The following is a 57671-nucleotide window of genomic DNA, read 5'->3' as shown; positions in this document are numbered from 1 at the left end:
CGGCCACCTGGATCGCGGTCCCCGGCAGCGCCTGCCCGACGGTGCCGGACTTCTCCCGGCCGTACGGCTGCATCGTCACCCCGCCGCTGGTCTCGGTGAGGCCGTAACCGTCGTGCACGTAGATGCCGATGCCCTCGTAGAAGAGCGACAGGTCGCGACTGAGCGGCGACCCCCCGGAGGTGGCCCGCCGCACCCGGCCGCCGAGCGTCGCCCGCAGCTTGCGGTAGACGGTGCGCTCGTACAGGGCGTGCTGCATCCGCAGGTCGAGACCCGGCCCCGAGCCGCGTCCGAGACGCTGGCGCTCCGTGGCGGCCGCGAAGTCCCGGGCGGTGCCGGCGGCCCGCTCGAACAGCGCCCCGCGCCCCGACAGCTGCGAGGCGCGCAGGAAGTTCTTGTAGATCTTCTCCAGCAGCGACGGCACCGCGTACAGATAGGTCGGCCGGAACGTGCGCAGCGCCGAGGACAGCGCGTCCGCACCGAGGTCCGGCTCGTGCCCCATCAGCAGGCCGCCGCGGACGCACAGGCTCTGGATCATCAGCCCGTAGACGTGCGAGAACGGCAGGAAGGCCAGCACGGAACCCTGCTCGCCGGGCGCCGCCGCCACATGCCCCCAGCCCTCCAGCAGCGTGTCGCAGATGAAGGCCAGCCCGCGGTGGCTGAGGGCACAGCCCATGGCGTGCCCCGAGGTGCCGGAGGTGTACGCCACCACGGCCGTGGCGTCCGGCAGCACGATGCGCCGCATCGAGTCGACCGTGGCCGGCGGGATGGCCTCGCCGCGCGCCGCCAGCTGCTCCAGCGCCCCCGCGTCCAGCTGCCACACGTGCCGCAGGCGCGGCAGCGCGGCGCACACCGACCCCACCGTCATCACGCTCTGCTCGTCCTCGACCAGCACGGCGACCGCGCCGGAGTCGCGCAGGATCCACTCGACCTGCTCCCGAGAGGAGGTGGGGTAGATCGGCACGACCTCGGCGCCCACCGTCCACAGGGCGTGGCACAGGACCGTCCACTCGTAGCGGGTGCGCGCCATGATGGCGACCCGGGTGCCCGGCGAGATCCCGGACGCGATCAGGCCCTTGGCGAGATCGACGACCTCGTCGCGGAACTCCACGGCGGTGACCTCCTCCCAGGTGGCGGAGGCCGGACCGATGCGGCGGGCGAGTACCGGCAGGGTCGGGCTCTCGGCCGCCCTCGCGAACAGGCTGTCGGCGAGGCCGCCGGTCAGGGGCGGGGCGGACGGCGGAGCGAGAGCGGAGTCGCGCATGCACTGCTCCTCACGAGCACGGGGGCGTGGCGGTGCCTGAATCTAGTCGAGCCCGACCGGCCCCGCGCCGGATCACCTCAAGTGTGTCCGCACTGATGATCTGGGCGCTTTCTGGGACCCGGTCCCCATGACCTACGTCAATCCCGATCCCGATCCGGAACGTACCACCGGCCTCGAAGCGGTGGTGGTGTCCCACCGGGCGAGACCCCGCCCGCGGAGAGCAGCATGCCCGAGGCGGGTCCCTACGACCTGTCCCACAACCCGTCCAAAGGCTGGGCGAAGGGCCCCCTGACCGCGATCCTCGTCGTGGTGGCGTTCATCGCGGCGTTCTTCCTGGTCTACGCCATCACCCTGCTCATCTGACCGGCGGCCGCGGCAGCCGCCGGCACCCCCGTGCAGGCGGCCGGGTTCGGCATGGCCCGCCACGGGGGTCCGCCGGGCAGCCGGCAGACCCAGGTGATCGCGTACGTGCGGGTGAGAGCTGGTCGCGCAGTTCCCCGCGCCCCTTCGCGACGCCTTGGCGGAGTGCGCCTACAGGGGGGCGGGGGAACTGCGCGAACAGGGGTTCGGGGGCGGAGCCCCCGAGGACGGAGGTCTGGCGCCCTGAACCATGAAGCTCTCCGGGGCACCAGGGCGGCACCGCGGCGTACGACCGCACCGAGGAGCTGGGGATGCGGCACCGCCGCCGGGCGCTTACTCCTGCGTGTGACGGACGCATTCCGTGACCACGTCACGGAGGCTGTCCGTGCGGTGCAGCAGATCGCGCTGGATCATGGCGCCGTTGCCGTCACGGAGCAGACGTTCGCAGCCCTCGCGGGCGCGGTCCAGGTCGCCGTGGTCGGTCAGGGCGTCCGCGGTGTGGTCGAGGAGGGCGCGGACGACCGACTCGGCGGGCATGCGCCGCATGGTCTCCGGGTGCAGCAGCTCCCCGGTCAGGCCCGAGCGGGCCGCCTGCCAGGCGGCAAGCCGCAGCAGGCTGACCCCCGGGTCGACCGGCTCCCGGCCGTCCCGCCACTCCCGCGCCGCCGTCTCCACCAGCGCCCGGGTGAGCGTGGCGATCAGTCCCGCGGTCTCCGCGTGCAGGGCGACGTCGGAGACGCGCACCTCCACCGTCGGGTACCGCTGCGACAGCCGCGCGTCGAAGTAGACCATCCCCTCGTCGAGGATGACGCCGGTGGCGACCATCTCGGCGACCCGCCGGTGGTAGCGCTCGGGCGAGCCGAACATCTCGGTCGGGCCCGCCGACGGCCAGCGCTGCCAGACCCGGCTGCGGTAACTGGAGTAGCCCGAGTCCTTGCCCTGCCAGAACGGCGAGTTGGCGCTCAGTGCGGTCAGCACCGCCAGCCACGGCCGCAGCCGGTCGAGCACCGCGACGCCCTCCTCGTCGGACTCCACCGACACGTGGACGTGGCAGCCCATGACGAGCTGCTCCCGGGTGGCGATGCCGTACTGCTCCTCCATCCACCGGTACCGCTCGTTCACGCCGACCGACGGGCTGACCGGCAGCGGCGACGTGGCGAGCGCGGCGACCGTGCAGCCGATCGACTCGGCATGGCCCGCGGCCTCCTTGCGGCAGCGGGCGATCTCCGCGTGCAGGCGTTCCATGGACGACTGCGGATGTGTGGCGAACTCCACCATCTGCTCGTGCAGTTCCTTCTCGAAGACGTCCTGCCCGGCGTCGTCCCGCTCGGCGCGGGCGAGGACCGCCGCGGACATCGCCCGCGGTTCGCCTGTCTCCGGATCGACCAGGAGGAGTTCCTCCTCCACTCCCACGGTGCGCACGTGATGCTCGCCCTTCCGCTCCCTGCCGCGTCGACGCCGAGCAGCCCTCGGCCGTACGACCCGCATGCCCCGCGCGGGCCGCGGAACACCTGGGACGTCACCGGGGCGCCACCGGGCGCGGACGCGGGGGCGTCACAGCGGGGCGGGTGCCAGCCACACCGTCGCGAGCGGGGGAAGGGTGAGCCGGACCTGCCCGTCCTCGGGCTTGACCGGGTCCGGGTTGCCCACGCCCGAGCCGCCGTAGCGGGCGGCGTCGGTGTTGAGGACCTCCTCCCAGGCGATCACGTCGTCGCCCACCCCGAGCAGGTAGTCGTCCCGGACCACGGGGGAGAAGTTCGACACCGCGAGCAGCGGCCGGCCCTCGGCGTCGTACCGCAGGAACGCGAAGACGTTGTCGTCGGCGGAGTCCACCGCGACCCAGCGGAAGCCGGACGGGTCGGTGTCGCGCTGCCACAGCGCGGGACGGTCCCGGTAGTGCGAGTTGAGGTCCCGGACCAGGTCCTGCACCCCGCGGTGGTCACCCGCCGAGTGGTATCCCTCGTCCAGCAGCCACCACTCCGGGCCCGCCTTCTCCGACCATTCCGCTCCCTGCGCGAACTCCTGCCCCATGAACAGCAGTTGCTTGCCGGGATGCGCCCACATGTAGCCGAGATAGGCGCGGACGTTCGCCCGCCGCTGCCACCAGTCGCCGGGCATCTTCGACACCAGCGCCTGCTTGCCGTGCACCACCTCGTCGTGGGAGATCGGCAGCACGTAGTTCTCGCTGTAGGCGTACACCATCGCGAACGTCATCTCGTGGTGGTGGTACTTGCGGTGCACCGGCTCGTGGGCGACGTACTCCAGCGAGTCGTGCATCCAGCCCATGTTCCACTTCAGCCCGAACCCGAGGCCGCCGGTGTCGGTGGGCCGGGTCACCCCGCCCCACGCCGTGGACTCCTCCGCGATGGTCACCACGCCGGGGCAGCGCCGGTACACGGTGGCGTTCATCTCCTGGAGGAACGCCATCGCGGCCAGGTCCTCACGGCCGCCGTAGGCGTTGGGCTCCCAGCCGCCGTCCTCGCGCGAGTAGTCGAGGTAGAGCATCGAGGCGACCGCGTCGACCCGCAGCCCGTCGATGTGGAACTCCTGGCACCAGTACACGGCGTTCGCGACCAGGAAGTTGCGCACCTCGGTGCGGGCGTAGTCGAAGGTGTACGTCCCCCAGTCGGGATGCTCCGCGCGCCGCGAGTCACCGGGCTCGTAGAGCGGCTCCCCGTCGAAGCGGGCCAGCGCCCAGTCGTCGCGCGGGAAGTGCGCGGGCACCCAGTCCATGATCACGCCGATGCCGGCCCGGTGCAGCGCGTCGACCAGGTACTTGAAGTCGTCGGGGGTGCCGAGCCGGGCGGTCGGCGCGTAGAAGCCGGTGACCTGGTAGCCCCAGGACGGCCCGTACGGGTGCTCGGCGACCGGCATCAGCTCCACGTGCGTGAAACCCATGTCCTTCACGTACGCCGGCAGCACCTCGGCGAGTTCGCGGTACGTCAGCCCCGGCCGCCACGACGGCAGGTGCAGTTCGTACACCGAGAACGGCGCCTCGTGCACGGGCGTGTCCCCGCGCCGGGCGAGCCACTCGTCGTCGCCCCACCGGTGGTGCGAGGCGGTGACCACCGACGCGGTGTTCGGCGGCGCCTCCGTACGGCGGGCCATCGGGTCCGCCTTGAGGAACCGGTGGCCGTGGCGCGAGTGGATCTCGAACTTGTAGCGGGTGCCCTCGCCGACGCCCGGCAGGAACAGCTCCCACACGCCGGACGAGCCCAGCGAGCGCATGGGGAACGCCGTGCCGTCCCAGTACGTGAAGTCCGCGGCGACCCGCACCCCGAGCGCGTTGGGCGCCCACACGGTGAACCGGGTCCCGGTCACGCCCTGGTGGTTCATGGGGTGCGCGCCGAGCGCCGTCCACAGCTCCTCGTGCCGGCCCTCGCTGATCAGGTGCAGGTCGAAGTCGCCGAGCGCGGGCAGGAACCGGTACGGGTCGTGCGTCTCCTGCGGCGCGTCGTCACCGTAGGCCACCGCCAGCGTGTACGCCGGGACCGCGTCCAGCGGCAGCACGCCGGAGAACAGGCCCTCGCCCTCCGACACCAGCGGCGTGGCCTCGCCGTCGACGACCACGCTCACCTCGCGGGCGAAGGGGCGCAGCGCCCGGAAGGCGATGCCGCCGGGCACGGGGTGGGCGCCCAGCAGCGCGTGCGGGTCGTGGTGGGCCCCCGCCAGCAGGCGGCCCCGGTCGTGCGGGTCGAGGGCGGGGGCGGTCGTTCCGGGCGCGGGGGCGGACGGGGCGGGCCCGCCCGATCCGGGCAGCGGGGTCTCGTGCAGGGCCACGGCTCAGTCTCCTCTCACGGCGAGGCGCTCGATCGCCGCCATCGGTACGGGCAGCCAGTCGGGTCGGTGCCGGGCCTCGTACAGCACCTCGTACACGGCCCGGTCCGTCTCGTAGGCGCGGAGCAGGCCGTGCTTCTTGCGCGGGTCCCAGCCGGCGCGGGCCGCGTAGCCCGCGCAGTAGGCCTCGCGGCAGCGCCGCGCCCACTCCGGACGCCAGGGGCGGCGCTGGCGGGCGGCGTAGTCGAAGGAGCGCAGCATCCCCGCGATGTCCCGCACGGGGGAGTGGGCGCTGCGCCGTTCGGAGAGCGGCCGGGACGGCTCGCCCTCGAAGTCGATGACGAACCACTCGCGTCCCGCCCGCAGCACCTGGCCGAGGTGCAGGTCGCCGTGGATGCGCTGGGCGGGCGGCCCGGCGTCGCAGGTGGTGAGCGCGGCGAAGGCGCCGCGCAGCCCCGGCACGTACGGCTGGAGTGCGGGGACGGCGTGCGCGGCGGCGGTCAGCCGCTCGGTCATCGCCGCCGCCGTGTGACCGTTCTCCCCGGGCGCCCCGACCGGGAACGCCGAGGAGAGCGCCAGATGCACGTCCGCCGTCGCGCGGCCGAGGGCGTGCGCCTGCGCGGTGAAGTCGTCCCCGGCGGCGAGCGCGTCGAGGGCCAGCGTCCAGCCGTCGGCGGCGTTGCGCAGATACGGCTGGAGCACGCCGAGCGTCGCCTTGAACGGATGCGTGGTGCGCAGCCACGCCACCGGCGCGGGCACCCGGTGGCAGCCCTGCCGGGCCAGCGCCCCGGGCACCTCCAGGTCCGGGTTGACGCCGGGCTGGATGCGCCGGAAGACCTTCAGGATGTACTCGTCGCCGTACACCAGCGAGGAGTTGGACTGCTCGGCGTTCAGCACCCGCGGCACCAGACCGGCCGGCACCTGCTGGGCCGGGTCGCCCTCGAAGTGCAGCGGGCCCGCCGTACCCGGCCGGCGCAGCCGCTCCAGCAGCAGCTGTGCGGCGCGCGGGTCCTGGAGGGCGTCGTAGACCGTCAGGCCGGCCAGCCGCCCGTCCCGCACGGTGCCGATGAGCGCCTTGCCCAGACGCGGCGAGGGACGCTCCCGCACCCCGAGCAGGAGCTGGTAGCAGTCACCGGCGGGCGTGGTGCCCCCGGGGGCGGGCACACCGCCGTGCGCCGCGTGCACCAGTACGTGCAGACAGCCCGGGAACAGCTCGGTCATGGACAGCACACCGAGATCGGTGACGGGGCGGTCCTTGCCCGCGAACCAGCGCTGCAGCGGCAGCCACTCGCGCAGCAGCCCGGCGAGCGAATCCATTGACTCGGCGGGCGCGCTCCGCGGGCGCAGGAATGCGGTCTTCGTCATGGTGACGCCTCCTCTCGCCGGCACACGCTCACAGTCGTCGGCCGATGCGGGATGCGACTCGGGTGAGCCGGAACCAGTAGAAGCCGTGGCCCCCGAGGGTCAGCAGGTACGGCAGTTCGCCGATGGCCGGGAAGCGCACCCCGCCGAACAGCTCCACCGGGTGCCGTCCGTCGAACTCACGCAGGTCGAGCTCGGTGGGCTGGGAGAAGCGGGAGAAGTTGTTGACGCAGAGGACGAGGTCGTCCTCGTATTCGCGGAGGAAGGCGAGGACGGCGGGGTTGGAGGAGGGCAGTTCGGTGTAGGAGCCGAGGCCGAACGCCTTGTTCTGCTTGCGGATCTCGATCATGCGCCGGGTCCAGTGCAGCAACGACGACGGTGAGGCCATGGAGGCTTCGACGTTGGTGACCTGGTAGCCGTAGACCGGGTCCATGATCGTGGGCAGGTAGAGGCGGCCGGGGTCGGAGGAGGAGAAGCCGGCGTTGCGGTCCGGGGTCCACTGCATGGGGGTGCGGACGGCGTCGCGGTCGCCGAGCCAGATGTTGTCGCCCATGCCGATCTCGTCGCCGTAGTAGATGATCGGCGAGCCGGGCAGGGACAGCAGCAGGGCGGTGAAGAGTTCGATCTGGTTGCGGTCGTTGTCGAGGAGCGGGGCGAGGCGGCGGCGGATGCCGATGTTGGCGCGCATGCGGGGGTCTTTCGCGTACTCGGCCCACATGTAGTCGCGTTCCTCGTCGGTGACCATCTCCAGGGTCAGCTCGTCGTGGTTGCGCAGGAAGATGCCCCACTGGCAGTTCGACGGGATGGCGGGGGTCTTGGCGAGGATCTCGGAGACGGGGTAGCGGGACTCGCGGCGGACGGCCATGAAGATGCGGGCATGACGGGGAAGTGGAAGGCCATGTGGCATTCGTCGCCGCCGGCGGCGTAGTCGCCGAAGTAGTCGACCACGTCCTCGGGCCACTGGTTGGCCTCGGCGAGGAGGACCGTGTCCGGGTACTGGGTGTCGATCTCCTTGCGGACCCGCTTGAGGAACGCGTGCGTCGCCGGGAGGTTCTCGCAGTTCGTCCCCTCCTCCGCGTAGAGATAGGGGACCGCGTCCAGGCGGAACCCGTCGATGCCCAGGTCGAGCCAGAAGCGCAGGGCAGCCAGGATCTCCTCCTGCACCCGCGGGTTCTCGTAGTTCAGGTCCGGCTGGTGCGAGAAGAACCGGTGGAAGTAGTACTGCTTCCGCAGCGGGTCGTACGTCCAGTTCGACGCCTCGGTGTCGACGAAGATGATCCGCGCGTCCGCGTAGCCCTGGTCGTCGTCGGCCCAGACGTAGAAGTCGCCGTAGGGGCCGTCCGGGTCCTTCCGGGACTCCTGGAACCACGGGTGCTCGTCGCTGGTGTGGTTCATGACGAAGTCGATGATCACGCGCATGCCCCGCTGGTGCGCCGCGTCCGCGAACTCGACGAAGTCGGCGAGGTCACCGAACTCCGGCAGGACGGCGGTGTAGTCGGCGACGTCGTAACCGCCGTCGCGCAGCGGCGACTTGAAGAAGGGCGGCAGCCACAGGCAGTCGACGCCCAGCCACTGCAGGTAGTCCAGCTTGGCGGTCAGGCCTTTCAGGTCACCGACGCCGTCGCCGTTGCTGTCCTGGAAGGAGCGGACGAGGACCTCGTAGAAGACGGCGCGTTTGAACCACTCCGGGTCCCGGTCCCTGACCGGTGTGTCCTCGAACGTGTCCGGCACTGGCTCGTTCACGGTCATGGCGTTCCTGGCCCTCCGTTTCGCTGTGCGGCGGGCGGTCGCTGAACGTGCAGGACATGCGCGGGAGCCCGCCCCGGCTCCAGCCGCACGTAATTGGTGCTGCCCCAGCGGTAGGTCTCGCCGGTGAGCTCGTCGCGCACCGGCACCGACTCGTGCCACTCCAGGCCGAGTTGCGGCATGTCCAACGAGACCGTGGCCTCCTGGACGTGACGGGGGTCGAGGTTGACCACCACGAGCACGACGTCGGAACCGCTGCGCTTGCTGTACGCCATGACGGAGTCGTTGTCGGTCCGGTGGAAACGGAGATTGCGCAGCCGGTGGAGCGCGGGGTGTTCCCGGCGGAGGGTGTTGAGCCGGGTGAGGAGGGGGGCAATGGTGCGGCCCTCGCGGGCGGCCGCGTCCCAGTCGCGGGGTTTGAGCTGGTACTTCTCGCTGTCGAGGTATTCCTCGCTGCCCTCGCGCAGCGGGGTGTTCTCACACAGTTCGTAGCCGCTGTAGACGCCCCAGGCGGGGAGAGGGTGGCCGCGAGGACGGCGCGGACCTCGAAGGCGGGCCGGCCGCCGTGCTGGAGGTAGGCGTGCAGGATGTCGGGGGTGTTGGCGAAGAAGTTGGGCCGCATGTAGGAGGCGGCGTCCCCCGACAGTTCGGTCAGGTACTCCGTCAGTTCCTGCTTGGTGGTGCGCCAGGTGAAGTACGTGTACGACTGCTGGAAGCCGATCTGGGCCAGGGTGTGCATCATCGCCGGGCGGGTGAAGGCCTCCGCCAGGAAGATGACGTCGGGGTCGGTGCGGTTGATCTCCCCGATCACCCGCTCCCAGAACACCACCGGCTTGGTGTGCGGGTTGTCCACCCGGAAGATCCGCACGCCCGCGTCCATCCAGTGCCGCAGCACCCGGCAGGTCTCGGCGACCAGCCCGTCCATGTCGGCGTCGAAGGCGACGGGGTAGATGTCCTGGTACTTCTTCGGCGGGTTCTCGGCGTAGGCGATGGAGCCGTCGGGGCGGTGGTGGAACCACTCGGGTGCTTGTGCACCCAGGGGTGGTCGGGGGAGCACTGCAGCGCGAAGTCCAGGGCGACCTCCATGCCGAGGTCGCGGGCGCGGGTGACGAAGCGGGTGAAGTCCTCCAGCTTGCCCAGCCGCGGGTGCACGGCGTCGTGGCCGCCCTCGGGGGAGCCGATCGCCCAGGGCACACCGACGTCGTCGGGGCCGGCGTCGAGGCTGTTGTTGGGGCCCTTGCGGAACGTCGTGCCGATCGGGTGGATCGGCGGGAGGTAGACGACGTCGAAGCCCATCGCGGCGATCGCGGGCAGCCGGCGGGCGGCCGTCTCGAAGGTGCCGTGCGGCTGCTCGGGGGTGCCTTCGGAGCGGGGGAAGAACTCGTACCAGGAGCCGAAGAGGGCGCGTTCGCGTTCGACGAGCAGGGGGAGCGGGTCGCTGCTGGTGACCAGCTCGCGCAGCGGGTGCCGGGCCAGCACCGCCGCCACCTCCGGCGTCAACGCCGCCGCAAGACGTGTGGCACAGGGCAGGGAGTCGTCGCGCAGCGTCGCGGCCGCGGCGAGGACCACGTCCTGCCCGGCGTCGCGCGGCACCCGGCCGCCGCGCGCCGGAAGAGGTCCGCGCCCTCCTCCAGGACCAGCCCGGTGTCGATGCCGGCCGGGACCTTGACGGTGGCGACGCTCCGCCAGGTCGCCACGGGATCGCCCCAGGCCTCGACACGGTAGGTCCACTGGCCCGGTGCGTCCGCCACCACCTCCGCGCCCCACCGGTCCGAGCCGGAAGCCAGCTCCCGCATCGGCGTGAACGGACCCGGACGCCCCTCCGGATCCTTCAGCACCACGTTGGCCGCCACCGCGTCGTGCCCCTCCCGGAACACGGTCGCCGTCACCTCGAACGCCTCGCCGACTACGGCCTTCGCCGGGCGTCTGCCGCAGTCGACGGACGGCCGGACGTCCCGTACCGGACACGACCGATGGTCGGGTCGTCTTCATGTGCCTGTGCACCTCCGCCGCTCGCGATACCCGGGCCGGCGCCCGGGCGTGGGACCACTGGGAGGCGGGAAGGTCATTGCCTTCCCGCCGGGGAGCGCCGCTCGACGGCCGGCGGACCGCGCCGGACCGTGGCGGCCGGACGGGGCCTGTCGTTCAGTTCCTGCAGATAGGTGACGGCAGTGGTGCGCAGGTACCGTTCCGCGGCGTCGGCCGCCTCCCGCGCGCAGCGCTTGCCCATCAGCACGCACAGGGTGTAGCCGGAGTCCTCGAAGGTCGCCCGCACCGTGTGGTCGGTGGGGCGGCCAGCATCACGCGTTCCCAGGCCCGGTAGCGACGCAACTGCCGGGCAACTTCGGCTTTTGCGGGTAGCAGCATGCGCCGTTCACCTTTCCCGGGGCTCGATGGGTGCGCGTTGTCCCGACGGTCGGGCGGAGCCGTGCGCACCGCTGCACGGTCCCGTAACGGCGATCGAGGTCTTCACACATGGTGCACGGACGGTGACCCAACGTCTTGTTGGACTTTCAACCACCGTGCCGGAGGCTCCGTGCCTGGTCGGCGGCCCGTCGCCCGCTCAGATGTCGCCCCACGTGACTCACCCGTGCGCTCGTGTTGCACGAATGGACCAACCCCCTCAGTCTGAAGGTGACTCAGAAGCGATACCCGCTCACGTTCCGTGTTCGGGGTCCCGTCCGCCGGACGGGAGGAGCGCGAGCTTCGCGGTGAGGAGCCCACGACGATGAAGACCGCAGTGCCCTGCTACTACCACCTCGATGTGGAAGTCAGCCCCGAGAGGGTGGGACAGGTCAGCCGGATACTGGCCGCCCACCTCCGGTTCTGGGACCTGGAGAACCTGGTGGAGCCCGTCTGCGGCGGTGCCGTGATGCTGCTCCACGCCATCGACGAGCACGCCACCGACAAGAACACGTCCATCGAGATGTGGTGGAACGGCCAGCACCTCATCACGGCCATCGGCGACAACGACCGGGCCCTGCGTCCCGACCAGGAGCTGCGCGGCTGCCTGGAACACCTCGCGGCCAGCAGCGACGGCTGGGGCTGCTGCGCCACCGAGACCGGCAGCAAGGTCATCTGGTTCTCCCAGCGGGCCCGCGCCGGCGAACGCGTGCCCCTCGTCCCCACCGCGCCCGACCCGCGCGAGAGTGAGGGCCTCGATCTGCCCCGCGAGGTGAGCGTCACCACGGTCACCGCACGGGTGCGAACGCCGGGCGGCCTCCTGGAGGAGGTCCGGTGACCCGGCGGAACAACCGGAAAGGGGCGCCCGCCTGGAGCGGGCGCCCCTACCCGCTGGGTGCGTCCTACGACGGTGAGGGCACCAACTTCGCGCTGTTCAGCGAGGTCGCCGAACGCGTCGACCTGGTCCTGGTGGACGACGACGGCCGGCACCGCACCGTGCGGCTCACCGAGGTCGACGGCTTCGTCTGGCACGGCTACCTGCCCGGCGTCGGCCCCGGCCAGCGCTACGGCTACCGGGTGCACGGCCCCTGGGCCCCCTCGGCCGGCCACCGCTGCAACCCGGCGAAGCTGCTCCTCGACCCCTACGCCACCGCCGTCGACGGCCAGATCGACAACCACCCCTCGCTGTACGAGCGGAACCCGCACGGACCCGACCAGGCGGACAGCGCGGGCCACACCATGCTCGGCGTGGTGACCGACCCCGCCTTCGACTGGGGCGACGACGCGCGGCCCGGCCGCCCGTACTCCGACACCGTGATCTACGAGACCCACGTCAAGGGCCTGACCCGCACCCACCCCGACGTCCCGCCGGAACTCCGCGGCACCTACGCCGGGTTGGCGCACCCCTCGGTGGTGGAACACCTCACCTCGCTCGGCGTCACCGCGGTGGAGCTGATGCCGGTGCACCAGTTCGTCCAGGACGGCGTGCTCCAGGGCCGCGGCCTGGCCAACTACTGGGGCTACAACACCATCGGCTTCTTCGCCCCGCACAACGCCTACGCCGCCCGCGGCACACGCGGGCAGCAGGTCACGGAGTTCAAGGAGATGGTGAAGGCGCTGCACGCGGCCGGGCTCGAGGTGATCCTGGACGTCGTCTACAACCACACCGCCGAGGGCAACGAGAAGGGCCCCACCCTCTCCTTCCGGGGCATCGACAACTCCTCGTACTACCGCCTGGTGGACGGCGACTGGCGGCACTACTACGACACCACCGGCACCGGCAACAGCCTGCTGATGCGCCACCCCTACGTACTCCAGCTGATCATGGACTCGCTGCGCTACTGGGTCACCGAGATGCACGTCGACGGGTTCCGCTTCGACCTCGCGGCCACCCTGGCACGGCAGTTCCACGAGGTGGACCGGCTGTCGGCGTTCTTCGACCTGATCCAGCAGGACCCCGTGATCAGCCGCGTCAAGCTCATCGCGGAGCCCTGGGACGTCGGCGAAGGCGGCTACCAGGTCGGCAACTTCCCCCCGCTGTGGTCGGAGTGGAACGGCATGTACCGGGACGCCGTACGGGACTTCTGGCGCGGCGAGGACCACACCCTCGGCGAGTTCGCCTCCCGGCTGACCGGCTCCTCCGACCTGTACGCCCACCACCGGCGCCGGCCCCGCGCCAGCGTCAACTTCGTCACCGCGCACGACGGTTTCACCCTGTGCGACCTGGTCTCGTACAACGACAAGCACAACGAGGCCAACGGTGAGGACAACCAGGACGGGGAGAACGACAACCGCTCCTGGAACTGCGGCGCCGAGGGCCCGAGCCGCGACCCGGCGGTACGCGAGCTGCGCGCCCGCCAGCAGCGCAACTTCCTCTCGACGCTGCTGCTCTCGCAGGGCATTCCGATGCTCTCGCACGGTGACGAACTGGGCCGCACCCAGGGCGGCAACAACAACGCCTACTGCCAGGACAACGAGGTCAGCTGGATCGACTGGCGCCTCGGCGACGACCAGCGCGCGCTGCTGGACTTCACACGCCGGCTGATCTCCCTGCGCCGGGACCACCCGGTGCTGCGCCGGCGCCGGTTCTTCCGGGGCGAGACCCCGCGGAACGCGGACCAGCCACTGCCCGACCTGGTGTGGCTGGCACCCGACGCGCGGGAGATGACCGACGACGACTGGCTGCGCTCCGACGCCCACTCGGTCGGCGTGTTCCTCAACGGCGACGCCATCGCCGAACCGGACCCGCGCGGCCGGCCCGTCATCGACGACTCGTTCCTGCTGCTGCTCAACAGCCACTGGGAGCCGGTCGGATTCCGGGTGCCGGACGCCTCCTACGGCGAACGGTGGACGGCGCTGATCGACACCGCGGACCCCGACGGCATCCCCGACGAGGCGGAACGCAAGGCGGGCACGAGGCTGACGGTCGACGCCCGGAGTCTCGTGCTGCTGTCCCGTCCGTCCCGGCGCGTGCGGTAGGCGGCGGGCGCGCGGTGAGCCGCGGGCCCCGGGGAGGCGTCAGTGCTCGCGGCGCGAGGTGACCGTGAACCGGGCACCGTCGTTGTCGCTCAGCACCGCCTCCTCGGGGCCCAGGGCGAGCACCGCGCCGCCCCGCTCCTCGGCGGCGCGGGCGCAGGCGGCGACGTCCGTCACGGTGAAGTGGACCTGCCAGTGCGGCCGGATCCGCGGATCGGGGGCCGACCCCAGCGCCCCCGACTCGATGCGCGCCACCACGTCGCCCTGGCTGCGCAGCACCACTTCCTCGCCCTCGTAGTGCACCTCGCAGCCGCCCGGGCCGCCGGACGCCCAGTCGAAGACCTCGCCGTAGAAGATCGCCGCGTCGAAGGCGTCCCGGGTGTGCAGCCGGATGAACGCCAGCTGTGCCCGGCGCCAGGTGGGCCAGTCGCTGAACAGCGCGCCCTCCCACACCCCGAACGTCGCCCCGTCCCGGTCGGCGAGCAGCGCGGCACGGCCCGGCGGCAGCGAGATGGGGCCCACGGCCGCGGTCCCGCCGCGCTCCTGCACCCGCCCGGCGGCCTCGTCGGCGCTGCGCACCGCGAAGTACGGCGTCCAGGCCACCGCCATCTGCCACATGCCGGCGACGGCGGCGATCCCCGCCACCGGCCGGCCGTTCGCCAGCGCGACGCGGAACTGGTCGCCCAGCCGCATGGGGCGCCACTCCCAGCCGAGCACGGCGCTGTAGAAGTCCTCGGTGCTCTGCAGGTCGCGGCTGGTCAGACTCACCCAGCAGGGGGCGCCGTAGACGGCGTCCGTCGAGACGACGTCCGTCGTGCCGGCGGGGGAGGGCATGTCGTGGTTCATAGCAGTCGCGTCCTGATCTCGTCGGCCCGGCAGCCACCCGGATGGCACCAGTGTCGACGGGACACCGGCCCGGGCGCCTGCCGAGTACCCCGGCGGCGGCACCGAAACGGTGACCCCGGCCACCCGCGGGCCACCCCGGTGGCACGGGGCGGTCCGAGTGGCGACCATGGAGGGATCGGACACTGGGTGAAGGCACCTAAGCACTAAGCGAAGGCGCCACGAGAGCGGCACACCGGAACCGGAGGTGACCATGCCCACGGACGGGGGCGCGGACCGGATCCTCCAGCTGGAGGAAGAAGTCCAGCAGCTGAAGGACGCGGTCGTCTCGCACGCGGTGGTGGACCAGGCCATCGGAATGATCGTCGCGCTCGGGCGGGTCTCGCCCGACCAGGGCTGGACCGTGCTGAAGGAGGTGTCCCAGCGGACCAACATCAAGCTGCGCTGCATCGCCGACATGATCCTCGTCTGGGGGCGGACCGGAGTGTTGCCGGCGGAGGTCCGCACGGTGCTCGAGGAGGTCCTGGACCGTCTGGGCCCCACCCGTCTCCCGGACACCCCACCGGACCCCTGACCGCCCCCGGCCCCCCCGATGGGGCGCCTCCCGGTTCGCCGGGTGGGGCGGACCGGGGCCCGTCCTGGCCGGAGTTCCCGGGGCGGGTCAGTTCGGGTCGGTGGAGAGTTCTTCGCGGACGTGGGCGAAGCAGCTGCTCAGGAGGCGGGAGACGTGCATCTGGGAGATGCCGAGCTGGTCGGCGATCCCGCTCTGCGTCATCCCCCTGAAGAAGCGCAGGTAGAGGATGAGCCGTTCGCGCTCGGGCAGCGCCTCCAAACAGGGCCGTACCGCCACCCGGTCCACGACGGCGTCGTACGCCGGGTCCGGGCCGCCGATCGAGTCGCCGAGGGCGTACCCGTCGGTGCCCGGCATCTCCGCCTCCAGAGAGAGGGCGGAGAAACACTCCAGCGCCTCCATACCCGTGCGCACCTCGTCCTCCGTCAGCCGGGCGTGCGCGGCGATCTCGGCGACCGTGGGCGCCCGGCCCGGCGTCGTCTGCGCCAGCTCCTTCGCCGCACCGCGCACCCGGTTGCGCAGGTCCTGCACCCTGCGCGGCACGTGCAGCGTCCACATGTGGTCGCGGAAGTGGCGCTTGATCTCCCCCGTGACGGTCGGCACCGCGTATGCCTCGAAGGCGTTCCCGCGCGCCGGGTCGTAGTGGTCGACGGCCTTCACCAGACCGAGGGCCGCCACCTGGTACAGATCCTCCAGAGCCTCTCCTCGGCCCCGGAACCGCACGGCGATCCGCTCGGCCATGGGGAGCCAGGCCGTGACCAGCTCGTCGCGCAGCCTCCGTCGCTCCGGCCCGTCGGGCAGACCGGCCAGACGCACGAAGTCCCGGGTCGTCTCGGGCGCGTCGTCGTGGGAGTGGGGCTTCCTGGGACTGACGGTACGCATCACGCGCACCTCCCTGAGCGGGGTGCCGGATGGACAGTACCCGTGGGAAGCGGCCTTCTCGGACCTGGCAGGTCCGGGGCCGGCCGACCGGTTCCCACGGACGTGCCTCCTGTCCGAAGCACTGAGAATTCCTTTCCCTCCCCACCGCCGATCCAAAACGAATCCCGGAAAGCGGCGGAGGATATTTTCGGGAATGCGCACGCTGTGGAATCGAGAGAATTCAAGGGGTGAATTGCGCCCGGGGCGGCGCCTCGCGGGCGACCGCACCGCGACGGGCACGGCCCGGCGTACCGGCGGCGCGCCGCTGATCACCACGGCGGACGTGATGTACGGCACGCCGTCCCGCGGCACCGATGGGCCGGTCGGGGGATTCCTCCTGCGCAGCGCTTGATCACCGATCAGATGGGGCGAACTACCTGACCACAGCGCATTCCGCTCATTTGACAGTGCGCTGAGCCCACAGATAGGAAGCAGCGGACAGAAGTCGAGAGGTGCACTGTGTACGAGCCGAACGTGGTCGGGGACTGGCAGGAGTACGACGAGCATGCCGGTCTGCGGGTCCGCGTCCATCGTCTGGAAGCGGGCGAACCGCCGCGCGGGCGGGACGAGGCCGCCGAAGGGCTGTCGTACTTCCGGGTCCGGGTGACCGTGGAGAACCGGGGTGACCGACCCGTGTGCATTCATCTCGAGGACGGTCAGATCGACGTGCGCACCGGCCCCGACGGCGAGAGCGCATTCATCGACTGGCGCAACTCGCAATTCATCGAGGGATTCGACGTCTATCCGCTGCGCCGCGCCACCGCCGTGCTCTACGCGGCCGGCCCCGAGCGGTCCCTGGCGCAGGTGGACGTCCAGGTGCAACTGCGCGCCGACGAGGAGTGGGCCGGACGCCGGCTGTGGACGGGCGGCGTCGGGGTGCACGAGCCCGCCCCGGGCACGCCGGCCGGTGCGGCCCGGGAGACCCTCGCCCAGCAGGTGAGCCTCTTCCTGCAGGAGCAGGCGGAGGAGGGCACCGCCTGACCACGGCGGGCGGCGGGCGCCGCCCGCCCCGCCCCACTTTCTGCGGTCAGTGCGGAATGCCGTCGATGACGTCGCGGGCGCCCTGACGCAGCAGCGCCACGGCGACCGACGTGCCGAGCGTCGCCGGGTCGAGCCGCCCCGCCCACTCGTGCGCGTTCAGCCGGGTCTTGCCGTCCGGCGTGAAGACACAGGCCCGCAAGGACAGCTCGCCGCCCCGGTCCACGCGGGCGAGCCCCGCGATCGGGCTGTTGCAGTGCCCCTGGAGCACGTGCAGGAGCATGCGTTCGGCGGTGGTCTCCCGGTGGGTGTCCGGATGGTTGAGGACGCCGACCGCGTCGATCAGGCCCGTGTCGCCCTCCCGGCACTGCAGGGCGAGGACGCCCGCGCCGACCGGCGGCAGCATGACGTCGGCGGACAGCACCTCGCTGACCACGTCACGGCGGCCGATCCGCTCCAGTCCGGCGACCGCCAGCAGCAGGGCGTCCACCTCGCCGTCCGCGAGTTTGGCGAGCCGCCGGTTGGCGTTCCCGCGCAGCGGCACGCACCGCAGGTGCGGGTGGGTCGCGGCCAGTTGGGCGACCCGGCGCACCGAGGAGGTGCCGACCCGGGTGCCGGGCGGCAGCTCGTCCAGGGTGAGACCGTCGAGGTGGACCAGCGCGTCACGGACGTCGTCCCGCTCCAGGAACGCCGCGAACACCGTGCCCGCCGGGAGGGGGCGGTCGGCGGGCACGTCCTTGACGCAGTGCACCGCGAGGTCCGCCTCCCCGGCCAGCAGGGCGGCGTCCACCTCCTTGGTGAACGCGCCCTTGCCCTCCACCAGCGACAGGTCACCGAGCCACTTGTCCCCGGTGGTGCGCACCGGGACCACCTCGGTGCGCACCCCGGGGTGGGCTGCGGTCAGCTCCGCGCGGACGCGCTCCACCTGGGCGAGTGCCATGGGCGAGTCGCGGGAGACGATACGGATCAGTTCCGGGACGGCCATGGCGTCACGATAGACCCCCGTGACCTCCCCGGTGCCGGGGACACGATGCCGCGTCCCCGGACGTCAACTCGCCTCAGGTTGTCATCCGTTCGGGTCGAAGGGGATGCCCGAGGGCTTGGCGGCGGCGAGGTGGGAGGCGAAGCTGCCGTCCTTCAGGCCGAAGTGGGCGCTGCCGAAGTCGTGGGCGACGAGCTTGTCGCGCAGCCCCGGCGGGTAGCCGTTCCAGCCGACCAGGGCCGGGTACTGCCAGGTGCCCTTGTGGTTCTCGGGCGGTTCGTCGCCCGCGCCCGCCGGCCGGAAGCAGTGGGTGCTGATGCCGTCCTTGTGGTAGACGACCTTCGGGTGGGTGCCCTCGAAGCGGACCGAGGAGCGGGGGTGGATCGTGAACGAGCCGTGGTTGGACGTGGCGACGTACTGCACGGTGTCGTTCTGCACCCACACCACCACGTGTTCCCAGTCGTGGCGGTGGCCGCCCAGGCTGACGCCGGGCAGGGCCTGGTCCTTCTCGAAGTAGAGCGCGTAGACGACGGCGCACCAGCCGTTGTTGCAGGTGGCGCGCGCGTAGCCGTTGGTGTTGTCCAGGTCGGAGGCGTCACGGCAGTTGCCGTTCAGGGCGCCGGTCGGCTTCAGTCCGGCGTTGAGCGAGCCGTCCGGGCCGATCGCGGGGGAGGGGTAGCAGCCGTCGGTGTCGTAGTCGTAGGCGGGCTGGTAGGTGCTCTCCAGGGTGTCGACGTTCGCGGGGAGCGCGGGCGGGGGAGCGGCGAAGGCCGTGGCGGGGAAGGCGACGACGAGGGCGGCGGCGCCGGCCAGACCGGTCAGCCATCTCCTGACGTGCGTACGGGGCGTGCTCGGCGACACTGCGTCCTCCTCGTGGACAGGCGCAGCCCAACGGGCGTGGGGGGCTGGGGAGTTCACAGCATCCCGGTCAGGCGTGCCCATGCCAAGAGGGCGGTGTCGGGTCGGCGGGGGCCGGGCGGGCGGCGGCGGGCGCCGCGCCGGATCACGCCAGGTCGTCGGGAAGGTCGGCCGCGGCCTCCTCGGGCGCGAGGTCCGGCCGCAGCCGCAGCCAGGACGGCTGGCGCAGCATCCCCTCACGGGTGCGGGTGCTGTAGCGCACCTCGCCGACCAGCCGGGGCACCACCCAGTGGGCGCCCTGGACGGCCGGCACCGGGTCGAAGGGGCAGACGTCGCTCGCGGCGGCCCGCAACAGGGCGGCCAGTTCCGTGCGTTCGGTCTCGCTCCAGCCGGTGCCCACACCGCCGACGTACCGCAGCCGGCCCGCCGCCCGCTGGCCGACCAGGACGGCGCCCGGCAGTCCGGTCAGCCGCCCCTTGCCCGGCAACCAGCCTCCGACCAGCACATCCTCGCTGCGCATGTTGCGGATCTTGATCCAGGCACGGGAGCGGACCCCCGGCTCGTACACGGAGTCCAGCCGCTTGCAGACCAGCCCCTCCAGGCCGTGTTCGACCGTGGCCCGCAGTGCCTCCGGGCCGTGGCCCACGAGCGCGGCCGGGGTGGACCAGGCGGGACCGCCGAGTCCCAGGTCCTCCAGTGCCTCGCGCCGGCGGACGTAGGGCTCGCGGACCAGCGGGCGGCCGTCGAGGTGCATCACGTCGAACAGGATCAGGTGCACCGGCACTGTCTCCGCCCGCCGGGCCGCGCGGGCCGGGGAGTGTGCCAGGCCCATCCGGGACTGCAGCAGCTGGAAGCTGGCCCGGCCGTCCGCGTCGAGGGCCAGCACCTCGCCGTCCAGCACGGCCGGCCGGGAGCCGAGGGCGGTGGCCAGCGGGCGCAGCTCGGGGTACGCGCCGGTGATCTCCTGGCCGGACCGCGCGCGGAGGACGACACTGCCGTCCCCCGGGAGGTAGACCACCGCCCGCTGGCCGTCCTGCTTGGTCTCGTACGCCCAGCGTGCGTCCGCCGCGGGGGGCGGCAGCCGGCCGGGCGTGGCGAGCATGGGCGGGATCAGCGGCAGGGTCACGGGTGAGATGTGGACGCACCCGCCGGACGGCACGCGTCCGCTTGGCCTGTTTCGCCTGAACGGAGGCCGGACGAAGCGCTGAGCGGAAGGTTCCGTTCCGTGGTGCTCAATTGATTGAGTTACGCAATGAGATGGTAAAGTGCGGGCATGGCCACACCCCCGCTTCCCGACGGCTCCCCCTCCCCGGAGGTGGTCGACATCGAGCGCGCGCTGTACCGCATCACCTATCTGAGTTCGCGCGCCCGGCAGCACGAACGGCTGATGGCCGCGGCGGGGGTTCCGCTGGACCGGGCCGGTGCGGCGCTGCTGCGGAAGATGGCCGACGCCGAGCCGATGCGGCCGGGGGAGCTGGCGGCCCGGCTGGGGGTGGAGGCCTCGCACGTCACGCGCACGGTGCAGCACCTGGAGAAGTCCGGCCACGTCGTCCGTGTCCCCGACCCGGACGACCGCCGCGCCCAGCGCATCCAGCTCACGGACGCCGGCCGGCAGGCCGTCGCGCGGATCCGCGAGACCGGGGTGCGGGGCATGCAGGCGGCCCTGGCCCACTGGTCGCCCGACGACCTGCGCCGGCTCGCCACGCTCTTCCACCGGATGGTCGACGACTTCCTCGCCCACGCGGCCGACGAGGACACGGAACCCACGCCGACGCGCTGAGCGGTTTCGGCGCCGCCCGGCTTCTCGCGCCGCCCGGCACCCGGGCCCGCCGTCCACCACGCCGCCGCCGGGCCCCGGCCCGTCACGTCGAGGCCCGCACCCCGGGCCGTCGTACGCCGCGTCGGCCGCCGGGCGCCCGGCCCGCCCCGCCCGAGCGACCGCCCGCGCCAACTGCGCTCGGCGGGCGCTCGCCGCGACGTCCGCCCTCGGATCCGGGGCTTCTTGAACCCGGCCTCTCCGACCACGGCCGACCATGCCCCGCCGCAGGTCCCCGCTGCGGCCGACGCCCCCGAACGCCGGGGCTTACCGTCCGGTAACGTGCGCGGGAGTCGTCGGAGGAGGAACCGTGTCACGGTCCGAACGCTCGCCCCTGCTGCTCGCCGGCCTGCTGGCCGTCGCGGGCACCGCGCACTTCGCCGCGCCCCGCCAGTTCGACCACATGGTCCCGCGCTCCCTGCCCGGCACGCCGCGCGCCTGGACCTACGCGAGCGGCGCGGCCGAGCTGGCGCTGGCCGCCGGAGTGGCGCTGCCCCGGACCCGCAAGGCCGCCGCGCTGGCCGCGGCGGCCCTCTTCGTCGGAGTGTTCCCCGCCAACGTGAAGATGGCCGTCGACTGGCGCCACCGTCCCGCCCCGCAGCGGGCCGCCGCCCTCGGCCGGCTGCCGTTGCAGGTGCCGCTGGTGATGTGGGCGCGCGGCGTCGCCAAGGGTGCGGAGGGCACGGCATGAGCGGGCGCGTGGAGAAGGGCGACACGGTCGAGGACTTCGCGGCGCCGGACGAGACCGGCACCGTCCGCAGGCTGTCGGAGCTGCTCGCCGACGGCCCGGTGGTGCTGTTCTTCTACCCCGCCGCCCTGAGCCCCGGCTGCACCGCACAGGCCTGCCACTTCCGCGACCTCGCGTCCGAGTTCGCCGAGGTGGGGGCCCGCCCGGTGGGCGTCAGCGCGGACCCCGTGGAGCGGCAGGCGGAGTTCGCCGGACGGCACACGCTGGGCATGCCCCTGTTGTCGGACGCCGACGGCGCGATCCGGGAGCGGTTCGGTGTGAAGCGGGGCATCTCCGTGGCCCCCACCAAGCGGGCCACCTTCGTCATCGGGCAGGACCGGACCGTGCTGGAGGTCGTACGCAGCGAGCTGCGGATGAACACGCACGCCGACAAGGCGCTCGCCGCCCTGCGCGACCTGCGGGGCTGACGCCCGCCGGCCGGACCCGCCGCGGTTGAGAGGCGACGGCCGCGGGCCGATGCTGGACCAATGGACGACGCCTCCGCCGCGCTGGTCGTCGATGCCCGCGGCATCGTGACGGGGTGGAGCGAGGGGGCCCGGACACTGACCGGGCTCTCCGCCGACGAGGCCGTGGGACGCCCCGTACGGGTCTTGCTCGCCGACGAGCCCACGGAAGCGCGGAAGCCCGGGGAGCCCCGGCAGCCGCAGGAGCCGGAGGAGACGCCGCCCGGCGCCCCGCTCGTCCCCACAGGAATCGTCACCGTGCGTCATCGCGACGGCAGCCGGGTGACGCTCCGGCTGGCGGTCTGCCCGGTACGCGGCCCGGGCGACACGGACGCCGGGTACGTGATCACCGCGCGGCCCGCGGTGACCGCAGAGACCTCCCTGGCCGGCCGGGCCTTCCAGCAGTCGTCCCTCGCGATCTCCGTCCTCGACACCGCACACCGCTTCATCCGGCTCAACGACGCCGCCTGCGCCGCGATGGGCGGCACCGAGGAGACCCTGCTCGGGCACGGCTTCCTGGACACGGCGGGACGCAGCGAGGGCACCCGCGGCATCGACCGGCACATGCGCCAGGTCGCCGAGACGGGCAGGTCGCTGCGCGACGAGAGCTTCGGCCAGGCCGCCTCGGACCTGCACCGGCACGCCTGGAACGTCGAGATGTGGCCGGTGCGCGACGCCGAAGGCCGGCTGGTCGGCACCGCGCTGGCGGGACTGGACAGCAGCGAGCAGCACCGCGCCCGTCGCCGGCTGGCACTGCTCAACGAGGCGGCCGCCGCCCTCGGCACCACCCTGGACGTCGTGCGCACCGCCGAGGAACTCGTGGAACTGCTGGTCCCGGATTTCGCCGACTTCGCCTGCGTCGACCTGCTCGACTGGGTGCTCGACGCGGAGGCGCCCCCGCTGCGCTCCGACGCCGACGTCGTCATGCGCCGGGTCGCGCACGATTCCGCCGGACCGCGCGCCCCCGAGACGGTCGTCCCCCTCGGCCGCACGGACGTCTACCCGCCCTACTCGCCGCCCGCGCGGGCGCTGCGGGACGGCAGAGCGGTGCTCGCCGGAGCCGGCGAACCGGACTTCGACCGGTGGACGGGCGAGCGCGGCACCCCGTCGCTCCCGACGGGCGTGCCGCCGCCCCCCGCGATCCACTCGGAACTCGCCGTACCGCTGCGGGCCCGCGGCACCACCCTCGGCGTGGCGGTCGCCGTGCGCAACGTCCACCCCGACGGGTACGGCGTCGACGACGCCGTACTCGCCGAGGAGCTCGCCAGCCGGACGGCGGTGTGCGTGGACAACGCCCGCCGCTTCGCCCGGGAACGCGCCACCGCGCTGACCCTCCAGCACAGCCTGCTGCCCAAGGTGCTGCCCGGGCAGGCCGCCGTCGAGGTCGCCCACCGCTACCTGCCGTCCGCGTCCGCGGCCGGCATCGGCGGCGACTGGTTCGACATCATCCCGCTGTCCGGCACCCGGGTCGCCCTGGTCGTGGGGGACGTCGTCGGTCACGGCATCCCCTCCACCGCCACCATGGGACGGCTCTGCACGGCCGTACGCACCCTCGCGGACGTCGACCTGCCGCCCGACGAGCTGCTCACCCACCTGGACGACCTGGTCACCCATCTGGCCGCCGAGGACCCGGACGGCGACGTGGCGGAGCTGGGCGCCACCTGCCTGTACGCCGTCTACGACCCGGTCTCCCGGCGCCTGGCCGTGGCCGCCGCCGGCCATCCCGCGCCGGCCCTGCTGCTGCCCGACGGCACCTGCCGGCTCGTGCCCGTGAACGCGGGCCCGCCGCTGGGCGTCGGCGGACTGCCGTTCGAGGCGACCGAGCTGGATGTGCCGCAGGGCTCCGTCGTCGCCCTCTACACCGACGGTCTGGTCGAGGGGCGCGACCGCGACATCGACCACGCGACGCGGGAGCTGTGCCGCGCCCTCGCGGTGCCCGTCCAGTCGCTCGACGACCTGTGCGACGTCGTGCTGAAGCAGGTGCTGCCCGAGGAGCCGGGCGACGACGTCGCCCTGCTGCTCGCCCGCACCCGCGCCCTCGGCGCCGGCCAGGTCGCCACCCGGGACGTGCCGAAGGACGCCGAGGCGGTGGCCGCCGTCCGGCAGTGGGCGGTCGACCTGCTGGCCGCCTGGGGACTGGACGAGGTCGCCTTCGTCACCGAACTCGTGGTCAGCGAGCTGGTCACCAACGCCATCCGCTACGGCGAGCCCCCGATCCAGCTGCGGCTGATCCGCGACCGCACCCTCATCTGCGAGGTCTCCGACACCAGCTCCACCTCGCCCCACCTGCGGCGGGCGCACGCCTTCGACGAGGGGGGCAGGGGACTGCTGCTGGTCGCCCAGCTCACCCAGCGCTGGGGGAGCCGGCAGGCGGACGGCGGCAAGACCATCTGGGCGGAACAGCCCCTCCCGCCCCGCTGATCCGACGGCCCGCCGACTTCGGGCACCGGGCTCCGGAGCCTCAGCCGTCCTCCCGCGCGACCTGCGCGAGGGTGCGGCCCGTGCGGGCCGAGCGGGCCCGGCGGGGATCGGGGGCGCCCCGGCCGCCCGAGCCGCCCTTGGCCGCGCGGACCAGCAGCCACGCCTCCTCGCCGTCGTCCCCGCCGCGGAAGCGGGTGAGGGCGTACTCGCCGCGCAGCTTCGAGCCGTGCAGCCGGAAGGTGGCGTGGCCGCGCTCCAGCGAGCGGGCGAAGTCCACGGCGTGGCCCCGGCGGTCGTGACTGAGCGGCTCGTACGTGCCGTGGTCCCAGACGATCACCGTGCCCCCGCCGTACTCGCCGCGCGGGATGACGCCCTCGAACTCCTCGTACTCCAGCGGGTGGTCCTCCGTCGGCACGGCCAGCCGCTTGTCGTGCGGGTCGGCGGACGGGCCCTTCGGCACCGACCAGGACCTCAGCACGTCACCCACCTGGAGCCGGAAGTCGAAGTGCATCCGGCGCGCGTCGTGGATCTGCACGACGAAACGGGGTCCCGCATCCGTCTCCCGGCCACCGCCCCGCGGCTCCCGGGTCCGGCCGAAGTCCCGCTTGCCGTGGTAGTCCCGCAACCGGTCCGGTCCGCCCACCGCGCCGCTCCCTTCCGTCCTCCGGACGCGCCTCGCGCCCGCCCCGTCCGTACGCGACGGACACACCTCACGTCCGCCCCGTCCGTACGAGTGGCGCCCGGGTACCCGGTCAGAACTCCTCGTGCACCTCCGGGTCCCCGCCGATCCGCCGGTGCGCCCGGTCGGAGACGGTGCGCATCTGGGCGTCGTCCAGCTCGAAGCCGAAGACGTCCAGGTTGGCGCGCTGCCGCTCGGGGGCGGACGACTTGGGGACCGGCAGCGCGCCAACCTGGACGTGCCAGCGCAGCACCGCCTGCGCCGGGGTCACGCCGTGCGCGTCGGCGACGGCGGCCACCGCGAGGTCGTCCAGCAGCCGCGAACCGCGGCCCAGCGGGCTCCAGCTCTCGGTGAGCACGCCCTTGTCCGCGTGGTAGGCGCGCAGTTCCTCCTGCGGGAAGAACGGGTGCAGCTCGATCTGGTTGACCGAGGGCAGCACCCCGGTCTCCTTCTCCAGCCGGTCGATGTGGGCCGGCGTGAAGTTGGAGACGCCGATCGACCGGACCAGCCCGTCCTCGCGGAGCTTGATCATCGCCTTCCAGGAGCCGACGTACTTGTCGACGCGGGGGAGCGGCCAGTGGATCAGGTAGAGGTCGACGTACTCCAGGCCGAGCCGGGCCCGGGACTCCTCGAAGGAGGCGAGGGTCTCCTCGTAGCCGTGGTGGCGGCCGGGGAGCTTCGTCGTCACGACGATCTCCTCGCGCGGCACGCCGGCCCCGGCCACGGCCCGGCCGACCCCGGTCTCGTTGCGGTAGTTGGCGGCCGTGTCGATCAGGCGGTAACCGGCCTGAAGGGCCCCGGTCACCGCCCGTTCCGCCTCGGCGTCGTCCATCGGCCAGGTGCCCAGGCCCAGGGCGGGGATCGTGGTGCCGTCGTTGAGGCTGTGCTGCGGGATGGTCGTCACGGGAGGGCCCTCCGGTCGCGGTGTCGTCCCTCCAGCGTCGGCCACGACAGGGGCGGTGATCAACCGGACGGGCCGGGGCGCGCCGCCCGGGGCCCTGTCGCCAGGGTCCGCCTCCGCTGCCACGATCTTCCCGGGAGCCGGTCCGTCCGGGCCGGCGGGTACGAGCGACGGAGTGGGGACGCATGACGGACAGCGGTGCCGGGACGGACCAGGAGTACGAGGGGAAGGTGGAGGTGCGCCCCGCGGCCGGGCACATCGGGGCCGACGTCACCGGGGTGGACCTGGCCGGCGACCTCGACGACGCCACGGTCGCCGGGATCAGGGCGGCGGTACTGCGCTGGAAGGTGGTGTTCTTCCGCGGCCAGCGCCTCGACCACGCCGGGCATGTGGCGCTGGCCCGCCGCTTCGGCGAACCCGTCGTCCTGCCCCGCCGGGGCTCGGCCTCCCCGCCGGACTTCCCCGAGATCGAGACCACCGCCGACCGGCTGGAGCTCGGCGGCCGCTTCGGCATGGACCACGACGAGTGGCTGCGACGGCGCCGCCACACCGTGCTGCGTGGCTGGCACTGCGACCACGGCGCCCGGGTCGACCCGCCCGCCGCGACGATCCTGCGCGCCGAGACCGTGCCGCCCTACGGCGGCGACACCACCTGGGCGAACCTGGCCGCCGCCTACGCCGGACTGTCCGCACCCGTACGGGAGTTCGCCGACCGGCTGCGCGCCGAGCACCGGCTGGGCGTCGGCTACCAGCCGCGGCCCGGCGACGACGCCTACCTGCGCCACCTGCTGGACCACCAGACCGCCACCGAGCACCCGCTGGTGCGCGTCCACCCCGAGACGGGGGAGCGCATCCTGTTCGTCAACGGCTACTACGTCGAGCAGATCACCGGCCTGTCCCGCCCGGAGAGCCGGGCGGTCCTGGAGATGCTGCTGGAGCAGGCCACCCGGCCCGAGTACACCGTGCGCCTGCGCTGGGAGCCGGGCACCGTGGCGTTCTGGGACAACCGGGCCACCATCCACCTGGCCCCCGGCGACACGGCCCACCTGGACCACCCGCGGATCATGCACCGCGTGATGCTCTCCGGGGACGTCCCCGTCGGCGTCGACGGCCGGCCCTCGCGGCCCCTCACCGGCACCGCGCCGGGCCGCTGGTAGGCACGCCTCAGGTCAGCGGGATGGTCACCTCGTCCTCCACGGGCGGGGCGACCTCCTGCGCCCGCTGCCCGGTCGCCGCGAGGCAGCGCAGCCGTATCGCCTCCGGGCTCACGTCGATCCGCAGGAAGGACTTGAAGAACGGCGGGCTGTACGTGGCCGAACCGGGCGAGAACAGGGACTGGTAGGCCTTGCGCACGGGAAGCCGGAACCGTTTGCCCCGGTCCGGCCGGCGGCCGGTGCCCAGCAGCCCCGCGACCCACCGCATCCGGCGGGTGACCCGGGCCGGCGCGCCCGGCGCGCGGGTCGGTCCGATCCCGAGCCGTTGGGCGACCACAGCCGCAGCCTCCGCCTCGGTCAGCGCGAAGAACCGGCGCAGCCGCGTCCGCCGCCCGTACAGCGCGCTGTAGAAGGCGAGGGAGTCGCCGCGCAGCGGGTAGCAGCGGAAGTCCGCCTCGGTGACCCCGGCGACGTCCACCCGGGGGATGGTGTGGGTGGCGTGCGTGAACGCCCCGCCGCCGCCCGCCACCACGTACTGCAGGGTGCGGCCGTCGTCCAGGCGCACCGGGTAGCGCTGGTAGTTGTGGATGTCGCCGCCTATCACGGCCACATACCGGTGCGCCGGGTCGCGGACGACGTCGTCGACGGTGCCGCCGCCGTCGATCGGGCACGGGTGGTGCTCGCCGTCCACGTACAGGGGCGAGCCGGTCACGAGGATCTTCGGGCGCGGATCGCGGGACACCTCCCGCAGCCACGCGCCCTGCTCGGCGTCGATCGTGCCGAGCAGCCCGGTGTCGATGCCGACGATCCGTACCGGACCCGCGTCGATCGCCCAGTACGGTCCCGGCTGCACGGCCCGCTGGGCGGGGGAGGAGCGCAGCTTCCGCGCCTCGTCCAGCCGCGCGCCGTCGCCGGGGCGGGGCCGGTGCCACAGCAGGGAGCGCAGCCAGGCCCGGCCGAGAGGACGCGGCGCGGGGGCGGGCGGCAGCGGCGGGGCGTCGTCGCAGAAGACCCGCATGAAGCCGGCCAGGTCCTCGTACCAGTCGTGGTTGCCCGGTATCGCGTAGATCGGCGCCTGGTAGTCCCGGTACGGCTGGAAGAACTTCGGGCCGTAGTCGTCGGCGCTGCCCACCGGGTAGATGACGTCGCTGGCGAGCACGGCGAAGGCGGTGTCCCGGCCCTCCTCCAACAGGCCCGGCACGACCGCGTACTGGGGGTCGCCGCCCTCGCCGGTGTCGCCGATGACGAGGAAGGAGAACCGGTCCGGGTCGTCGCGCCGGACGACCCGGTCGGCGGGCGCCCCGGCCGCCGCCCGCTGGGCCGCCCAGCGGGCCCGGACCTCACCGGTGGGGTCGCCGAACCAGGAGGCCAGGACGCCGTTGCGGGCGGCCCACAGCATTCTCGGGTCCAGCCAGGAGATCTTCTCGGTCTGGTGCGGCATCAGCCGCGGGTACTCACCGCGTTCGGAGGCGCCCCAGCCGGCGCCCTCGGCGGTGTCGCGTGAGGAGTCGGACACGCGTGCACCGTAACAACGGTGCCCCGCACGGACCGTGGGCGGGTCCCTGGCCGGGGTGCCGGTCAATCCCGTTGCCGCGCCGCCGATTTCACGACGCGGGCCGGAAGGTGCGGTCCAACAGGCCGACCAACTCCGTCCAGTGGCGTTCGTCGGCCTTCTCGTCGTAGGACTCCGTGTCGGACTGGGTGAAGCCGTGCCGGGCCCCGGTGTACACCTCGCAGCGGTGCCGCACACCGGCGTCCGTCAGCGCCTGCTCCAGCCGCTCGATCTGCTCCGGCGGCAGGGACGGGTCCTGGTCCGCGTGCCCGAGGTACACCTCGGCCGTGATCCGTCCGGCCGCCAGGTGCGGGCTGTCCGGGGCGTCCGTCGCCAGCCGGCCGCCGTGGAAGCCCGCCACGGCCGCCACCCGGTCGGGGAAGGCGCCGGCCGCGCGCAGCGCCAGGCCCGCGCCCATGCAGTAGCCGACCAGGGCCGCCGGGCCCTCGGCCGTCTCCGGCCGCCCGGCGAGCCACGCGAGGTACGCCCCCGCGTCACCCGTCGCCCGCTCCGGCGTCAGCTCCTCCAACGCCGGTGCCAGGTGCCGGAACACCTCGGCCCGCGCCCCGGCGTCGACGAACGCGGGCACGTCGACCACCGGAGCGGGCCCCCGCCGGTGGAAGAGGTTCGGCACCAGCACCGTGTACCCGGCCGCCGCCAGCCGGTCGGCCGCCTTCCGCACCGTCGGGCGCAGCCCGAAGGCGTCGGTGAAGCACAGCACCGCCGGCCGGGGCGCGCCGTCCGCGTGACGCGCCAGGTACGCGTCCGCCGTGCCGTCGTCCGTCGGGACCCGGACCTCGGTCCCCCGCACGTCCGTCATCCGTGCGTCCCTCCCGTCACTCGAAGCGCGAGACGTCGCCCGCGCCCACCCGCACGATCTCCGCCTCGCCACCGGAGAAGTCGATCACCGTGGTCGGCTCGGTGCCGCAGTCGCCGGAGTCCAGCACCGCGTCCACCTCGTGGTCGAGGCGGTCCTTGATCTCCCAGCCCTGGGTCATCGGCTCGTCCTCGCCGGGCAGCAGCAGCGTGCTGGACAGCAGCGGCTCACCCAGCTCCGCCAGCAGCGCCTGGGTGACCACGTGGTCGGGGATGCGCACGCCCACGGTCTTCTTCTTGGGGTGCTGCAGCATGCGCGGCACCTCCTTCGTCGCGGGCAGGATGAACGTGTAGCGGCCCGGCGTCGACGCCTTGACCGCGCGGAAGACGTCGTTGTCGATCCGTACGAACTGGCCGAGCTGCGCGAAGTCCCGGCACACCAGCGTGAAGTGGTGCCGGTCGTCCAGCTTGCGGATGGCGCGGATGCGGTCGGTGCCGGTGCGGCTGCCCAGACGGCAGCCGAGCGCGTAGCAGGAGTCCGTGGGGTACGCGATCAGGGCGTCGTCGCGGATGGCGGCGGCGATCTGGCCGATGGTGCGCGGCTGGGGATTGTCAGGATGCACGTCGAAGTACTTGGCCATTCACCGAGCTTAAGCCGACCGTGGCCCGGCACGGTGCGCACCGGTGCGGCGTCACCCGCAGGAGCACGGGCCCCGTCGCGCCGGGATGAGCCACGCCCACGTGTGGGGTAACGTCGCCCGTCCGGGCCGAGGCGGCGAGGAAGACGAGGGGAAGGCCGAGGTGACAGGCCGAAAGGACGCGGCGCGGGGGACGACGGGGACCGGCGGGCGCCCGGGCTGGGCGCGTGAGCTGCTCGAGCATCTGCGGCCCGCCGGGCGGGACGTCCGCAGGGTCGTCGACTGGCTGGCCGGCGCGGTGCACGCGGAGGTGGCCCTGCGCGACGGCGACGGCGGTCTGCTGGCCGGGATTCCGCTGCCGCTGGACGAGTCCGTCGCCGCCGACGTCGCCTCCGGCCGGATCGCCTCGGCCGCCTGGGACGGCGACGGACGCCACCAGCGCCTGGTGCGCGTCGGACACCCTTCGGGGGCCTGCGTGCTGGCCGTCTCCCGCGGGGCGCCGTTCGACCGGGACGCCTCGGACGTCGTCACCCACACCGCGCAGGTGATCGAGGTGCTGCTCACCGTCCACGAGACCCGCGCGGCCGGCGTCCGGCTCGGGCGGGCCACCGCCGACCTGCGGCTGGCCATCCTGCAGCTGCTGATGGTCGAGGACACGGTCTCCGCGCGCCGGGTCGCCTCGGGGCTCTGGCCGGGCCTGCTGGACGCCGAGACCGCGTGCGTCTACGTCATGGAGTCCGACCCCGCCGTGCGGGACCGGCTGGCCGCCGAGTGCATCGAACGCACCCGCGAGGAGGCGCTGGTCGTGCGGTGCCCCGCCGTGGACGGCCATGTGATCGTCCTCAGCCCGCGCGAGGCCACCGCCGACGACCTGCGGTCCGTGGCGGAGAGCCACCCGGACATCTTCGTCGGGGGCAGCGTGTGGCAGAGCCTGGCGCGCACCGCCACCGCCTACGGACAGGCCGTCAGCGCCCTGGCCGTGGCCCGTTTCCGGCCCGACAAGACGGCCGTGTACGCCGAGCGCACCCACCCCGAGCGGCTGATGGATCCCGCCGCCCTGCGCACCTGGGCGGCGCGGGTGCTGCGCCCGCTCGACGCGCTGCCCCACCACACCCGCGCCGAGCTGATCGCCACCACCCGGCTCGGCCTGGAGTTCACCGCCGTCAGCACCGCGAAGATCCTGGGCGTCAGCCGCAACACCGTGCGCGCCCGCATGGACCGCGTGGAGTCCATGCTCGGGGTCGACTTCGACGACGTCACCGTGCGCGCCGTCGTGCACCTGGCGCTGCACACCCAGATCAACCTGCTGGACGGTCAGGGACCCGCGGGCTCCCGGGCGGGCTCCCGACGCCTCGCCGAGCTGCTGTCCTCCCCCGCCGTCGCCGGCTGGGCGCGGGAGCTGCTGGACCGGCTCCACCCCGACCCCCGCAACGTCCGCCGCACCCTGCGCACCTGGATCGCCGAGGGCGCCAACGCCGAGCGGGCCGCGCAGACCCTCGGTGTCCACGCCCAGACCGTGCGCGAGCACGTGCGCAGCGCCGAACCGGTCCTGGAACGCCAGCTGCTGGCCGGGGGGACCGATCTGTACGAGGTGGCCCTGGCCCATCTGGCGGTCGGTGACCTGGACCGGCCGCCCCTCGCGGGGGAGTGAACCGGGCGTTTCGGACTCACTTGTGCACGGGTGAGTCCCGCGGCCCGCGCACCGGGCACCGGTGCGCTACACAGACCGGTCCCGCGTTGCATAGTTTCGAGCCACGGCGGGGGCACGACCGGAACGGGGGACCGGTCGCGCTCCCGCCTCCTGGTGCGCCCGCCTCAGGGCCGGGTACCCGCCCGCCGTCATGAGGCGGACCGGGGCGGGCGGTGGACGAGCACCGCCAGGGGGAGATCCCCATGACCCGGGCAAGGAACTGCTGCGCGCCCGCCTGGGCGGCGGCCGGGCACCCGGCACAGGCAGGCCCGGACACCGTCGTACGGCGCGCTGCCCGGGCCTGCGGGCTGTCGGCCAGGCGCGCGCACCGTCACCCTCCGTGGCGCTCCGGTCGCCGCCCGTCGAGAACGGGGGCAGCATGACCCTCGTACGCACGCCACCGGCGGGACGTGACCGGTGGCCGGGCGCCCGTTCGTCCGGCCGTCGCCGCGAACGGGTCCACGGACGCGCGGCGTGAATGACGCCGCGGCGCCGGGTACCCGGGCCGCCCGCCAGGAACCGGCCGACGGCCCGGAGGCAGCCGCGCCCCGGCCCGTCACCGGCCATGAACAGCAGTGCAAGGAGCCCCACGATCATGACGGACGTTTCGAGCCAGGGCCCCGCTACCGGCGACGACCGCAAGGTACTCACCAACCGGCAGGGCCATCCGGTCTACGACAACCAGAACCAGCGCACCGTGGGCTCGCGCGGCCCGGCCACGCTGGAGAACTACCAGTTCCTGGAGAAGATCAGCCACTTCGACCGGGAGCGCATCCCCGAGCGCGTCGTGCACGCCCGCGGCGTCACCGCGTACGGCTACTTCGAGGCGTACGGCACGTGGGGCGACGAGCCGATCTCCCGCTTCACCCGCGCCAAGCTCTTCCAGGAGGCGGGCAAGCGCACCGATCTCGCCGTCCGCTTCTCCACCGTCATCGGCGGCCGGGACTCCGCCGAGACCGCCCGCGACCCCCGCGGCTTCGCCGTGAAGTTCTACACCGAGGACGGCAACTGGGACCTCGTCGGCAACAACCTGGGCGTCTTCTTCATCCGGGACGCCATCAAGTTCCCGGACGTCATCCACGCCCTCAAGCCCGACCCGGTCACCTTCGAGCAGCAGCCGCGCCGCATCTTCGACTTCATGTCGCAGACCCCCGAGTGCATGCACATGCTGGTCAACCTGTTCAGCCCGCGCGGCATCCCCTCGGACTACCGCCACATGCAGGGCTTCGGAGTGAACACCTACAAGTGGGTCAACGCCGAGGGCGAGACCAAGCTGGTCAAGTACCACTGGATGCCCAAGCAGGGCGTGCGGTCCATGACCGAGGAGGACGCGGCGAACGTCCAGGCGCAGTCCCTCGGCCACGCCACCAAGGACCTCTACGAGGCCGTCGAGCGCGGCGAGTACCCCGAGTGGGAGCTGCTCGTCCAGATGATGGACGACCACGAGCACCCGGAGCTGGACTTCGACCCGCTGGACGACACCAAGACCTGGCCCGAGCAGGACTTCCCGCCCAAGCCGGTGGGCAAGATGGTGCTCAACCGGATGCCGGACAACTTCTTCGCCGAGAACGAGCAGATCTCCTTCGGCACCGGCGTCCTCGTCGACGGCCTGGACTTCTCCGACGACAAGATGCTCGTCGGCCGGACTTTCTCCTACAGCGACACCCAGCGCTACCGGGTCGGTCCCAACTACCTGCAGCTGCCGGTCAACCAGGCCAAGAACGCCGAGGTGCGCACCAACCAGCGCGACGGCCTTATGGCCTACCACCAGGACGGCGGCGGGGAGAACCCGCACGTCAACTACGAGCCGTCGATCACCGGCGGGCTGCGCGAGGCCCAGTACCCGACGCACGACGAGCAGGGCCCGGAGATCCGGGGCCGCGTCACCCGCAAGCGCATCGAACGCACCAACGACTACCTCCAGGCGGGGCAGCGCTATCTGCTGATGGAGGACTGGGAGCGTGACGACCTGGTCAAGAACTTCATCGGCCAGCTCTCCCAGTGCGACCGGCCGGTCCAGGAGCGCATGGTGTGGCACTTCCTGCTCGTCGAGAACGACCTCGGCCGCCGGGTCGGTGAGGGCCTCGGCATCGTGCCGGAGGACGTCGCCCACCTGGAGCCGCTGGCGAGCCAGGACCTCACCGACGACGACCGCAAGCGGCTCGCCAACCTCGGTGACAACCCGCCGCGTGACGTGGAAGGGCTCACCATGACCCACTGCGTCCCCGACGAGCGGCACGTGGTGACCCGCTGAGAGGTCACCGGGACAGCGCCGAGCGGGCCGCGTCGAGCGCCTGCTCGGCGTAGCCCCGCCCGAACAGCACGGCGTGCACCAGCAGCGGGAACAGCTGGTGCACGCCGACGCGTGCGCGCCGGCCCTCCGCCAGGGGCGCCACGTCCTCGTAGCCGTCGAGCACCGCGTCCAGCAGCGGACAGCCGAACAGCTCCAGCATCGCCAGGTCGGTCTCCCGGTGCCCGCCGTGGGCGGCCGGGTCGATCACCCGGACCCTCCCGTCGGCACCCCACAGCACGTTGCCGTTCCACAGGTCGCCGTGCAGCCGCGCGGGCGGCTCGGCGGGCCCGGCCAGCTCCGGCAGCCGCTCGCAGACCCGCTCGACCGACGCCGCCTCACCGGGCGTCACCGTGCCCTCGTCGACCGCCCGGCGCAGATACGGCAGCACCCGGTGCTCGGCGTACCAGCCGGGCCAGAAGTCACCGGTGACGTTGCGCATCGGGGCCGGCCCGATGAACGCCTCCACCGGTCCGCCCGGTGGCGGTGTCCCGAACGCGGGGGCGCCCGTCGTGTGCAGACCGGCGAGGTCCCGCCCGAAGCGGACCGCCGCCTCCCGGCCGGGCCGGCCCTCCGCCACCCGGTCCAGCACCAGCCACCCGCCCTCGAGGGCGAGGGCGTTGCGGGTGCCGAGGCTGCCCGTCTCCATGGTGTGCAGCGGCAGCCGCAGATAGTCCGCGGGAGAGGCCGGGGAGGCGAAGTGCAGGACGAGGTCGGGGCGCCGGCTCACCGGCAGCTCCTCGGACACGTCGGCCTGGACGAGGGTGAACCCCGGACGGTCGAGCAGCGGGGCGATGTTCTCGGGGCGCCCGGTGCTCAGGTCGTCCACGCAGGTCACGGCCGCCCCCGCGTCGAGCAGGGCGGTGCACAGATGGGAGCCGACGAATCCGGCGCCGCCGGTGACGACGGCGTGCTCCCACTTCCGGGATATGGGGCTACTCATGCCCCACACCCTCACCCGTACGGCGGGCAACGGCACGGTCGCCTACTGCGGTCGGGTGAACCACCCACGGTGACCATGCGACCCGCCTCCGGCACACAACGGGACCGGCCGGGGCCGCCACCGCGACGGCCGGCCGTCGCGGGCCCGGCGGCCAGGCCGCCCGCAGACGCGCCCTCCGACGACGGCCCGCCTCGGACGACGCGGGGGATCGGCCGAGGGGGGGCGGCGGTCCCGCGTCGTTCGGTGCCGGTCCCCGGGAACGGCCGGGCGGGACCGGCCCCGGCGTCGCTCGGTGGGCGGGTCAGGCGACCGGCGTCGGGTGCGAGCGGTGCCGTCCGCGTCGCGTGAGTGAGCAGGGTGGGCCGTGGAGTGCCGGGGCCGGGTACGGGTGTGCGGCTCGCGTCGCGGGAGCGGGTCACCGGGGCCGGGGCTTTCGAGGCCGAAGCGTGGCGCGGCTCGGCGTCGCTGGAACGGGCCGTCAGGCCGCGAGGGCTGAGTTCGGGTCCAGGCGGGACAGGAGGGAGGCGTGGTGGAGGTGGGTGACCGGGGTGAGGAGGTCCGGGTGGCGGAGCAGGGCCGCCGCCCGGACGTCCATGGCGTCGGGGGCGAGCAGCCGGCGGTACTCACCGGTGCCGCCGCCCAGCGCGGCCACCGCCCGGGCCGCCAGTCCGGCGTCGGACAGCAGGCACGCCGCCCAGCTGGCCACCACCTCGTCGACCCAGGTGCGCCACGGTTCGCCCTCGTGGTCCTCGGCCCCGGTGATCCGGTCCAGCGCGCCCGATCCGCCCGGGCCCGCGAGTCCCACCAGCTCCGCGTCCATCGCGGTCGGGTACCGCAGCCGGGCCGCGACCGTCACCGCCTGCCGTGCCTGGATCTCGCACAGGGCGGCGGCCAGGGCCCCGCCGTGCGCGGGGAAGGAACGGATCAGCCACTGCGCGGTGGCCGTGATGACGGGGGAGAGGCGCGTTGCGGGCACTGCGGGTCCGTCCGAATCGGGGAGGAAAAGGAGAGGACGCCAGCACCGTAGTCCGCACCCCTCCGCCCCGGACGTGACGCGGATCTCGACCGGGGCGTGGTGTGCGCCACGCCCGGACGGGTGCGACGCCCGCTCTCCGGAGTGTCCGTGAAGGGCGGGCGGGCACCCGACGGCCATGGACGTACTCAGCCGCCCCTTGACCGACCGCACCCTCCCGCTCCTCGCCGAGGGCTACGCCTGGCTGCCCAACCGGATGCGTGACGCCGCCGGCTCCGTGGTCCGCACCCGCATCATGGGCCGCCCGGCCCTCGCCCTGCGCGGACCGGACGCGGTGCGGTTCTTCTACGACGAGCGAAACGTGCACCGGCACCGCGCCATCCCCGAGCCGGTCCTCGGCACGCTCTTCGGCCACGGCGCCGTGCACACCCTCGACGGCGCCGCCCACCGGGTCCGCAAGGAGCTGTTCCTCCCGCTGCTGGAACCCGCCGCCGTGTCCGGGCTGACGGACCATGTCGTCGCCGCCTGGGACAAGGCCGTACCGGGATGGAGCGCGCGCGACAGCGTGGTGCTGTTCGACGAGGCGGCCACGGTGCTCACCCGCGGCGTGCACCGCTGGGCCGGCATACCGCTGGACGACGGCGACGCCGCGGCGACCGCACGGGACATGACGGCGATGGTGGACGGCTTCGCCACCGCCGGACCGCGCCATCTGAGGGCCCGACGGGCCCGCTCCCGTCAGGAGGAGCGGCTGGCCCGGCTGGTGCGCGACGTCCGCAGCGGCCAGGTGACCGCGCCCGCGGGATCGGTGCTGGAGCGGGTGTGCGGGCACCGCGACGCGGACGGCGAACCGCTCGACGAGAAGACGGCCGCCGTGGAACTGCTCAACGTGGTCCGCCCGACGACCGCCCTCGCCTGGTTCGTCGCCTTCACGGCGCACGCCCTGCACCGCTGGCCCGGGAACCGCGCGCCCCTGGCGGACGGTGACGTCGCGTTCGCGACCGCCTTCGCCCACGAGGTGCGTCGCTTCTATCCGTTCGTGCCGTTCCTCGGCGGCCTCGCCGCCCGCGACCTGTTCTGGCGGGGCGCCTGGGTGCCCGCCGGGGGACTGGTGGTGCTCGACGTGTACGGGCAGAACCACGACGAGGCGCTGTGGGGCGACCCGTACGCCTTCCGCCCGCGGCGCTTCCTCGAACGGCCCGTGGCGCGCGACGAACTCGTCCCGCAGGGCGGGGGCGACCCGGCGGCAGGGCACCGCTGCCCCGGAGAGGGCCTCACCGTCGGCCTGTTGGAGGCGCTCGCGGCGCAACTCGCCCGTATGGAGTACACGGTTCCGGAGCAGAATCTGGCCATCTCGCTGCACCGTGTCCCGACCCTTCCGCACAGCGGTGTCGTCCTTGCGGGAGTTGGCCGGGCCGCCGGTTAGCGGGCCCCCGCGCGCTGCTCCCGTGGTCCCCCTGCATGTTGAAGAAGAGACGAAAGTAAGTATGAGAAAAGTGGCGTGATTTGTCCGATTCGGGTGATTCTGAAATGGAAGGTACTTCGCTACGCCTCAGGGAGATGGTGTTATGCGTCCCGACGAGAAGGTCCTCGAGAAGGAACTCACCGGAGTCCAGACCGCCGACATCGAAGCGGCCCTCGACCCGGTCGAGGCCGACGGCGTCTACCGCGACAGCCGGCAGTGCGCCGCCCTGGCACTCCTCTCCGGTGCGACCAAGCTGCTGCTGTCGCCGCCGACCCCGCGCCCGAAGAAGGGCTGAACGGATCGACGGGAGTAGTCGAATGGAGCAGTCAGGCACTTCGACCCGCTTGCAGGCCGCGGTGCAGGACCTCGCTTCCGGTGTGGTCTCCGCCCTCAGGGGCGGGGACCACGCTCACGTGGTCCCCCGGGCGGGGACCGACGGGGAAGCGGGAGACCTCGCACTGGCCGCCGTACGCGTCCTGGGAGCGGACGCGTTGCTGCCGGGCCTCCTGTCGCACACTCCGCCCGACCCGGCGGAGCTGGCCGTCTTCCGCAAGGCGGTCGAGGCGTACCCGCCCCGCGCGGACGCCGCACCCACCGTCAGATGGAGCCACTGGGCCATGGCCCGTACCCTGCGCCAGGCCGACCCCTCGGCCGCCGGAGCGCCGGACGATCCCGGCACCACCTGGCTCGACGGGGCGACCTGGCAGGTCCTCACCCATCAACTCGCCGTCCTGGCACCCCTCGCGGTCCCCGGAGATGACTGCGCGGTGAGCCGCCTGGCGGAGCACCGGCCCGTGGACGTCGCCCGTGGATTCGTCCGGGCGGTGCGCCGCCGGGACTGGCGGCAGGCCGCCGGCGCGGGCCGCTGGCTGACCCTGCTGCCCGGCGTGCCGGACACCGTGGGCCTCGACTCCGGGCTGGACTTCGTGGAGCTGATGGGCGGACAGGACCCGCTCGTCGCCCTCCAGGTACAGGCCGCCCGGCGGATGCGGACCGGAGCACGCGTGTGACCGCGCCCCGCACCGCGGAGGACCTCCGCACCGTCGCCGGGGACGCGCTGGCCTGGGTGGACTCCCGCAGGCCCGACTTCGCCCTCGGCGACGACGCGCTCGCCGTCGACGGCGAGGTCGACCGCAGCTGGAAACCGCTCGGCGAACTCGCCCAGGTCTGCGCGACCGTCGCCCGGCACACGGAACCCTCCGACCCGCTGCACGCCCGCGCCCGCGGACTGCTGGACTTCGCCTGGCAGGAGACGCACGAGGGTGAACTGTTCCTGCGGCTGCAACGCCTGGAGCCGTTCGCCACCTACCCGTTGGAGGTGTACGCCGCCCTCGCCTCGGCCGGGCTGCGGCACCCCGCCTTCGAACAGGCGGCCGCGGTGGTGGCCCGCACCCGCGGCTGGCGGCTGACCGAACAGGATCCGACACGACGGCTCGGCGTGCTGCGCGCCGAGGAACGCTGCGGCATCCACCGCTTCGGGCAGGCACCGGCGGACCTGCCGCAGACCTGGCTCGGCGGACTGCCCGAGCCGTGGACCTTCGGCCGCGACGCCGGATACGCCCTCACCCACGTCGTCTTCCACCTCAGCGACTGGGGGCGCGACGCCGCCGCCATGCCCCTGGACCTGGTCGCCTATCTGACGGACTGGCTGCCGCCCTGGCTCGACACCTGCCTGGAGGCGGGGATGTGGGACCTCGGCGGCGAACTCCTCGCCGTGGCCGCCGTCGTGGCCCGCACGACCGGCGAGGAGGCGCCCGTCGACGCCTGGCAGCGCCTGGTCGCCGCCCGGGGCCCGTCCGGCGAGATCCCCCTGGACGACCGGGACCTCGGCGACCTCGGCGCGAGGCCCGGTGACGGCGGCGACCGCTACTTCCTGCACCACTACCACTCCACCCTCATGGCCGCCTTCGCGGCGGTCCTGGCCGGTGCCCGCCCGGACGCCCCGCCCGCCGGAGCCGTGGCGGGGCAGCGGCCCGACGGACAAGGAGCGCCGGCATGACCGACACCCGTCTCGTCCACACCGTCGGTGTCGGCGCCATGGAATGGCTCTGGGCACACCGCGACGGCTTCCGGCTGGAGCCCGACGTGGACCCGGAGGTGGGCTTCCTCGAACGCTTCAAACCGGTCGGTGAACTCGCCCTCGTCTGCAAGGTGCTCTTCCGCGAGGGCGTGTCCGGATCCCGGCAGGCGGACCTGGCCCGCAAACTGCTCGACCACATCTGGCGCGAGACCCTGGACGGCGGCACCATGCTGGTCCGCGGCCAGCGCACCGAACCGGCCTCCCCGATCCCCTTCGAGGTCTACCTGCCGTTCCGCGAACTCGGCTACAGCCAGCCCGAGCTGGAACAGCACGTGGTGCTGAACAACCGTCTGGACAGCTGGTTCGCCTTCGAGACCACCCCCACCCGGCGGCTCGGACTGTCCTCGTTCCAGCGGCGTTTCGGGCTCACCCCCCGCCCGGCGGAGTCCGAGGCCCTGCGCGCCACCTGGCTGGCCCGCACCCCCGAACCCTGGACCGTCGAGGGCCACATCGCCTACGACATCACGCACTGACGGGCTGCCCGAGGACATCGCCGCGTACCTGGCGACCTGGCTGCCCGCGTGGATCGACGACTGGCTGGACCTGCAGCGCTGGGACCTGCTCGGCGAACTCCTCGTCGTCGACGCCTGTCTGCCCCGCCCCACCCTCGACGAGACGGCCTGGCGGGCGTTCGCCGCCGCCCAGCAGCCCGACGGTGCCATGCCCGCCATCCGTGACATGCCCGAGGGCGACGAGGAAGCCGTCTTCGACGTCGTGTACCACCCCACCCTGGTCGCCGCGTTCGCCTCGGTCCTGGCCACCTCCCGCGCCCTGACCGAGCTCGTCCAGGCCTCATGACGACGGCGTACCGCACCTCCTGGCCGGGCCCGCCCGCCGACCGGGAGGACGGGCCGCCGGAGAGCGCGAACAGCCGCGCCGACGACGGGAGGTGGACGGAGCGGCTGGCCGAGGCGGTCGCCGCGGCCGAAGCCCCCGACACCGTTTTCGCGCTCTCCCGCCACGGCCGCCGCACGGTGGTCACCGGCGGCACCGGCGAGCCGTCCGGGCGTCCCCGCGACCGGCTGCGCTACGAGATCGGCTCGGCCACCAAGGCGTACACCGGACTGCTGCTGGCCCACCTGGTGGACAGCGGCCTGCTCACCGGCGGCGAACCGGCCGCCGCCCTCCTCGGCGCCCGGCGCCCGCCCGGCACCACGCCGGTCACCCTCGCGCACCTCGTCACCCACACCGCCGGACTGCCCGCGCTCCCCGCCGGCTTCTACCCCCGCGCCCTGCCCGCCTGGCGCACCAACCCGTACGGCCGTTACCCCGACGCCCGCGTCGTCGACGCCTTCCTGCGGTACCGTCCCCGGCACCGCCCCGGCACCCGCTGGCGCTACTCCAACTTCGGCGTCGCCGTCCTCGGCCACGCCCTCGGCGCCGCCACCGGCACCGACTGGCAGGACCTGCTCGCCGGCCGGCTGCTCGCCCCCCTGGCCCTCCACGACACCGCCCCCCACCCGGCCACCGACGGACACGACGCCGTCGGGCACGGCAAGGACGGCACGGGCACGCTGCCCGCCTTCGACGCGGGCGGCTTCCGGGCGGCCGGCGCGGTCCGGGCCACCCCGCACGACCTGCTGACCTTCCTCGAAGCCCATCTCGACCCCGGTCGCTGCCCACAACTGGCGGGCGCGCTGCGCGCCGTACGCACGCCCGTCCTGCGCCGGGGCATCGGGCACCGACACGTGCACACCGTCGCCTGGTTCCGGCACCCGACCGACGGCGGCCCCCTGTACTTCCACAGCGGGGCCACCCTCGGGCAGCAGGCGTTCCTCGGCTACCGCCCCGACACCGGCACCGCGCTGGCCGCGGTGTGCACCCGCCGGTTCCGCTCCCACGACCCGTTCCTCGCCACCGCCTACGCGCTGCTCGCCGAACAGCCCTGACCCGCCCCGCGGGTGACGGCGACCACGGGACAGGGCGCCGGGTGCGGCCCGCAGGCCACCGCCGACGCCGTACGGCCGGTCCGTCAGAGCCGCTGCCAGAGTGCCGGGGTCCCGGCCGGGGCCCACGCCCCCTGCGCCTGGTGCGTCTGCAGGCACTGGTACGTCACACCGTCACGGGTGACCGTGGAGCCCGCCTCGTAGACCGAGCCGGCGGTCCACGCCCGGGCCCCGGCCTCCTGCTGCCCGGTCGCGGCCTGCGCGGCCGCCGTGGCCAGGGTCAGGCCGTACTCGGACAGGATCGGGTTGACCGGCTGGAAGAACGTCGTACCGCCGTTGGTGCAGTCGCCGGAACCGCCGGACGTGACCCCCTGCGCCTGGGCGCCCGCGACGTACGGCCCGCCGGAGTCGCCCGGCTCGGCGCACACCGTGGTCCGGGTCAGCCCGTCGACCGTGCCCTCCGGGTAGCGGACGCTCGCGTCGTGCTGCTCGATCGTGCCGCAGTGCCATCCCGTCGTGGAGCCGGAGCGGCACACCGACGCCCCCACGAGCGCCTGCGCCGAGCCGGTGACCTGGACCTCCTGGCCGCTCTGCGCCTTGACGTCGGGCGTCGGCGTCCACTGGCTCTGGGTGGCCACCCACGCCATGTCCTTCCCGGGGAAGACGGACGCCTGGAAGGTGCCCTGCGCGGTGCGGTCGTAGCCGGTCGTCGTGGCGCCCGCCCTGCCGCAGTGCCCGGCCGTCACGAAGCCCGGCTGCGTGCCCTTGGTGACGGAGAAACCGACCGAGCAGCGCGCCGAGTCGTTGATGTAGTAGGCGTCACCGCCGGTGATGTCCTGCAGCAGCCGGGGCCTGTCGGCGGACAGCCGGATACCGATGTCCTCCTGCTCGAGTCCGGCGGCCTTCACGAGCGCGGTGCCCGCCGCCTGGTCGACCGCCTGCACCACGACCCGGTTCTTCGGCACGTCGATGTACCAGACGGGCGTGTCGAGGGCGGTGACCCGGCCCGCCGCCGCGTCCAGCTTCTCCTTCGCCGCCTCCAGTGCGGCCAGCGGCCGCTCCACCACCTGTGCGGTGGCGCCCTCGGCCTCGATGGCCGCCACGTCCCCGGCGTCGGTGGTCGCCACCGTCAGCTCGTCGGCGGTCGCGCCGCGCAGCCAGGCACCGGCGTACCGCTCGCCCAGGGAGTTGCGCAGCCGGCCCGCACGGGTGCCCGCCTCCGCCTCGTTGACCAGACGCGTGGACGCCTGCTCGGCGTCCAGGTCCAGGTCGCGCTGGAGGGCGGTGAGCAGGTGCGGGGAGGGCCGGTCGGCGCCGAGGGTCTGGGCCGCACCGGGCGCGGGGCCCGCCACGGGGGAGGCGTCCGCCGCCGCCGCGCAGGGAAGGCCGGCGAGGACGAGGGCGCCGAGTGCCGTCAGGGCCGAGTGGCGCGCGGTCCGGGCGTGTCTGAGGACCATTCGGTACGTCTCCTTCGTTCGGGCGGCGAGCTGTCGAGGAGACTTAGGCCTTGCCTGGCGTGCCCGACGGGATGTCAGGACACGCCGGGATTGACACGTTCGATACGACGACCGGCCCCAAGTGCAGTACGCGGACGGGTCGGCCGGGTGACGTCAGACGGGCCTGAGCCCGGGGGCGCCCGCCTCCGTGACGAAGGAGGCGGCGGTGGTGACGGCCGCGCCGGGCGTCGTCACGGCCGGCACGGTGCGGAAGTCGGCGCGCGCGTTCTCCCGGTTCAGCTCGACCCGGAGATAGCCGCGCCGCCCGTCGTAGTGGCGCAGGTGCGGGTTGGCCCTCATGAGGGTGTCCCAGTTGGCCGGGTGCTCCGCCCCGTCCCGGCCGCTGGTCACCGAGGTGCAGGTGAGCTCCGTGCCCAAGGTGGCCGAACCGGCGTCGCCGAAGTCCTCCTTGATGTCGAAGGCGTACGCCACATGGACGTCGCCGGTGAGCACCAGCCAGTTCTCGACGCCGGCCGCCTTGGCCCCGGCGACGAGCCGGCCGCGGTTGGCCCGGTAGCCGTCCCAGGCGTCCATGGACAGCTTGGCCTGAGCGTTGAGGTCCAGCGCGCGCTGCGAGAAGCACACCTGCTGGGGCATCACGTTCCACAACGCCCCGGAAGCGGCCCAGCCGTCGAGCAGCCAGCGCTCCTGGGCGTCGCCGGTGAGGCTGCGTGCCGGGTCGTCCGACTCGGGGCCGGGCACGTGTGTGACGTCGCCGTAGGCCTGGTCGGAGCGGTACTGCCGGGTGTCCAGCACGTCGAACTGCGCGAGCGTGCCCCAGTTCAGGCGGCGGAACAGCTGGGCGTCGGGGCCGTCGGGGAGCTGGCCGGCGCGCAGCGGCTGGTTCTCCCAGTAGGCGCGGTAGGCGGCGGCCCGCCGGGCCAGGAACAGCGCCGGGTCGCTGCCGTTCTCGTCGTGCTCGGCCGCGTAGTTGTTCTCCGTCTCGTGGTCGTCCCAGGTGACGACGAACGGTGGTGCGGCGTGCGCGGCCCGCAGGTCGGGGTCGCTCTTGTACAGCGCGTAGCGCATCCGGTAGTCCGCGAGGGTCGTCGTCTCCCGGTTGAACACGGACGGCAGCACCCGGTCCGTGTAGTTCCGGGCGCCGCCCGCGGAGTTGACGGCGTACTCGTACAGGTAGTCGCCGAGGTGGAACACCACGTCGACGTCCTCCCGCGCCAGCTGCCGGTGCACGGTGTAGTAGCCGTCGTGGTACGCCTGGCAGGCCACCGCTGCCAGCCGCAGGCGTGTGACGTCCTCGCCCGCCGCGGGGGCGGTCCGGGTGCGGCCCGTCGGGCTGATCCAGGCGCCCGTGCGGAACCGGTAGTAGTAGGGCCGGCCGGGATCCAGCCCGCGCACGTCGGCCCGCACGCTGTGCGCGTACTCGGGGTGGGCCACGACGGTGCCGCCGCGCACCACGAGGGCGAACGAGTCGTCGAGCGCCACCTCCCAGGCCACCTCGACCTGCTGCTGTCCCATCCCGCCGTCCGGCTGGAAGGGCGCCGGGGCGAGCCGGGTCCACAGGAGCACCGAGTCCGGCAGCGGGTCCCCGGAGGCCACGCCGAGGGTGAAGGGGTCCTCGGTGATCCGGGCCGCGTCGAGCCGGGGCGCGGCGAACGCGCCGCGCGTGGGGAGGTTGGTGCCGAAGGCGAGGGCGGCGGCAGCGGCGGTGACGGTCAGGAAGCGACGGCGCGACACGTGCCGGGCGGCGGTGCGCAGTTCGGTGTCGTGCGCCGTGAGGGCGAGCGCGGGGGCAGGTCGTCGTCCGGTTCGGCCCGGCAGCGCCATCTGGTGTCCTCTCGTACGGCGTGCGGCGGATGGACGGCTGGCGCAGGCCGGCGGCGACGCGGGCAGGCGAGCGCGGTCCGCGGCCCGGGCCGGCGCGCGACGGCGGGCCGCGGACACGGAGCTGCATGCTAAGCAGACAAGATGCTTGTCAGAGGTGTGCCGTGCGGACCGTTCACACCACAGGCGGTACGCGGGACCGCGCACAGGAGAGCGCCGCCGGGTGAACCGGCGGCGCGGGGAACGGGGATGAGGCCGGGTCAGCCGGCGGACGCCCGGGCGTCCGCGCCCACCCGCTCGCGCAGCGGCAGGTGGTAGACGTGGAAGGCCCGCCCGATCACCGGCTGGGCGACGTTGCGCACCTTGACGCCGCCGGTGGTCATGCCGTGCTCGCTGCCCGCGTGCGCGTGCCCGTGCACGGCGAGGTCGGCGCCGGCCGTGTCGATCGCCTCGGCCAGCAGATAACTGCCCAGGAACGGGTAGATCTCCGCCGGCTCACCGGCCAGCGTCTCCGGCACGGGGGAGTAGTGGGTGAGCGCGATCCGCACGTCGCAGTCCTCCTCCGCCAGCCGCTCCAGCGCGGTCCGCAGGCCGTCGGCACACCGGCGGGAGACCCGGACGAACTCCTTCATCACCGGCTCGCCGAACTCCCCGGCGCTCGCGCCGACGAACCCGCCGCCGAACCCCTTGGTGCCGGCCACGCCGACGCGCGCGTCCCCGATCCGCAGCACCGTCGACTCGCCCTCCAGGACGTGCGCCCCGGCGCCCCGCAGCAGGTCGGACACCTCGTCCTGCCGGTCGTCGTGATGGTCGTGGTTGCCGAGCACGGCGACCACGGGCACCCCCAGGTCCCGGATCTCGTCGGCCACCACCCGCGCCTCGTCGAGCGTGCCGTGCCGGGTGAGGTCCCCGGCCAGCAGCAGCAGGTCCGCGCAGTCGGGCAGCGTGTCGAAGGCGGGGCGCAGCACGCCCCGGGTGTCGGGTCCCATGTGGATGTCCCCGACGGCGGCGACCCGGATCATGACAGTTCCTCCGCGTGGTCGGGCGACGAGGGTTCGGTCACGAGGATGTCGCAGTGCACCTCCAGCCCGCCGAGCTCCTCGCGCACCACCTCCAGGACGTCGTCCCGGCAACGGGCCGAGGGGACGGTGCCGGTGACCAGGACGGCCCCGCCGCGGACCTCGGCCCGCACCCCGAGCTCGCCCAGCTCCTCCGAGGCGAGGCGGTCCTGCAGGTGGGCGATGCGGTACTCGGGGGGGCGCCGCGGGGGGCGCCGCCCGCCGGACCGGCGTCGTGGGTGTTCATGGGCGTTCCTTCCACGGGCGGGTCAGATGACGTTCAGGCGTTCCAGGAGGAAGAAGAAGGCGGCCGGCATGGGCGCGTCGCCGCAGTCGCGCCGTACCTGCTCCCAGTCGACCTTCTCGCGCAGCGCGCGGGCGATGGGCAGCACGGCGCCGAAGTCGCAGTGGTGCTCGGAGAAGGCGGCGACGAGGCTGGTCAGCAGGTCGGTCGGCGCCAGGACCGGCATCCGGACCGACTCCACGGGCAGTTCCCGCGCTCGCTCCAGCATCTCGGTGGAGACCGGCCGGTGGGCCAGCTCGAAGATGACGTCGACGTCCTGGCCGAAGCAGGTCGCCTTGATCAGCCAGTCCTCGGGCGGGGTGTAGACGGTCAGCCCGGCGTCCCGGAGCGTGGCGGCGACCGGCCCCGCGTCCTGCGGGCGGACACAGAAGTCGACGTCGTGCTGGAGGTTGCCGCTGCCGCCGTGGGCGTGCACGGCGACGCTGCCCGCCAGCGCGAAGAGGTGCCCGCCCCGCTTGAGCACCGCGCCGACCTGCTTGGCCGCCTCCAGGATGGCCTGGTTGCGGTCCCGGGGGAGGCCGGAGTCGTCCGCCTGCCCGAACTTCGGCTCCGCCCGCACGTCGAGCGGCGGAGCCTCACCCGGTGCGTCCGAGGCCAGACGGAGGTCCGGTGTCCCCGGGCGCCGCATCCGTGCGGCGTCCTCGCCGTTCTCCGTCATGACCCGACCACTCCCTTCGCGACCGGACGGTCCGCCCGGCCGCTGTCTCCCGGTGCCCGTCGAGGGCGCACGCCTGTGTGCCTGTTCCTGGTACCCGGCGCGCCCGTTCCGACACGGGTCCGACGGCGGCACGGGCGGGGCCCCAACCGCTTCGGGCGTACCGGGAAGGCGCCCGGGCCGGTCACGGCCGACCATGGGGCGAAAGACAACGAAACGGACGAGTGCGCCCGGCGGCGGTGCGCGCCGGTGGAGGTCGACATGGAGCAGGACACGTCGCGGGCGTCGGATCTCCCGCAGCCGCTGCGGGCGGTCACCTCCCACCTGCGGCGGCTGCCGGGCGCCGGGCAGGTGGGCAGGGCCGCGGGCGGCGCCCTCGACGCCCTCGGCGCGGTGTCGCCGCGCGGGCGCCGGATGGCCGTCTACGCCGGCGCGGGAGTGCTCGGCGTCGCCGGACTCGTGGAGTGGCCCGTCGCCCTCACCGGCGCGGCGGTCGCCTGGCTCACCCGCCCCCGCGGGACGGAGGGGGAGTGGGCCAGGGCCGCCGACTCCGCGACCGCCCTGACGGACGACACGTCGGCCGGCGAAGGCCCGCCGGCCGATCCCGAGCGCGGGCTCCTCGCGGGCGCCGCCGGCGCCGGGACCGGGGGCTCGGGGTCACGCCGGGGCGGTACGGCCGCCGCGGCGGGCGGCGACGGCGCGGGCCGTGGGCGCGGTGCCGAGGTACGGGGGCCGGCCGGTCCCGGAGACCGTCTCACCCCCTCCAGGCACCGGCAGGTGCGTGAGCAGCCCGCCAAGGTGGGCGACACCACCACCGCCTCCGCGCTGCGGCAGGTCGCCGAGGCCACCACGCAGCACGCCCCCCGAAGCGACCGGGACGGCACGTCCCGGCACACCGGCTGAACCACGACCACGCACGGGAGCCGGAATGCTCGCACTCATCGACGTCGCCCCGCTCGCCGGGGCCCTGGCGGGGGCCGCCGCCGGAGCCGCCCGCGGCACCGCCCAGGGCGTGACGTCCGTACAGGTCACGACGCGCCGCCTGAAGAACGTCGCCCGCAACGCCCTCGGCGGCGGCCGGCACTGGCGGGCCGGGCATCGCGTCCACCTCGCCCTGCGCCACCCCGACGCCGCCGTCGGCCCGCTCGCCCGCCAGGTCGCCGCCGGCCTGCTCGACCACCCCGACGTCGTGGCCGCGTACTGGGACGAAGGGCTCGCCCGTCTCGTGGTGACCGCGGCGACGGACGCGGCGGGCGACCGCGTGAGCGAGCGAGCCGTCGCGCTCGCCGCCCGCCTCGGCCTCACCGAGGACGCCGGACCCGAGCCGGACGACGCCACCGTCCACCCCGGCGACCCGCGCGAGGTGCGGGTCGCCGCGGCCGCCCTGCTGCTCGACGCCGCCGGCGTGGCCGGGGCCCTCGCCGGCCGCTCGCTGCGGCTGCCGCGCAGCCCCAAGGCGCTCACCGCCACCGTGACCCTGCTGCGCGAGAACCCCCGCTTCCGCGCCCGGCTGCGCGAGCGGCTCGGCGGCAGCGGCATGGAACTGCTCCTCGCCGCGGCCAACGCCGCCGCGCACGGCGCCGCCCAGTCCCCGGTGTCCCTGCTGCTCGACGGCCTGCTGCGCACGGGGCAGCTCACCGAGGCGACGGCCCGCGCGGTCGCCTTCGAGGCGGTCCATGACGACATCTGCCGCGAACGGCGTGCCGGCATCCCGCGTCCCCCGGACATCCGCCCGCCGCTGCGCGTGACCCCCGCCCAGGCGTACGCGGCCAACGCCGGCACCGGCAGCGTCGCCGGGGCCGCAGCCACGCTCCTCATCACCCGTGACACCGGCGAGGCCGCCGAGGCCGTGCTCGCCGGCTCCCCGAAGGCCGCGCGCTACGGCCCGGCCGCCTTCAACGCCGTGCTCGGCACCGCGCTCGCCCGGTCCGGCGTGCTGGTACGCGGCGGGGACCGGCTGCGCCAGCTGGAGATCGCCGACTCGCTGGTCCTGCACGCCGACGCGCTGCGCAACCTCCCCCCGGCCGAGGACGAGGAACCCGCGCCCTACCACGACCCCGTGCACCCCTGGGCGGAGGCGGTGCTCGACGCGGCCCGCCGGGCAGGGCTGCACGTCGTCGTCACCGGCGGTTCCGAGCTGAAGGACATCACCCGCCTCGCCGACGAGGTCGCCCCCGTCGACCTGCCCTTCGGCGACATCGTGCGCGCCCTCCAGCACGACGGGCACATCGTCGTCGCCGTGGCCCGCGTGCCCGCCGACGGCGACCGCGACATCGCCGACGGACTGCCCGCGGGCGACGTGGCGATCGCCCTCACCGACGGCCTCTCGGCGATCCCCTGGGGCGCCGACGCGCTCGCCCCCGGCGGACTGGCGGACGTCTGGCGGCTGCTCACCGCCGTCCCCGCGGCCCGCCGGGTCGGCCGCCGCTCGCAGACCCTGGCCCGGGCGGGCGCCGCCCTCTCCGGGCTGATGGTGGCCCGCGGCGGCACTCCCGGCGGCCGGGTGTGGCAGCGGCTCACCCGCCACGCGCCGGTGAACGTCGCGGCGGCCGGCGCCCTGGTCAGCGGCTGGACCGAGGCCGTACGCGTGGCCCGGGCCGTGCCGCCCGAGCCGCGACTGCACGTGCCCTGGCACGCCCTGGAACCGCACGAGGCGCACGCCCTGCTCCGGGACGCCCGCACCGCGACCGAACCCGTCGGGCTCGACCTGCTCACCGCCCGCGCCCGGCAGCGCGTCGCCCGCCTGACCCGGACCGGCGCGGCGGCGCCCGCCCGCTGGACCTGGGAGGCGGCCGGCGCGGTCCGCCGCGAGCTCGACGACCCGCTCACCCCCGTCCTGGCCACCGGAGCGGTCGCCTCGGCACTGCTCGGCTCCGTCGTCGACGCGCTGCTCGTCGTCGGTGCCATGGACCTCAACGCGATCGCGGGCGGACTGCAGCGGCTGCGCGCCGAACGGGCGCTCGCCCGGCTGGCCGCCCACCAGCAGCCCCGAGCCCGCCGGCACGTCACCGACAGCCGCACGGTGACCGTCGACGCCGTCCGGCTGCGGCCGGGGGACCGGATCGACCTCGCCGCCGGGGACGTCGTACCGGCGGACGCCCGGCTGGTGCGCGCCGAAGGGCTGGAGGTCGACGAGTCGTCGCTGACCGGCGAGTCGCTGCCCGTCACCAAGGACGTCGACGCCACGCCGGGCGCGCCGGTCGCCCAGCGGACCTGCATGGTCTTCGAGGGCACCACCGTGGTCGCGGGCCGGGCCGAGGCGCTGGTCGTCGACACCGGCGACCACACCGAGGCGGGCCGCGCGGTCGCCCTGGCCTCCCGGACCCCGCCACCCGCCGGTGTGCAGGCCCGCCTGCAGGAGCTGACCCGCAAGGCCCTCCCCGTCACCCTCACCGGCGGAGCACTGGTGACCGGGCTGTCCCTGCTGCGCGGCAGCCCGCTGCGACGCGCCGTCAGCGGCGGTGTCGCCGTGGCCGTCGCAGCCGTCCCGGAGGGGCTGCCGCTGGTCGCGACCGTCGCCCAGATGGCGGCCGCCCGCCGCCTCTCCCGCCGGGGCGTGCTGGTGCGCACCCCGCGCACCCTGGAGGCGCTCGGCCGGGTCGACACCGTGTGCTTCGACAAGACCGGCACCCTCACCGAGAACCGGCTCCGCCTGGTGCGGGTGGCCGCCGCCGACGGCACCGTCCTGGCCCCGGACGCGGAGCGGGCCGTGGCGGTCGTACGGCAGGCCGCGCGCGCCTGCCCGCAGGAGGAGACCGCCGAGGGACGCAAGGTCGCGCACGCCACCGACGAGGCGGTGCTGGACGCCGCCCCGCCGGACGACGCCTGGACCGCCCACGGCGAACTGGCCTTCGAGGCCAGCCGCGGCTACGCGGCGGCCGTCGGCCGCGACGGCGAGGGGACGTACCTCGTCGTGAAGGGCGCCCCCGAGACCGTGCTGCCCGCCTGCGCGGACCTGCCCGACGCGGCGACCGGCACCGCCCACACCCTCGCCGGCCAGGGACTGCGCGTCCTCGCCGTCGCCCGCCGCCCGTACCGGGGCGACGACCCGGCGGCGGAGCTCCAGGACGGCCTGGGCGGGCTGGAGTTCGTCGGACTGGTCGCCCTGGCCGACGTACCGCGCGAGACCTCGCAGGAACTGCTCACCGCGCTGCGCGCGTCCGGCATCCTGCCGGTCATGCTCACCGGCGACCACCCGGAGACCGCCCGCGCCATCGCCCTGCAACTGGGCTGGCCCGAGGAGACACGGGTGGTCACCGGGGACGAGCTGGTCGCCATGGGCCGCGCCGACCGGGTGCGCGCCCTGCACGGCGCCGGTGTCGTCGCACGGGTCGCGCCCGAGCAGAAGCTGCACGTCGTGGAGGCCCTGCAGCAGGCCGGCCGGGTCGTGGCGATGGCCGGCGACGGCGCCAACGACGCCGCCGCCATCCGCGCCGCCGACGTGGGCGTCGGCATCGAGGCCCGCGGCTCCGCGGCCGCCCGCAACGCCGCCGACATCGTGCTCACCGGCGGCGACCTGTCCGTCCTGGTGGACGCCTTCGCCGAGGGCCGGGCGCTGTGGCGCAGCGTGGCCGACGCGGTGAGCATCCTCATCGGCGGCAACGCCGGCGAGGTCGGCTTCAGCGTGCTGGGCACCCTGCTCGCCGGCTCCTCGCCGCTGTCGACCCGCCAGCTGCTGCTGGTCAACCTGCTCACCGACATGTTCCCGGCCATGGCGGTGGCCGTGACACCGAGCGACGACCCGTCCACGGCGGCGCACGCCGCGACCGGCCCGATGAGCCTCGACGTGCTCGGCGCGCCGCTGCTGCGCTCCATCCGGCGGCGCGGTGTGACCACCTGCCTCGGCGCGGTCACCGCCTATCTGATCGGCCGGCTCACCCCCGGCACCGAACGCCGCTCCACGACCATGGCCCTGTGCGGGGTGGTCGGCGCCCAGCTGGTGCAGACCCTCTCCGGACGGCGCCACAGCACCCTGGTGTGGGTGACCGCGCTCGGCTCCGCCGCGGTGCTCGCCGCGCTGGTGCAGACGCCCGGCGTCAGCCACTTCTTCGGCTGCGTCCCGCTCGGCCCGGTCGCCTGGACCGGGGTCGCCCTGGCGATCGCCCTGTCGGCGCTCGCCCCCCGGCTGGAACACCTCGCCGCCGTACGCCGCCTCTACGACCTCGCCACCCGCCTCGCCCTGCGCCTCGGCGACTCGGCGCGCCAGACCCGCCACCTCCTGCACACGGGAATCGCCCGTCCCGTCGCCTGACGGGACGCCTCCCACGGCGTGGCCGAACGCCCCACGCCGCGCGGCCGGACGCCCTCCCGCGGTCGGACGCCCCCTCGGGGCCGCGCCCCACGCATCCAGGGGCCGGACGTCCCCCCGGGGGCCCGGCGCCCCACGCCGCGCGGCCGAGCGTCTCATGCCGCGTGGACGGCACCCCCACCGTCCGGCCGGACGCCTCTCACCGGGTGACTTGGCGTCCCCTGCCCGTTGCCGGACGCCCCTGTGCCCGCAAGCGCACGGGTGTCGCCGTCGCGCGCGGCGGAACCGGCGCACGGCGCACAGACTGGAAGGGCAGGGGCGGCGCCCGGCACACCCCGGCTCCGCCGACGCAGGCGGGTCGCGCACGCCCCGCGCCGGGGCCCGCCGCCCAGCGAGAAGGTGAGATCGGCATGAAGGGTTACGTCTTCCACGGCCCCGGTCAGTCCGCGTGGGAGGAGGTTCCCGATCCGGAGATCCGGGAGCCCGGCGACGTCATCGTCCGCGTCGACGCCGTCACCATCTGCGGGACGGACCTGCACATCCTCAAGGGCGACCTGCCCGAGGTACGGCCCGGCACCGTGCTCGGTCACGAGGCGGTCGGCGAGATCGTCGAGGCCGGGCCCGACGTCCGCACCGTACGGCCCGGGGACCGGGTCCTGATCTCCTGCGTCTCCGCCTGCGGCCGCTGCCGCTACTGCCGCGAGGCCATGTACGGGCAGTGCCGGGGCGGTGGCGGCTGGATCCTCGGGCACCTCGTCGACGGCACCCAGGCCGAGTACGTACGGGTCCCGTTCGCCGATCTGTCGGTGTACCCGCTGCCCGGCGCCCTCGCCAACGAGGACGCCGTGCTGCTGGCCGACATCTTCCCCACCGCCTACGAGGTGGGCGTCCTCAACGGGCGGGTGCGGCCCGGGGACACCGTGGTGGTGGTCGGTGCCGGGCCGGTCGGTCTGGCCGCGATCGCCACCGCACGGCTGTTCGGGCCCGAGCGGGTCGTCGCCGTGGACCTGGCGGCCGCCAGGCTCCAGGCTGCGAAGGAGTTCGGCGCCGACGCCGTGGCCGACGCGGGCGAGGGGCCGGAACAGCTCGTCGAGGACCTCACCGGCGAACTCGGCGCGGACGTGGTCATCGAGGCGGTGGGCGTCCCGGAGACCTTCGAACTGTGCACCCGGGTGGTGCGCCCCGGCGGCCACGTGGCCAACGTCGGCGTGCACGGCGCGCCCGCCACCCTGCACCTCGAGGACCTCTGGATCAAGAACGTCACCATCACCACCGGCCTTGTCGACACCCACTCCACCCCGACCCTGCTGCGCATGGCGGCGGCCGGCCGGCTGCCCACCCGCCGCCTCGTCTCCCACACCTTCCCCCTGGACCAGATGCAGGAGGCGTACGACGTCTTCGGCAACGCCGCCGAGACGGGGGCGCTCAAGGTCGTCCTCGGTGTCCCCCAGCACGAAGTGGTCCCCGTCCACCCGTCGGTCTGACCGGAACCGCCGCCGGACCGACTCCGGTTCCTGGTCGGTGAGTTGACGGAAAGGCCCGTTCCGCCCGTGCGGGCCGGGACGGAACGGTCCACCCTGGAGAGGTGGCGCGGTCAGCACCCGTGCGAGGAGGTGACCTCCCATGGCGACGCATGGTGCGAGGGCCGGGGTGCGTTGGTGGCGGTGGCGGAGCAACCCGCTGTGCCGCCGCAGCGACGTGGCCGAGGCCTGGCTGCTGATCGCGACGTTCGTCCTCGCCCTGCTCCTCGCCGGGTTCGGCGGGCTGGCGGCGGCCGGCGCGGTCGACGGGTCGCTCGACGACCGGCGTGAGCGCAGCAGCCCGGTCCCGGCCGTCCTGGTCGAGAACGCGCGCGACGCGGCGCCCGTGTCCGAGAGCGGCGACGGCGGCGTCTGGGCCGAGGTGCGCTGGACCGCCCCGGACGGCACCCGCCACACGGGGCGCACCGAGGTCCCCGCCGGCAGCAAGGAGGGCACCGAGGTCACCGTGTGGAACGACGCGTCCGGCCGGCTGGTGTCCCCGCCGCCCGAGGGCGCCGAGGCCGGCTTCCAGGTGGCGATGGCCGGCATCACGGTCGCCGTCGTCGTCGGGGGCGTGGTCCTGGTCGGCGGCTGGCTCGCCCGCGCCCGCCTGCGGCTGCGGCGGCTGGACCAGTGGGAGGCGGAGTGGCGACAGGTCGAACCCACCTGGCGCAAACGCATGACCGGCTGACCGGCTTCCTCACGGACCGCGAGCAACTAGAGTGCGGCCACGACGTGAGAAGGGGGCACGGGGTGGCCAAGGTCAGCATCGGTCTCGACGCGGAACTCGTGGTGGAGGTGATGGTCCTGGCGGGGATCGGCTCACCCCAGGACGCGGTCGAGGCGGTCGTCCGGGACTACATCGCGCGTGGCCACCGCACGGAGGCGCGCACCGAGCTGAAGGACCGGACGTTGCGCGAGGCCGACGCCACACCGCAGGAGCCCCAGGGCTGAAGGCCCGCTCGGTCCCCGCGACACGCGTCCCGGCAGCGACGGAGCGGCGTCACCCGGGACCCATCGACCCGATGCGGGCGAGGAGCGGGGCCGCGCCGTCCGTGGCGGTCCTGCGAGCCTCAGCCCTCGCCCCGCCTGCAGTGCAGGAACAGATGCGGCTCCGGGCGGGCCTGCGGATGGCTCGGGGTGAACATGGTGCTCTCCTCCCGCTCCACCGTCAGTCCCGCCTCCCGCACCAGCGTGGTGACGTCCTGCGCCGCGAAGCTGGTCACCCGCACCGGCCGGCCCATGAACACGCCGTCGAACTCCTCCACGTCCAGCGGCACCGTCGCCAGCACCAGCAGGCCGCCCGGCCGCACCGCCGCCGCCAGCCGGCGCACCAGTTCCGTCTGCTCCGCCCGGTTCATCTGGAGCAGCGCGAAGTACACGCAGACCGCGTCGTACGACCCCTCCGGGAGTGGCATCCGCCGGACGTCCTCGCAGCGGAACTCCGCCTCGGGCACCTGCCGGGCGGCGATCTCCACCATCACCGGGGACACGTCGACGCCCAGCACCCGGTGTCCGGCACCGGCGAGCGCGGCGGCCGTGGGACGTCCCGTGCCGCTGCCCACGTCCAGCACGGTGCTGCCGGGGGAGAGCCGTTCGAGCAGCCAGTTCAGTGACGCCCGGTGGGCCGACGAGGACGCGAACGCCTTCTCGTAGTCGCTGCCCAGCGCGTCGAACACCGCCACCGCCGGTGACTCGTGACCTTCGCCGCCCACTACGCACCCGCCTCCCTGAATCCCGATGCCCGGCATGGTGCCACCCCCCGTCCGCCGTCACAACGGCACCTCGCTCGGGCACGGCTTGCGGTCGGGACGTCCGGCACGGCAGGGTCGGGGTGTGCCGACCGTGCTGATCGTCCACCACACGCCCTCGCCGAACTGCCAGGCGATGTTCGAAGCCGTCGTCTCCGGCGCCACCGCCCCGGAGATCGAGGGCGTGCGGGTGGTGCGCCGTGCCGCGCTGTCCGCAACCGCGACCGATGTCCTGGAGGCCGACGGCTACCTGCTCGGCACCCCGGCCAACCTCGGCTACATGTCGGGGGCGCTCAAGCACTTCTTCGACCAGGTCTACTACCCCTGCCTGGACACCACCCGGGGCAGGCCCTTCGGGTACTACGTGCACGGCGGCACCGACGTCACCGGCGCGGTGCGCGGGATCGAGTCCGTCACCACCGGCCTCGGCTGGCGCCGCGCCGTCGAGGCCGTGACCGTCACCGGCGAGCCGGACAAGGCCGCCCTGGAACGGTGCTGGGAACTGGGCGCCACCCTCGCGGCAGGGCTCGCGGACTGAGGCCCGCCGGGGTCCCGGCGGGCCTCAGTCCGCCGGGACCCCGGCGGGTCAGGCGCCGTCCATCTTCTGCCGGTCCTGCTCGTCCCAGGCGCGGGTGTCCCGCGGCTGCGTGTACGGCTCCTCCTCGGAGGATGACCCCGGCGATGGCCCGCTGCCGGGCGATCTCCGCGTCGAACTCCAGGCCCAGCAGGATCGCCAGGTTGGTGATCCACAGCCAGATGAGGAAGACGATGACACCGGCCATCGTGCCGTACGTCTTGTTGTACGACCCGAAGTTGGCGACGTAGAGGGCGAAGCCGGCGGAGGCGATCAGCCAGATCAGCAGCGCCAGGAAGCTGCCGGCGTGACCCACCGGAAGCCCTTGACCTTGGCGTTCGGCGCGGCCCAGTACAGCAGCGCGATCATGACGGTGACCAGCAGGACCAGCACCGGCCACTTGGCGATCGACCACACCGTCAGCGCGGTGTCTCCGAGCCCCAGCAGGTCGCCCCTGACGGGCCAGCCCGCCGGTGAAGACCACGATCAGCGCGCTGATCCCGGCCATCAGCAGCAGCGCGACCGTCACGCCACGCGCACCGGCAGCACCTTCCACACCGGGCGCCCCTCGGGCATGTCGTACACCGCGTTCGCCGAGCGCATGAACGCGGCACGTAGCCCGACGCCGACAGATGGCCAGCAGCAGACCGAGGATCGCCACCAGCGACCCGACGCCCGCGTTGCCCTGCAGCTGCTGGATCGCCTGCGTGATGATGTCCCGCGCGGCGCCGGGGCCGTGAGCTCCTGGACGTTCTCCAGCACCCTGTCCGTCGTCGACTTCCCGGTGAGTCCCAGGATCGACACCAGCGCCAGCAGCGCCGGAACAGTGCCAGCACCCCGTAGTACGTCAGGGCGGCGGCGCGGTCGGTCAGTTCGTCGTCCTTGAACTCGCGCACGCTGCCCTTGAGCGCCCCTTCCACGCCCCCTTGGGGAGCTTGGTCGGAGTGTCCGGCGCCGCCGCCTCCACCGCGTCGCTCGGGCCGGCTCCTGCGCCGGCTGCCCGTCCCGCCGCGAGGCCGCGGACTCGTCCGGCGCGTCTGAGTGAACCGGCCGGTCGCCCCGGCCCGGGATATGCAGCTTCATGGCCACCGGTGCCCCGCGACCGGCATGTCACGCCCCGGCGGACGGGTGGACACAGTGGCCGTAAACCACTTGTGGGAGCGCTCCATCAGGTGCAGGATGCCGCCCATGAACGAGTCACCCGCGATCCGCCCGTACCGCCGCGAGGACCGGGCGGCCCTTGACGACATCTGTGTCCGCACCGCGCACAACGGCCAGGACAGCCGGCCCCACTACGCCGACCCCACCGTCTTCCCCGACACGTTCGCCGCCCCCTACGTCCATCTGGAGCCGGGACTTGCCTTCGTGCTGGACGACGGCGGGGCAGGCGGTCGGCTACGTCGTCGGCGCCGCCGACACCGTACGGTTCACCCGCGAGTTCCGCGCCGCGTGGCTCCCGCTGGTCGCCGACCGCCACCCCGAGCCGTCCGGCCGCCCGCCACCCCGGACGAGGAGATCGCCTGGCTGCTGCACCACCCCGAGCGGATGATCGTCCCCGAACTGGCCGCCTGGCCCGCCCATCTGCACATCGACCTGCTGCCCGAGTGGCAGGGGCGCGGGTACGGGCGGCAGCTGATGCGGACCCTGCTCGCGGCGCTGGCGGAGCGGGACGTGCCGGCCGTGCACCTCGTGATGACGGTCGCCAACAAGCCCGCCCGGCCTTCTACGACCGGATGGGCTTCGAGGAGAT

General features: G+C 73.9%; 45 protein-coding genes and 7 pseudogenes (2 of these 52 only partly in view). 26 read left to right on the top strand and 26 right to left on the bottom strand.

Going from position 1 to position 57671, the window contains the following annotated elements:
- Positions 1-1261: the 5' portion of an AMP-dependent synthetase/ligase gene (locus F3L20_RS21435; RefSeq protein ID WP_150155747.1), read on the bottom strand. It extends 644 nt beyond the left edge of the window; 1261 of the gene's 1905 nt are visible here — the first part of the coding sequence; its start codon is at positions 1259-1261; the stop codon falls past the left edge of the window.
- A gap of 127 nt (positions 1262-1388) precedes the next feature.
- Between F3L20_RS21435 and F3L20_RS21430 the strand changes: the two are divergent.
- Positions 1389-1624 (top strand): annotated as a pseudogene (locus F3L20_RS21430) (DUF6480 family protein).
- A 330-nt stretch (positions 1625-1954) separates the two neighbouring features.
- Here F3L20_RS21430 and F3L20_RS21425 read toward each other — a convergent pair.
- From F3L20_RS21425 to F3L20_RS21400, 6 genes and pseudogenes are all read right to left on the bottom strand, one after another.
- Entirely contained in the window at positions 1955-3043 is a 1089-nt protein-coding gene (locus tag F3L20_RS21425) for a glutamate--cysteine ligase 2 (RefSeq protein ID WP_150155746.1), read from the bottom strand.
- 132 nt (positions 3044-3175) lie between these two features.
- Entirely contained in the window at positions 3176-5401 is a 2226-nt protein-coding gene (gene glgB, locus F3L20_RS21420) for a 1,4-alpha-glucan branching enzyme (RefSeq protein ID WP_150155745.1), read from the bottom strand.
- A gap of 3 nt (positions 5402-5404) precedes the next feature.
- A complete protein-coding gene (locus tag F3L20_RS21415; protein WP_150155744.1) occupies positions 5405-6763 on the bottom strand; it encodes a maltokinase N-terminal cap-like domain-containing protein in 1359 nt (452 codons plus the stop codon).
- A 28-nt stretch (positions 6764-6791) separates the two neighbouring features.
- Positions 6792-8509: pseudogene (gene treS / locus F3L20_RS21410) on the bottom strand (maltose alpha-D-glucosyltransferase).
- Positions 8506-10470, bottom strand: a pseudogene (locus F3L20_RS21405) (alpha-1,4-glucan--maltose-1-phosphate maltosyltransferase); the annotation flags it as partial. The pseudogenes treS and F3L20_RS21405, both read right to left, overlap by 4 nt.
- 101 nt (positions 10471-10571) lie before the next feature.
- Positions 10572-10873: pseudogene (locus tag F3L20_RS21400) on the bottom strand (DUF5133 domain-containing protein).
- Between the two features lie 361 nt (positions 10874-11234).
- Between F3L20_RS21400 and F3L20_RS21395 the strand changes: the two are divergent.
- Together F3L20_RS21395 and glgX are read left to right on the top strand one after the other, a co-directional pair.
- Positions 11235-11747, top strand: a complete 513-nt coding sequence (locus F3L20_RS21395) for a pep a2 (RefSeq protein ID WP_150155743.1) — start codon at positions 11235-11237, stop codon at positions 11745-11747.
- Positions 11744-13888, top strand: coding sequence for a glycogen debranching protein GlgX (gene glgX / locus F3L20_RS21390; RefSeq protein ID WP_150155742.1), 2145 nt, complete (start codon positions 11744-11746; stop codon positions 13886-13888). The genes F3L20_RS21395 and glgX overlap by 4 nt, the downstream gene beginning before the upstream one ends.
- Positions 13889-13927: 39 nt before the next feature.
- Here glgX and F3L20_RS21385 read toward each other — a convergent pair whose 3' ends face one another.
- Positions 13928-14731 (bottom strand): VOC family protein, encoded by an 804-nt coding sequence (locus tag F3L20_RS21385; protein WP_150155741.1) that lies wholly within the window; start codon positions 14729-14731, stop codon positions 13928-13930.
- A gap of 244 nt (positions 14732-14975) precedes the next feature.
- Between F3L20_RS21385 and F3L20_RS21380 the strand changes: the two genes are divergently transcribed.
- Entirely contained in the window at positions 14976-15302 is a 327-nt protein-coding gene (locus F3L20_RS21380; RefSeq protein WP_150155740.1) for an ANTAR domain-containing protein, read from the top strand.
- A gap of 87 nt (positions 15303-15389) precedes the next feature.
- Here F3L20_RS21380 and F3L20_RS21375 read toward each other — a convergent pair whose 3' ends face one another.
- A complete protein-coding gene (locus F3L20_RS21375) occupies positions 15390-16181 on the bottom strand; it encodes an RNA polymerase sigma factor SigF (RefSeq protein WP_145828468.1) in 792 nt (263 codons plus the stop codon).
- A gap of 193 nt (positions 16182-16374) precedes the next feature.
- Here F3L20_RS21375 and F3L20_RS21370 point away from each other — a divergent pair, with 193 nt between their 5' ends.
- Both F3L20_RS21370 and F3L20_RS21365 read left to right on the top strand, forming a co-directional pair.
- Positions 16375-16572 (top strand): hypothetical protein, encoded by a 198-nt coding sequence (locus F3L20_RS21370; protein ID WP_150155739.1) that lies wholly within the window; start codon positions 16375-16377, stop codon positions 16570-16572.
- A 107-nt stretch (positions 16573-16679) separates the two neighbouring features.
- Complete coding sequence (locus tag F3L20_RS21365) at positions 16680-17201, top strand: hypothetical protein (protein WP_150155738.1); 522 nt, start codon at positions 16680-16682, stop codon at positions 17199-17201.
- A 46-nt stretch (positions 17202-17247) separates the two neighbouring features.
- Here the strand turns inward: F3L20_RS21365 and hemC are convergent, their stop codons facing one another.
- The 3 genes from hemC to F3L20_RS21350 form a co-directional block, all read right to left on the bottom strand.
- Entirely contained in the window at positions 17248-18183 is a 936-nt protein-coding gene (gene hemC, locus F3L20_RS21360; RefSeq protein WP_150155737.1) for a hydroxymethylbilane synthase, read from the bottom strand.
- Between the two features lie 81 nt (positions 18184-18264).
- On the bottom strand, positions 18265-19041 hold the full coding sequence (locus F3L20_RS21355; protein WP_150155736.1) for an NPP1 family protein: 777 nt from the start codon (positions 19039-19041) through the stop codon (positions 18265-18267).
- Between the two features lie 142 nt (positions 19042-19183).
- Entirely contained in the window at positions 19184-20164 is a 981-nt protein-coding gene (locus F3L20_RS21350; RefSeq protein WP_150155735.1) for an ATP-dependent DNA ligase, read from the bottom strand.
- Between the two features lie 147 nt (positions 20165-20311).
- Between F3L20_RS21350 and F3L20_RS21345 the strand changes: the two genes are divergently transcribed.
- From F3L20_RS21345 to F3L20_RS21330, 4 genes are all read left to right on the top strand, one after another.
- Positions 20312-20818: a MarR family winged helix-turn-helix transcriptional regulator gene (locus F3L20_RS21345; protein ID WP_150155734.1), complete on the top strand. Its 507-nt coding sequence runs from the start codon at positions 20312-20314 to the stop codon at positions 20816-20818.
- Positions 20819-21164: 346 nt separating this feature from the next.
- On the top strand, positions 21165-21545 hold the full coding sequence (locus F3L20_RS21340) for a DoxX family protein (protein WP_150155733.1): 381 nt from the start codon (positions 21165-21167) through the stop codon (positions 21543-21545).
- Entirely contained in the window at positions 21542-22009 is a 468-nt protein-coding gene (locus F3L20_RS21335) for a peroxiredoxin (protein WP_150155732.1), read from the top strand. Before F3L20_RS21340 ends, F3L20_RS21335 begins: the two co-directional genes overlap by 4 nt.
- A 60-nt stretch (positions 22010-22069) precedes the next feature.
- A complete protein-coding gene (locus F3L20_RS21330; RefSeq protein WP_150155731.1) occupies positions 22070-24466 on the top strand; it encodes a SpoIIE family protein phosphatase in 2397 nt (798 codons plus the stop codon).
- Positions 24467-24506: 40 nt separating this feature from the next.
- On the opposite strand, the gene F3L20_RS21325 is transcribed toward F3L20_RS21330, so the two are convergent.
- Together F3L20_RS21325 and F3L20_RS21320 are read right to left on the bottom strand one after the other, a co-directional pair.
- Positions 24507-25109 (bottom strand): DNA polymerase ligase N-terminal domain-containing protein, encoded by a 603-nt coding sequence (locus tag F3L20_RS21325; protein ID WP_150155730.1) that lies wholly within the window; start codon positions 25107-25109, stop codon positions 24507-24509.
- Between the two features lie 109 nt (positions 25110-25218).
- The gene (locus tag F3L20_RS21320; RefSeq protein WP_150155729.1) at positions 25219-26049 is read right to left on the bottom strand and encodes an aldo/keto reductase; all 831 of its coding nucleotides are present in this window, start codon (positions 26047-26049) and stop codon (positions 25219-25221) included.
- A gap of 182 nt (positions 26050-26231) precedes the next feature.
- Here F3L20_RS21320 and F3L20_RS21315 point away from each other — a divergent pair, with 182 nt between their 5' ends.
- Positions 26232-27203 (top strand): TauD/TfdA dioxygenase family protein, encoded by a 972-nt coding sequence (locus F3L20_RS21315; RefSeq protein WP_150155728.1) that lies wholly within the window; start codon positions 26232-26234, stop codon positions 27201-27203.
- A 7-nt stretch (positions 27204-27210) separates the two neighbouring features.
- Here the strand turns inward: F3L20_RS21315 and F3L20_RS21310 are convergent, their stop codons facing one another.
- The 3 genes from F3L20_RS21310 to F3L20_RS21300 all read right to left on the bottom strand — a co-directional run bounded on the left by F3L20_RS21310 (position 27211) and on the right by F3L20_RS21300 (position 30209).
- Entirely contained in the window at positions 27211-28716 is a 1506-nt protein-coding gene (locus F3L20_RS21310) for a metallophosphoesterase family protein (protein WP_150155727.1), read from the bottom strand.
- Positions 28717-28804: 88 nt separating this feature from the next.
- The gene (locus F3L20_RS21305) at positions 28805-29572 is read right to left on the bottom strand and encodes a dienelactone hydrolase family protein (protein ID WP_150155726.1); all 768 of its coding nucleotides are present in this window, start codon (positions 29570-29572) and stop codon (positions 28805-28807) included.
- 16 nt (positions 29573-29588) lie between these two features.
- Positions 29589-30209, bottom strand: coding sequence for an L-threonylcarbamoyladenylate synthase (locus tag F3L20_RS21300; RefSeq protein WP_167534576.1), 621 nt, complete (start codon positions 30207-30209; stop codon positions 29589-29591).
- Between the two features lie 160 nt (positions 30210-30369).
- Between F3L20_RS21300 and F3L20_RS21295 the strand changes: the two genes are divergently transcribed.
- Both F3L20_RS21295 and F3L20_RS21290 read left to right on the top strand, forming a co-directional pair.
- Complete coding sequence (locus F3L20_RS21295) at positions 30370-31857, top strand: helix-turn-helix domain-containing protein (protein ID WP_240810732.1); 1488 nt, start codon at positions 30370-30372, stop codon at positions 31855-31857.
- Between the two features lie 634 nt (positions 31858-32491).
- Complete coding sequence (locus F3L20_RS21290) at positions 32492-34150, top strand: catalase (RefSeq protein WP_145828454.1); 1659 nt, start codon at positions 32492-32494, stop codon at positions 34148-34150.
- A 4-nt stretch (positions 34151-34154) separates the two neighbouring features.
- On the opposite strand, the gene F3L20_RS34875 is transcribed toward F3L20_RS21290, so the two are convergent.
- Positions 34155-35129 (bottom strand): fructosamine kinase family protein, encoded by a 975-nt coding sequence (locus F3L20_RS34875; RefSeq protein WP_150155724.1) that lies wholly within the window; start codon positions 35127-35129, stop codon positions 34155-34157.
- A gap of 478 nt (positions 35130-35607) precedes the next feature.
- Positions 35608-36105: a hypothetical protein gene (locus tag F3L20_RS21280; protein ID WP_150155723.1), complete on the bottom strand. Its 498-nt coding sequence runs from the start codon at positions 36103-36105 to the stop codon at positions 35608-35610.
- Between the two features lie 175 nt (positions 36106-36280).
- Here F3L20_RS21280 and F3L20_RS21275 point away from each other — a divergent pair, with 175 nt between their 5' ends.
- From F3L20_RS21275 to F3L20_RS21250, 6 genes and pseudogenes are all read left to right on the top strand, one after another.
- Complete coding sequence (locus tag F3L20_RS21275; RefSeq protein ID WP_150155722.1) at positions 36281-37528, top strand: cytochrome P450; 1248 nt, start codon at positions 36281-36283, stop codon at positions 37526-37528.
- A gap of 142 nt (positions 37529-37670) precedes the next feature.
- Positions 37671-37862 carry a hypothetical protein gene (locus tag F3L20_RS21270; protein ID WP_024887656.1) on the top strand — a complete coding sequence of 64 codons (192 nt, stop codon included), beginning with the start codon at positions 37671-37673 and terminating at the stop codon, positions 37860-37862.
- A gap of 22 nt (positions 37863-37884) precedes the next feature.
- Entirely contained in the window at positions 37885-38577 is a 693-nt protein-coding gene (locus tag F3L20_RS21265) for a hypothetical protein (RefSeq protein ID WP_150155721.1), read from the top strand.
- Complete coding sequence (locus F3L20_RS21260; RefSeq protein ID WP_150155720.1) at positions 38574-39566, top strand: DUF6895 family protein; 993 nt, start codon at positions 38574-38576, stop codon at positions 39564-39566. Before F3L20_RS21265 ends, F3L20_RS21260 begins: the two co-directional genes overlap by 4 nt.
- Positions 39563-40445 (top strand): annotated as a pseudogene (locus F3L20_RS21255) (DUF6895 family protein). Before F3L20_RS21260 ends, F3L20_RS21255 begins: the two are co-directional and overlap by 4 nt.
- The gene (locus tag F3L20_RS21250; RefSeq protein ID WP_150155719.1) at positions 40442-41536 is read left to right on the top strand and encodes a serine hydrolase domain-containing protein; all 1095 of its coding nucleotides are present in this window, start codon (positions 40442-40444) and stop codon (positions 41534-41536) included. Before F3L20_RS21255 ends, F3L20_RS21250 begins: the two are co-directional and overlap by 4 nt.
- Before the next feature lie 83 nt (positions 41537-41619).
- Here F3L20_RS21250 and F3L20_RS21245 read toward each other — a convergent pair whose 3' ends face one another.
- The 5 genes from F3L20_RS21245 to F3L20_RS21225 all read right to left on the bottom strand — a co-directional run bounded on the left by F3L20_RS21245 (position 41620) and on the right by F3L20_RS21225 (position 46831).
- Positions 41620-42990, bottom strand: coding sequence for a trypsin-like serine protease (locus F3L20_RS21245; protein ID WP_150155718.1), 1371 nt, complete (start codon positions 42988-42990; stop codon positions 41620-41622).
- 153 nt (positions 42991-43143) lie between these two features.
- Positions 43144-44814, bottom strand: coding sequence for an alkaline phosphatase D family protein (locus F3L20_RS21240; protein WP_150155717.1), 1671 nt, complete (start codon positions 44812-44814; stop codon positions 43144-43146).
- A 257-nt stretch (positions 44815-45071) separates the two neighbouring features.
- Positions 45072-45833 carry a metallophosphoesterase family protein gene (locus tag F3L20_RS21235; RefSeq protein WP_150155716.1) on the bottom strand — a complete coding sequence of 254 codons (762 nt, stop codon included), beginning with the start codon at positions 45831-45833 and terminating at the stop codon, positions 45072-45074.
- Positions 45830-46003, bottom strand: a complete 174-nt coding sequence (locus F3L20_RS35725) for a BON domain-containing protein (protein ID WP_431193173.1) — start codon at positions 46001-46003, stop codon at positions 45830-45832. The genes F3L20_RS21235 and F3L20_RS35725 overlap by 4 nt, the downstream gene beginning before the upstream one ends.
- A gap of 135 nt (positions 46004-46138) precedes the next feature.
- Positions 46139-46831 carry a nucleotidyltransferase family protein gene (locus F3L20_RS21225; RefSeq protein WP_150155714.1) on the bottom strand — a complete coding sequence of 231 codons (693 nt, stop codon included), beginning with the start codon at positions 46829-46831 and terminating at the stop codon, positions 46139-46141.
- A 258-nt stretch (positions 46832-47089) separates the two neighbouring features.
- On the opposite strand from F3L20_RS21225, the gene F3L20_RS34065 reads away from it, so the two are divergent.
- The 5 genes from F3L20_RS34065 (at position 47090) to F3L20_RS21200 (ending at position 54550) form a co-directional block, all read left to right on the top strand.
- Positions 47090-47731 (top strand): hypothetical protein, encoded by a 642-nt coding sequence (locus tag F3L20_RS34065; RefSeq protein WP_167534422.1) that lies wholly within the window; start codon positions 47090-47092, stop codon positions 47729-47731.
- A 25-nt stretch (positions 47732-47756) separates the two neighbouring features.
- Positions 47757-52079: a cation-translocating P-type ATPase gene (locus tag F3L20_RS21215; RefSeq protein WP_150155712.1), complete on the top strand. Its 4323-nt coding sequence runs from the start codon at positions 47757-47759 to the stop codon at positions 52077-52079.
- A gap of 407 nt (positions 52080-52486) precedes the next feature.
- A complete protein-coding gene (locus F3L20_RS21210) occupies positions 52487-53560 on the top strand; it encodes a zinc-dependent alcohol dehydrogenase family protein (RefSeq protein ID WP_150155711.1) in 1074 nt (357 codons plus the stop codon).
- Positions 53561-53699: 139 nt separating this feature from the next.
- Positions 53700-54287: an Rv1733c family protein gene (locus F3L20_RS21205; protein ID WP_150155710.1), complete on the top strand. Its 588-nt coding sequence runs from the start codon at positions 53700-53702 to the stop codon at positions 54285-54287.
- A gap of 62 nt (positions 54288-54349) precedes the next feature.
- A complete protein-coding gene (locus F3L20_RS21200) occupies positions 54350-54550 on the top strand; it encodes a DUF2191 domain-containing protein (RefSeq protein WP_150155709.1) in 201 nt (66 codons plus the stop codon).
- 119 nt (positions 54551-54669) lie between these two features.
- Here F3L20_RS21200 and F3L20_RS21195 read toward each other — a convergent pair whose 3' ends face one another.
- Positions 54670-55347 (bottom strand): class I SAM-dependent methyltransferase, encoded by a 678-nt coding sequence (locus F3L20_RS21195; RefSeq protein WP_150155708.1) that lies wholly within the window; start codon positions 55345-55347, stop codon positions 54670-54672.
- Between the two features lie 85 nt (positions 55348-55432).
- Here F3L20_RS21195 and F3L20_RS21190 point away from each other — a divergent pair, with 85 nt between their 5' ends.
- Positions 55433-55885, top strand: coding sequence for a flavodoxin family protein (locus tag F3L20_RS21190; RefSeq protein WP_150155707.1), 453 nt, complete (start codon positions 55433-55435; stop codon positions 55883-55885).
- Positions 55886-55933: 48 nt separating this feature from the next.
- Here the strand turns inward: F3L20_RS21190 and F3L20_RS21185 are convergent.
- Positions 55934-57004: pseudogene (locus F3L20_RS21185) on the bottom strand (YihY/virulence factor BrkB family protein).
- A 105-nt stretch (positions 57005-57109) separates the two neighbouring features.
- Here F3L20_RS21185 and F3L20_RS21180 point away from each other — a divergent pair.
- Positions 57110-57671: pseudogene (locus F3L20_RS21180) on the top strand (GNAT family N-acetyltransferase); it runs 69 nt beyond the window's last position.

The sequence above is a fragment of the Streptomyces tendae genome (assembly GCF_008632955.1).
Classification (GTDB): Bacteria; Actinomycetota; Actinomycetes; order Streptomycetales; family Streptomycetaceae; genus Streptomyces.
This window is presented reverse-complemented; position numbering and strand designations above follow the sequence as displayed.

Coding starts and splice junctions, on each gene's coding strand:
- F3L20_RS21215 (WP_150155712.1), top strand. CDS start 47,757: ATGCTCGCACTCATCGACGTCGCCCCGCTCGCCGGGGCCCTGGCGGGG.
- hemC (WP_150155737.1), bottom strand. CDS start 18,183: ATGGCCGTCCCGGAACTGATCCGTATCGTCTCCCGCGACTCGCCCATG.
- F3L20_RS21265 (WP_150155721.1), top strand. CDS start 37,885: ATGGAGCAGTCAGGCACTTCGACCCGCTTGCAGGCCGCGGTGCAGGAC.
- F3L20_RS34065 (WP_167534422.1), top strand. CDS start 47,090: ATGGAGCAGGACACGTCGCGGGCGTCGGATCTCCCGCAGCCGCTGCGG.
- F3L20_RS21315 (WP_150155728.1), top strand. CDS start 26,232: ATGACGGACAGCGGTGCCGGGACGGACCAGGAGTACGAGGGGAAGGTG.
- F3L20_RS21195 (WP_150155708.1), bottom strand. CDS start 55,347: ATGCCGGGCATCGGGATTCAGGGAGGCGGGTGCGTAGTGGGCGGCGAA.
- F3L20_RS21210 (WP_150155711.1), top strand. CDS start 52,487: ATGAAGGGTTACGTCTTCCACGGCCCCGGTCAGTCCGCGTGGGAGGAG.
- F3L20_RS21335 (WP_150155732.1), top strand. CDS start 21,542: ATGAGCGGGCGCGTGGAGAAGGGCGACACGGTCGAGGACTTCGCGGCG.
- F3L20_RS21385 (WP_150155741.1), bottom strand. CDS start 14,731: ATGAACCACGACATGCCCTCCCCCGCCGGCACGACGGACGTCGTCTCG.
- F3L20_RS21345 (WP_150155734.1), top strand. CDS start 20,312: ATGGCCACACCCCCGCTTCCCGACGGCTCCCCCTCCCCGGAGGTGGTC.
- F3L20_RS21250 (WP_150155719.1), top strand. CDS start 40,442: ATGACGACGGCGTACCGCACCTCCTGGCCGGGCCCGCCCGCCGACCGG.
- F3L20_RS21270 (WP_024887656.1), top strand. CDS start 37,671: ATGCGTCCCGACGAGAAGGTCCTCGAGAAGGAACTCACCGGAGTCCAG.
- F3L20_RS21240 (WP_150155717.1), bottom strand. CDS start 44,814: ATGGCGCTGCCGGGCCGAACCGGACGACGACCTGCCCCCGCGCTCGCC.
- F3L20_RS21275 (WP_150155722.1), top strand. CDS start 36,281: ATGGACGTACTCAGCCGCCCCTTGACCGACCGCACCCTCCCGCTCCTC.
- F3L20_RS21235 (WP_150155716.1), bottom strand. CDS start 45,833: ATGATCCGGGTCGCCGCCGTCGGGGACATCCACATGGGACCCGACACC.
- F3L20_RS21305 (WP_150155726.1), bottom strand. CDS start 29,572: ATGACGGACGTGCGGGGGACCGAGGTCCGGGTCCCGACGGACGACGGC.
- F3L20_RS21300 (WP_167534576.1), bottom strand. CDS start 30,209: ATGGCCAAGTACTTCGACGTGCATCCTGACAATCCCCAGCCGCGCACC.
- F3L20_RS21375 (WP_145828468.1), bottom strand. CDS start 16,181: ATGCGTACCGTCAGTCCCAGGAAGCCCCACTCCCACGACGACGCGCCC.
- F3L20_RS21370 (WP_150155739.1), top strand. CDS start 16,375: ATGCGCACGCTGTGGAATCGAGAGAATTCAAGGGGTGAATTGCGCCCG.
- F3L20_RS21415 (WP_150155744.1), bottom strand. CDS start 6,763: ATGACGAAGACCGCATTCCTGCGCCCGCGGAGCGCGCCCGCCGAGTCA.
- F3L20_RS21245 (WP_150155718.1), bottom strand. CDS start 42,990: ATGGTCCTCAGACACGCCCGGACCGCGCGCCACTCGGCCCTGACGGCA.
- F3L20_RS21330 (WP_150155731.1), top strand. CDS start 22,070: ATGGACGACGCCTCCGCCGCGCTGGTCGTCGATGCCCGCGGCATCGTG.
- F3L20_RS21290 (WP_145828454.1), top strand. CDS start 32,492: ATGACGGACGTTTCGAGCCAGGGCCCCGCTACCGGCGACGACCGCAAG.
- F3L20_RS21225 (WP_150155714.1), bottom strand. CDS start 46,831: ATGACGGAGAACGGCGAGGACGCCGCACGGATGCGGCGCCCGGGGACA.
- F3L20_RS21205 (WP_150155710.1), top strand. CDS start 53,700: ATGGCGACGCATGGTGCGAGGGCCGGGGTGCGTTGGTGGCGGTGGCGG.
- F3L20_RS21395 (WP_150155743.1), top strand. CDS start 11,235: ATGAAGACCGCAGTGCCCTGCTACTACCACCTCGATGTGGAAGTCAGC.
- F3L20_RS34875 (WP_150155724.1), bottom strand. CDS start 35,129: ATGAGTAGCCCCATATCCCGGAAGTGGGAGCACGCCGTCGTCACCGGC.